Source organism: Pedobacter ginsengiterrae (assembly GCF_039537385.1).
GTDB classification, from domain to species: domain Bacteria; phylum Bacteroidota; class Bacteroidia; order Sphingobacteriales; family Sphingobacteriaceae; genus Pedobacter; species Pedobacter ginsengiterrae.
On the sequence record NZ_BAABAK010000005.1, the window covers coordinates 115,343 to 173,013 of the forward strand.

Genomic DNA, 57,671 nt, shown 5'->3' on the forward strand with positions numbered 1-57,671 from the left:
CAAAACGTTAATTATTACTATTTACCCGAAGTACAATCTTATTATTATGTACCACAAAGGCAGTTTGTTTATTTAAGTGGTAACAGATGGACAAGATCAAGATATCTACCAGCGAGATATAGAGGATATAACTTAAATCGAGGTAGAAAAGTTGTGGTTTATGGCAATAACCCATATAGAAACTACAATTCGCATAGTGTTCGGTATGCAACCCAAGCTAATTACTATGGAAGAGGAAACCGAGTTTTTCATAGCGAACCAAGAAGAACTTTTAAAACCTATAAAGTGGTAAACAGAGGCCACGAGTTTCGTGGAAGAGATCATCATGATAGAGGACGTGGAAGAGGAAGACATTAAAATAAAAAAGGAGACAATTAAATTGTCTCCTTTTTTATTTAAGCATTTTCTGGTTTTCCAGCTCTGCTTTTATCTATTTGAGCATTTATCCTTTTCAACACTTCATCAATATCGAAAGGTTTACTAATATAATCATCAGCAAATGCATCTATAGCTTTTTGTTCGCTATTATTTTGTGCAGACATTACTATGATTGGGATATGTTTAGTAAAAATATCCGTTTTTAAATCTTCGCAGATTTCAGCTCCATTTCCATCAGGCAACATTACATCAAGCAAAAACAAATCAGGCATTGCATCCTGAATATTTTTTTTAAGCTCTGAAAATGTTGATGAAAGCTGAAGTTCAAATCCTTCCTCTTTTAAAAGAATTTCAATTACATTTCTGATTTCCTGATCATCTTCTAAAATGTGTATACGTTTTTTTGACATGGTTCAAATTATTGTTTTGGTTTAAATATCGAAATTATTTTTATACGATAGTAACAGTAACACCTAAACCTTCTAAATGTTTTACAATTTGTTCAGAAATTCCTTTATCGGTAATTATATGATCAATTTCCTCTAATCCACAGATTTTACCAAAGCCTCTTTTCCCAAATTTTGTAGAATCGGCAAGTACAATTGTTTTTTGCGCAGCATTAATCATTTTGCGGTTCAATTGGGCTTCCATAGCATTCGTTGTAGTTAAACCAAAATCTAAATCAATTCCATCTACACCTAAAAAGAGCTTATTAAAATAAAAATCCTGTAAAACTTGCTCCGCATAACTCCCCATAACTGATGATGAACTTTTACGTAGCAAGCCTCCAAGCTGTATTACTTCTATCGTCGATTCCCGCATGAGCTCTAATGCTACGTTTAATGCAGAAGTTACAACTGTTAAATTTATTGCTGGCTGAATATTTTTGGCAAAATATAATACTGTTGTTCCAGAGGCAATTACGATCGAGTCGTTATCATTTAATAATTCAGCGGCCGCTGCACCAATTTTATTTTTTTCTGATGATTGTATTTTTTCTTTTTCGTTAACTGGTCGATCAACAGTGTACGGATTATTCATTGTTGCACCACCATGTGTTCTAAAAAGCAGGCTCTTGTCTTCAAGCAGTTTTAAATCCTTTCTAATAGTAACAGACGAAACTTTCAATTCCTTACATAAATCAACAACATTTATATATTGATCTCGTTGTAAACGGCTTAAAATCAACTGGTGCCTTTCAGCTAAATTCATCATAATAACTAGATATGTTTTTGCAGAGCCACAAAATAAACAATTTGCTAAAGCATTTAAATAAATTAGATGATATTTTTTTAACACATACATAATATTATTCCGATTACGATTACTTATAATTGCGTATTGTTTCGTTTTATTATCTTTTGCTTTAAATGAAGAGAAATCATAATCCCGTAATTTCAGAAAACATAATATGGGACATCATTATTATCGGTGGTGGTGCTACTGGTTTAGGTACAGCTTTAGATGCAGCAAGTCGTGGTTACAAAACTTTACTGGTAGAACAGGCTGACTTTGCAAAAGGTACATCAAGTAGAAGTACAAAACTGGTGCATGGCGGGGTACGTTATTTAGCTCAAGGCGATATTAAATTGGTTAAGCACGCTTTAGAAGAACGCGGATTTTTACGACAAAATGCTGCTCATCTTGTAAATAAAGAAGAATTTATAATCCCTTGCTACAACTGGTTTTCAGTAATCAAATACTTAACAGGATTAACTTTATACGATTGGCTTGCAGGAAAATACAGCTTTGGAAAATCTAAGTTTTTATCAAAAAAAGAAGCTTTAGCCATAATACCTGAAATAAAATCGAAAGGCTTAAAAGGCGCAATAAGGTATTTCGATGGTAAATTTGATGATGCGAGATTAGCCATAAATATTGCGCAAACTGCAATTAAAAATGGTGCAACCCTTTTAAATTACACCAAAGTTACAGCATTAAAAAAAACGGGAGCAACCGTTAATGGAATTGAAACAGAAGACGCTTTAACACATAAAAAATCGACATTTATTGGAAAAATCGTAATAAATGCTACAGGTGTTTTTGTTGATGACATCTTAAAAATGAACGATCCGAAATCTAAAAATATGGTTCGACCTAGTCAGGGTGTTCATATTGTTTTGGATAAGAAATTCCTAAACAGCGAATCGGCATTAATGATTCCAAAAACTTCTGATGGACGGGTTTTATTTGCAGTTCCATGGCATAAACATTTATTAATTGGAACCACAGATACTCCTTTAAATGAGCATAGCCTGGAACCAAGAGCCTTGAGAGAAGAAGTTGATTTTATTCTGGCTACGGCATCATTATACTTTAATCATAAACCAACTGCAAATGATATTTTAAGCGTATTTTCTGGTTTAAGACCACTCGCCGCTCCTTCTAAAACCAATGGAAGTAGCACTAAGGAAATCAGTCGCGACCATAAATTAATCGTTTCTGCAAAAGGCTTAATCACTATAACAGGTGGTAAATGGACAACTTATCGTCGAATGGCTGAAGAAACCGTTAATCTGGCAATTAGTGAAGCTGGTTTACCACCTAAAGATTGTATAACAAAAACCTTAAAAATACATGGTTGCATCGATCTTAGAGATGGAAATTATCTTGACATTTATGGTACCGACCGATCTAAAATAGAAGCGATGATAGCAGAAAATCCAGCTTTGGGCAAAAAACTTCACCCCCATTTTCCTTATAATGAAGCGGAGGTTACTTGGGCAATCAGAAATGAGATGGTTGAAACTGTTGAAGATATTTTAAGCCGAAGATTAAGGGTTTTATTTATTGACGCACAAGCAGCGATAGAAATGAGTAAAAAAGTTGCATCTATTTTAGCAAAAGAATTAAACGCAGACCAAGATTGGGAAGATAACCAGGTTGAAATTTTTAATAAATTGGCCTTAGGTTATATTTACCAACCGAACAATAAAAAAGAAACGGCTTCGGCCTGATGATACCTAACCAAATTTAACATTATGAGCAAGTTTATCTTATCTCTTGATCAAGGAACAACAAGTTCGAGGGCAATTATTTTTAATCACAACGGAGAAATTGTGGCAATTGCGCAAAGAGAATTTACCCAAATTTATCCTCAGGCTGGGTGGGTTGAGCACGATCCGATGGAAATCTGGACAACTCAGCTATCAGTTGCTGCTGAAGTTATTGTTAAGGCAGGTTTGGCAGCAAGAGATATAGATTCGATAGGCATAACTAATCAAAGAGAAACAACCGTTGTATGGGACAGGGAAACTGGAATTCCAGTTTACAACGCCATTGTTTGGCAAGACAGACGTACATCGGCTTATTGCGACGAAATTAAGGGTAAAGGATTAGCTCAAAAAATTCAGGAAAAAACTGGCCTAATCATCGATTCTTATTTCTCTGCAACCAAGGCAAAGTGGATTTTAGATAATGTTGCGGGCGCAAGAGAGCAAGCAGAAGCTGGTAAATTAGCCTTTGGAACTATTGATAGTTGGCTAATCTGGAAACTTACTGCAGGCAAAACGCATGTTACCGATGTTACAAATGCATCAAGAACAATGATTTATAACATCCATACTTTAGAATGGGATAATGAATTACTTGATTTATTTAGCATTCCTAAACAAATGTTACCTGAAGTAAAATCATCGAGCGAGGTTTATGGCGAAACAGCAGGAAACATTTTAGCTGCAAAAATGCCAATTGCAGGTATTGCTGGCGATCAGCAATCTGCTCTGTTCGGACAAATGTGCATTGAACCTGGAATGGTTAAAAACACTTATGGAACAGGCTGTTTTATGCTAATGAATATTGGAAAAGAGCCAAAAATATCGGCTAACAACCTTTTAACTACCATTGCATGGAAAATTAAAGATGAAGTTTATTATGCACTTGAAGGTAGTATTTTTATTGGCGGAGCGGTTGTACAATGGCTAAGAGATGAAATGGGATTAATTTCAAAATCTGCTGATGTAGAAACTCTGGCAAAAAAGGTTCCTAATACACAGGGTGTTTATATAGTACCCGCGTTCGCTGGCTTGGGCGCTCCACACTGGGATCAGCATGCCCGTGGAACCATAACAGGTTTAACTCGGGGCACAAACAAATCGCATATTGCAAGAGCAGCATTAGAAAGTATTGCCTATCAAACTATGGATGTTTTAAAAGCTATGGAAGCCGATGCTGGTGTAAACATTGCTGAACTTAGAGTTGATGGTGGTGCAACAGCAAATGATCTTTTAATGCAATTTCAGGCCGATTTGCTCCAAAGCAAGGTTATTCGTCCAGAAGTTACTGAAGTTACAGCAATTGGGGCGGCTTATCTTGCGGGCTTAGCTACTGGTTTTTGGGGTAGCATCGAAGAAATTCGATCGCAGTGGAAAATTAATAAAACCTTCTCCGCACCATATGGAATAGACAATACTGAAAGAATTAAAGGTTGGAACAGAGCTGTAAAAGCTGCCAGAGTTTGCGCCGAGGATTAACGATAAAACTTATTAATATGAATGCATATTTAGCAGAATTTATAGGCACAGCCCTCATGATTTTATTAGGCAATGGCGTAGTTGCCAATGTGGTACTAAAAGGCACAAAAGGCAACAATAGTGGCTGGATTGTAATTACTACAGCATGGGCGCTTGCTGTTTTTGTAGGTGTTGTAGTAGCGGGGCCACATAGTGGCGCACATTTAAACCCGATCGTTACATTAGGTTTAGCTATTGGAAAAGGTTTTGATTGGGCTAAAGTACCCTTTTACATTATTGCTCAAATTAGCGGCGCCATGTTTGGTGCTTTACTGGTTTGGATAACGTATAAAGATCATTTTGATGCTACAGATGACAGATCTTTGAAAGCTGCTCCTTTTGCAACAGCTCCTGCAATTAGAAACAAGATTTCTAACTTATTTTCTGAAATTATCGGAACCTTTGTTTTAATCTTCGTTATTTTTTATTTTACTGATGCAACTTTGGGCACAAAAGAAGTTACACCAATCGGCCTTGGTTCTATGGGCGCAATTCCAGTTGCGTTTTTGGTTTGGGTAATTGGCTTAGCCTTAGGCGGTACAACAGGTTATGCAATAAATCCTGCACGAGATTTAGGCCCAAGAATTATACATAGTTTAATTCCAATGAAAGGTAAAGGCGATAGCGATTGGTCTTATGCCTGGGTACCAATAGTTGGCCCTATTATAGGCTCTACTTTAGCCGCATTGGCTTTTTTAGCCTTGAATATTAAATAACAAGATTTGAGTAAAAATCAACCTTTATTATAAAGATATCCTAATTTTTACCATAAAATTAATTAGTTGAAACCAATAATTAATACATTTGTTTCATAATTGATTCATTCATGTTTGAGCGCATGTTTGGGTTTAGATATGGGGTAGACTTTAATTAGTCTATCCCTTTTTTATTTCCCGTTAGCTATTTTATTTTCTTAATATAGATTAATTTTTATCTAAAATTATTGTTAGAAATTTGACCTTAAATAATTATCAATCAGTTAACGACATGAAAAATCAACTTAATTATGCTCAGCTCTTTTTAAGATTTGCACTTGGCATAGCTTTTATTTATGCAGTAATAGATCGCCTGGGTTGGCTTGGTCCTGCTGATGGTAAAAATATTGCATGGGGAAACTGGCAAAGCTTTCTGGATTACACACATATCTTAGTCCCTTTTTTAAGCCGTTCACTATCTGATATTTTAGGATTAATAGCTACAGTTTCAGAAGCCGTATTCGGAATATTATTAATAATTGGTTTTAAAACCAGATTATCGGCAATTGGTAGTTTCGCACTTTTGCTTGGTTTTGCGTTGTGTATGGCTATTTCTTTAGGCTTAAAGGCCCCGTTTAATTATTCAGTTTTTTCTGCAAGTGCTGGCGCATTATTACTCTCTACAACCTCGGTTTATAAATGGAGTATTGACAATCTACTAATCAAAAATAAATGATGCTAAAACGAAAACACATTTGCATTTTTTACTTTTAAATACTGATATTCAAACCAATAACAAAATTTTTTTTCACTAGATTTAGTTGTTTTATAGCAGCAACAACTAAATTCGATGGTCGGGCAAATCAATCTTAATTTTAAAACTACCAGATTATTAATAAGTCTGATGGTTTTGATATTTGCCATTCAGAATAGCGCAGCTCAAAACAAAAAAACGCTCTTATTTAAGCATTTAACACAAGAAAATGGCTTGAGTGATCCAACAGTAAGGGCCCTCCATATCGATAAAGATGACTTTTTATGGATTGGTACAGAAAATGGACTTAACCGATTTGATGGAACAAACTGTATCACCTATAAAAAAACGAAGGTTAACCAGTCAAATATCCCTGGCAATTATCTAACAAATATTATTGAAGACAAAAATGGAGATTTAATAATCGGTTCTCAAAGTAATCTGGTAAAGTATAATAAGAAAACGGATAATTTCAGTTTATATAATTTTTCGCTACCAGATTTACAACAAAACTATTACTCCTTCCCTTTTTACATCGATAAGCACGATAATCTTTGGGTTTATCTGGCAGGTAATATTTACAAACACAATAGCAAGAATAAACAGCTAATTAAAATAACAGAATTTTCAAATGGTTACCAGTTTAAGCCAAAACCATTTTATCAAGAGCTAAACTGGTTTATAAGCCGCGGTGTTAAAGGAATTTACATCAATAGAATTGAAGATGGAAAAGAAAAAAGTGCGACTGAATATTTCATGCCATCATCTAATAAAAACAGCCTCATTTCCCATATAGAAGATGTTTACATTGCATCAGATACATTATTGTGGTTAGCTGGAGAGAAAGGTTTAATAAAATTAAACCTCATAAATGGTACTTACAAAGTATTCAATTCGCATGTTAAAATAAAAAACATCGTTTGTACAGCTATAGCCAAGTATCCAAATAAGCCCTTGTTGTTTGTAGGTACAAATGGCAGCGGTTTATTAATTTTCGATTTAGTTACCGAAACCTTCATAAATCATTATGAACACATTGAAAGCGATCCATATAGTATCTCAGCAAATTACATCCGAAGGATTTATATTGACAGTAAAAGCAATCTTTTTTTAGGTATTGACGGTTACGGACTCGATTACACAAATTTAAATCAGGTAATTTTTCCCAGATATGTAACAAAAGCGGAAAATAAGGATAATAATATAACCGCCATATTAAAATTAAAGGATCAAATTTGGTGTGCAACTAAAAATTCGGGGATTAAAATTTACAATCACGATTTATCGAAAACTCTTAGCACAGAATTTCAGCATTTGGGTATTAACAAATTAATTCAGTTAGAAAATAATAATGTACTAATTGAACTAGCAAACGGTGCATTTTATCTTTTTCAATATAACAGAAATAAATTCATCCCTTTGAAGGCGATTTTTTCGAACAATTTTAAAGGAAAGGTTGATATCCATCAAATGCTAAAACTTGGCAAGGATAGCTTGTTTGCAGCCACGGAGTTTGGAATTGCAAGAGTTCAGATTAGTAAAAATAACACGATCCGATTCGACCTGCTAAATGAACCTAATAAATCAATAACATGGCCAAATGTTCAGCAATTAATTCAGTTGCCTGGAGATAAAATATTGATTCAAACTTATTACACAGCCATGTATTTATTCGACGTAAAGCATAACCAGTTTACATTTGAGCATAAAACAATAAGAACACCATACGCAACAAATGGAAAAGCGGTTATTGGCAAATACTTATATCTGGCCACAACTGCAGGGTTACTAAAGTACAATATTGAAAAACTTTCGGAAAAAGAAGAGCTTTTAATTGACGCGAAATGCACTAGTCTAATTACTGATGAGCACAATAATTTATGGATTGGAACTAATAATGGTTTATATTTTTATAATACGTTAAAAAAAACAACAATTAAGTACACAACTTCTGATGGTTTACAGAGCATGGTTTTTAATGTTGGTTGCATATCAAAGTTATCAGAAAATCAGATTGCTGTTGGAGGCATAAATGGTGTAAACATTTTCAATCCTCAAAAAACAGTCCCGTTTAAAAGCATTGGTTGTCCTAAAATTGTATCTATTCAAATTAATGATAAGCCTTATAAAAATGCAGGAAATTCGCTAACAGCAAAGAAATTAAACTTAAATCACAATGAAAATACGATAACGATAGGTTTTAGTTCCATGGATTATATCAATCCCTTACAAAGGAAAATAAAATATAAAATGGCAGGCTACGATAATAGGGAAGTTATTGTAACAGGAAATAGCGAATTACGATTCCCAAATATGCCATCTGGTTCATACATTTTTCAAATAACGGACCTAATGAGTAATAATAAAACGGTAATGGCAATAACCATTAACGCACCCTTTTGGCAAAAATGGTGGTTTATTACAGGCATAATCATTAGTTTAATTTTAATAGGAATTCTTGTTCTGTTTTTATACCTGAGATGGCTTAAGCAAATGCAAGTTTTGCAGTTGAGACAGATGATTACTTTCCAAAAAGAAGATAGAAAAAGGATTGCGGATGATCTTCACGATGATTTAGGTTTAAAATTATCATCGCTAAAACATTATTTATTGGCTGGTGATATAAATAAAATGATAGAAAGTGGAGAGCTAAGAAAATTATCCGCACAATATATAGATCAGGCATTGCATGTTTTAAGAAATACTTTGATTAACTTAAGTCCTAAGACGCTGGATGAAAACGGTTTGATTATTGCATTGCATGATTTAACAAGCAATATTAACAAACTGGAAATCATTACAATTTATTTAGATGATGTAGGTTTCAATGCCATTTTAAAGAAAACACAACAATATGCTTTGTATAGAATTTGCCAGGAACTGATTAATAACACAATAAAACATGCCGAAGCTAAGAACATATACATTTCTATTGTTAGCAGAAATGATAAAGTAATTTTGCTGTATGAAGATGACGGAAAAGGTTTCGATTATTTTGGAGCCAAACGAGGTTATGGTCTGTCTAATATAGAAGCTCATATCCATGCAATTAAGGCAGAAATTAATATTGATACAGAAGCTGGAAAAGGTTTAGCTGCAACAATTACAATAAACCTTAAGGCAAAAAAAATAAAAACTCTAAATTAATGGTTAAAATACTTATTGCAGACGATCATAATATGATGATAAACGGCTTAAAGCTTATTTTGGCCGTTCGCACCGATTTTAATGTAATTGCTACAGCAAATAATGGTTTAGAAGCCATAGAACTTATTAAAAAGGATAAGCCCGAGGTTGTACTCCTTGACATTAATATGCCTTTATTAAATGGTTATCAAACTTTACAAGTCATCAAAACAGATTTTCCTGATGTAAAAGTAATCGTTTTATCAATGTCTGCCGACAGAAAGAGTGTACTTAGTATGCTCGAGGCTGGAGCAAATTCTTATTTATTTAAAAATACAGATGATAAGACCCTATTTAAAGCAATTGATGAGGTTTCTAATGGGCGATATTATGTTAGTACAGAAATACAAGACGTGCTTGAAGAATTTTTAAGCGGACACAAAGATTATTCTAAAAAGGGCAATCAAAAAATACTTTCATCAAGAGAAATAGAAATTGTTAAACTTATTACTGATGGAAATACAAATGCAGAAATTGCTGATATACTCTTTTTAAGTATAAGAACAGTAGATACACATCGAAAAAATATATTGTATAAACTTGGTTTAAACAACACCGCAACTCTGGTTAAATACGCAATAGAAAATAAAATATTTCTGGGTTTAGATTAGTTATGCTGCAATAGTGTATCGATTTAATAAACTTCAATTAATATATCTGATGAAAAATATTTATTTAAGTATCCTTTTTAAAAAAGGTGCCTACTGAACACCTTTTTTAACACTAACAATCATCACAACATACTTCTGCCACAGGAACAAGCTGCGAGGTTCGATAAATTCTATAAGAGCCTAGTCCAGTTGTCAAAGGATTTAACGGTTCGGCAAGTCTTTCAGCATTTGCATAATCATGTTTTCCACCTTCTATATGCCACATATTATCCATTGGAAACATCTCAACACAGAGTACGCTTAAGCTGTTTTCTTTAGGCAAACCAAGTTCTACTAATCGCTGTTGAATATCTTCTACCTTTAAAATTGCAATTCCTGTTTTTCCACCTTCTTCCTTTGAAACCACATCATTTTTAGCCAAAACCCTCCTTTTAGGAGGTAGATAAGGCATGTAACCCGAGCTTAACAATAAATTCCGATAAGATAAGCCATCTGCCTGACGTACTTGCGCATATAACATGTACCATAAACTGGTTTGCGGAGGATTAGCAGTTATATTTTTACCATTTAATACGGCGGTTGCGAATTGTGCAGTAATAACCACTTCATTTTTAAAGGCAATATTAATTGAAGGTTTTTCTAATATTTGTCTGCTATCCTTTCGCAAACGTTCTACTTTATTGGCAACTAAAACGTCCTTTAATTTTTTCTCAAAAAGTGGTATTTTTCTTCTTATAACATTACACGATAAATTTGGTGCTGGGTGTTGCACACCGTTCACTTTCAAAGGCCTGCCATATCTGCCTTGAGCGGTGCTCCACAACTCTTTTTTATGACCTAATCTTATCTCATAACTAAAAAAGCCAAAAAGTTCATCGCTATCTGCATGTAAGCCTGGAGGCAGAGGCAGCATATAAAAATTAGATTTACCAGAATTATCGTCCCCACGTAGTAATTCCTGCATGGCTCCCATTCCAGCAAAATCATTATCCATTCCTGGAATAATCGTCCTTATTTTCTCATCGTTAATATTTAGAGGAGCATCAACGGGATCGTAAGTTTTTAACTCCTCACTTATACTGCAAAGTAATGGATCAGGAGCATTTGATAGTACTCTGGCAAAGTAAGTGTCGTTACGATCTCTCGGGCCTTCTTCCATTTCTAGCCAAAGAAATCTTTGTCTTAAATCTGTTGATCTATACTTTTCTTCATCAGAAACATAAGGTGACAAGGCAATACCTGCTGAAACCAATTTTGGAATCTGTGCAGGAATTATAGTAACTGGAAGATGAATTTCTTTATCCTTAATTTCTGGATCAATTACAGATGGAATCCCTTTCGTTTTAAAATGAACTTCTATACGGTAACTGATAATTATTTCTGGCGGCAATAAAGAATCAACCTCTTTCGGATCAAAAGCATCCAAAAACAAAAGTCTGGAATACGTTCTTTCAGGCTCATGAAGTGCATTAATTGCTACAGTATCAGATACATTAATTATTCCTGCTAAAACCTCATTGCTAAACGAAACTTCACCTTCTCTTTTCCATTTTCTGTAAATGTAGAAACTTTCTTTTTCCAAACCATCCCAGGCCCAATCTCTGAGTAAAGTATAATCAACACCAATTATCCATCGATTAAACAATTCTGCCTGAGATGAAAAAGATATAGAAGAAGAATCTGGAGCAAGGGAATGTCTCATTAATTTGGAACAGCCAAACTGTAATCGCTTACCTTTTTCACCTTCTAAAGTTAAATTATGAGCCGTTATGTTAAAAGCATCAGCAAGTCTACTCAGCTCCACTGGAGTATTACTTTTTACAAACTGTAAAGTGATTTTATTTTTAAAAGTTTTAATCTGATGCTGATCTACAGCATGTTCTGGTTGTAAATAAACTGCCTTAAACCCGCCATCGATTGGCGACAATAATCCTGTTTCATCAACTCCTGGCTGATAAGAAGTTAAGGTTATTCTTTTCCCCTCGGCAATACTTAAGTCTGCATAATCATTATCTGCGTGCTTAATAATTGGAATAAAAGTTAAGCGAATATGCCTCGATGTTGGTAAAACCAAATCATAATCAGCGCCTGTATCGTTATAACCTTCGGTAAAAGTTAATTGCTTTTCATCTTTATGAACGATGTTAAGTAAAACTTCATTATCAAAGTTGCCTTCATCGAAGTTGTACTCCTTTTGGTAGAGAACAATGTATGATTCTTTACCATTCTCAGAACGGCCATTATCCATCTCTAAGCTTTTGATTTCGACTTGTACCTTAAATGAAGATACATCTGGATCTGATAAACCAATATCAATACCCTTTTTTTCATCTGCAGGTAAATCATTTAAAATGGCTTTCAGTTTATCAATTACATTATTATACTTACCTGTAAAAACAACAGCAGGATAGCCTAGTAAAGGGCGTTGAATTTTCAAAACAGGGTTATCAAGCGTAATCAGATTTTGCAAAATACTGGTGTCTTTAATATCTGCCACTGTTGTTGAAGGAAGATTATCATAAACGCTGCTAATGTTTGTAATTTTTAGAGCACCCGCAGCAATGTGTCTTTTGAAATGTAAATCTGCCACAGGTTTTTCTCCACCGTTTAAAGCCTTTTCTGTAACAGCTGGTCCGCCACCAGAAATATCCATTAATCTAACCCTGAATTGATAATCGTTTCCATAAACCAAGGGAATATTATTTCTTGGATCAGCGGCATAAGGATGAAATGTTCTTTTTGGTATAGAATTTATCGTATTATCAATATCTGGTCGAGGTTTGATCATTTTATCAGGATGCAGCATATTAATGTCTTCAGCATCTTTATCTGCGATTGAAATTGGTTTCCCCATCCAGCTACTAAAGTACATTGGCAACCAAAAACCTGCTCCTTTCGAGTCTCCATGTGCCGAAGGATGAACTTCTATTCCTGGTTCTACAATTTCTCCAGCCTCTGAAATAATAATTCGCCCATTATTTAGGGCTGTATTTTGTTGAAGAATTAAACTATTTTGAGATAACCATTGCTCCTCACCCTTTTTCCGAACATCTACCCGATAGCCAAAAACGCCAAGTGGTGTATCAACATCACTTCCACTTTCCTCTTCTTTTTTAAGCATTTGGCGATTATACCAAATCGCAATCTGCTCATCATCCCACCCTAAACGAATACCAACATCTTTTAACGGAGGGTTAGATTTATCTTTTTCTTGGAGCAAATCTTGATTAACAGGCTGATTGGCATGAACGATTTTAGCGAAACCATCATCATAAACAATTGCATCTTTTAAAACTTCATCGTAACCAACATTATTAACGGCGGTTTGAGCAACTGGAAATTGTACTGCAGAAAACAGTACTCGTTCATTAAGCCCTTTCAAAGCTGGAATTCTTGCTGCATATTTCATTCCATCTAAACCTTCGAAAGCACTACCAGCTGCAAAACCTGTATAAAGCCAACCACCGTTTTCAAAAAGATTTGCCGCATCATTAACAGCGATTGAAGCTTTATAAATTAAACCTGCCTTTTCTGCCAACGCAGGATTCCTTAAACAAAGTGCAGTTACTTTCCCCCAAGACAAAACATCTCTTTGAGTATTTTTATCTGTGTTTTCTGTGTTTTTATTTTTTATAGCACAACTGTATTCATCTCCAGTAACCGCATACTTACTTCTTGCTCTTACGAAATTAAAAGAGCTGCGATAACTGTCGGGCAAATATTTTCTAATGGAAACATTTTTATATCTATCAAGGGCATCTCCTGAACGCTGCTCTGCTTTTCCCGATTCTGCATCGCTGATTTTCATCCCATCAGTAAGTTCCATCTGAGTTTTTAATGCCTCCCAAATTTCGCGACTTGATGTAATTTGGTTTTCAATTATTAATGATGAGGACTCTAATGCATTACCTGCCAGGGGTAATCCATCCAAGCTATTTATAACCATAGCTTTAAATAGAAGTTCTGTATCTGCAAAAGCTGGCAAGCCGGCTTCTAAGGGCAACAACGGATTTAAATTTCTCGGAATAACAACAATATTAAACGTTATCCGACCATTTTGATAATATTGAGGGAAAGTTAAAATACAAAGACTTGGTTCCATGATAATCTTAATTAAGAATTAAGCAATGAGATTTGTTATTAAGCAATTTGACGGGTTTCTTCCCATGTTTCGGTAAAATTGATATCGATAACCCAGAAAATACTGATATCTAAAGCAAAAGTACACATGGCAATACAGCTTGTTGGTCCACCATTTAATTGTTTCTGAATTTTACCTGCTGCTTCAATTTGAATGGTAATGGTTACAATACCACCAAATATTTCTGCACGACCACGGAAATAAATAAACGCTCCAACAACCAATTCTTTGGTATTTAGCGACATATCCACACCAACCATGTACATTACCGCTACGCTGCCTATTACAGGAAGGCCAACACAGAGCTCTACTCCAAAACCAAATTTAAAATACAAGGTGGGCGGGCTCTTTAAATCGGCGGCTAAACCAACTTCAGCCCTGCCAGTTGCATAAATTGTTGCTGCCGCGAGCGAAACACACATAACTCTTAAATCTGCCCCCAATTCTAAAAACGCACCAGCCGAAGGCATAACCTGATCTATAGTTTTAGGTATTTTTATTGGCTGATTGAAATAACAACCAATTTTAAAGGAAGCATCAAGTTTTAGAGGTGTAGTTGGCGAATTGTAATTAACCGGATCAAAAGGGAATTTTACAAAAGGAATTTCTTTTGATGCTTTGAATTTATAATCCCAGCTATCGGCAGCATTACTCATCGCAATCTTCAATCCTTTTTTAACCGCTTCAACAGGTTGTGTTGGATCTAGATTATCTAAAAATTCAAGAATCTGATATATTTTCTCTAAAGGTTCAGCCAATTTAAGTTGTGGTGCGCTTCCTGATTCAAAACCAGGATTTAAGGATGCTTTAGCCTTAAAATCGCCACTTATTGTCATCAATGATTTGAAAGAAGCTAAATCGACAACAATACTCATGTTACCCATCTCGTTTTTCCATTTATCTATTGCGCCTTCAGAATCTGTTACATAATCTACTAGCGTATTCGAACTTGGTCCTGTTTTTGGATCACTTTTGTATTTAATATACATTCTGAATGGAGAATCCTCAGAACCAATAACATCGAAGGTAAAATTATCTGGCACTTTAAAACCAGTAATTGCTTTTGATAAACCACCAGGAAGTATTTTAGTTACTGCGGATGCAACATCTTCTATTTTTATTGCATTACCAATATTTGGAAACGGGCCTTTACTATTCAGCAACCTAAAACTATCTGCCAATAATGGTGCTTCAGTTAAAAGTTGACCAATTTTTAATGTATCGTAACTTGGATCAGCTAATAGAAGTTTTTGCGTTCCTGTGTTTTGTACAAAACCGTACCTTTTAGCAAAAAAGGATTCGTTATCATTAAGTAAAGCTTCAGGAAAACTAATTTTCGAAATATTTTTAGGGCCCGGAATACTAAATGACGGTTCTTTTCTATCGCGTAAACCGTCTCTTATAACAGGTACACTTTCTTTATTTGCAACAGGAACTACATTTCCAGTAATTTTATCAAGCTCTATAACGCTCCAGCTTCCATCGGCAGGCAACTGAACTGACCCCTTTGCTGCAGCAATAAAAGCAAATTTATTTTGATTATTTCCTCTGGAAGATGCAGAAACATCAACACGGTTAACCTGAATTACTTGCTCACTGGCACCAAGATTTAAAATGCAATCAACATTCCCTCCCACCGAATTCTGACTACGCATCATTAATTCTTTAAAAACATGCTGAGGAACAGGAACACCTTCTGGTGCGAGTTGTAAATAGCCTTTAAATTGCTTTCCAGTGTGCCTTTTATATTTGCTATAATCTCCCTTTCCTTCTACATCTAACAGTACGTCGGCATCAAAAGTAACCCCAATAAATTGCGCATGAACTAAAGAACCCGCAACATCTTGATGCACATAGTTCGATGGATCAGCTTTCCAGTACTCACCAGCCTGAGGCATGTAATCAATCGAAATAATATCACCAGAAACTTCCTTGATATTGTGCACATTATATAAACCGCCAACTAAGCCAGGGTAAATGAAATATGGATTATCAAACGAACCTACATTGCCTTGTGGGTTTTTCTTGGCCTCAAAAGAAAAATCAAAAATACCATCACTTTTAGCTTGCCAACCGCTATCCTCTCTATAAATTATGGCATTATTTCTTCGGTAAAAAGTAACTGTTCTTACCATGCAAATTCCCCATGGATAAACCATACTTACCGCTTGCACAATCTCATGAGATAGACGGCCTCTCATTACATCGAATTTAACCTGAGCAATTGTGGCAAATTTCGACAATGGCGCCAACCAGTTACTAAAGGTACTGGCTCCGTAACCCGAAAAATCGATATGTGTTAAAGGAACACCTCCAGATTGAATTCCTGACTCACTAAATCTCCCTGAAAATATAGTGTGTACACTTGCTCCTAAAATACTTTGGGTTAATGGCTCATTGTATTCGCCAATTAAATTTTTCATCTGTACAGTGAGGCCACTCATTTCTGGAGGACTCATGGAATCAAATGGCTTGTTAGCGGCAATTCTAAACTGCAAACCACCTTTTAATTTAAGTTGTTGGAGTTCAAATTCGGGAACAATAAAATCTAAATGCCTGTTGTTTACCGTTGCCTGCTGCGCATTATAGGGCACCAAATTAGCAATAGAAAATTTGCCATTTGGTAAGCCAAAAAGTATGGCACTCCTTAAATTCCCATCTTTCTCTAAAGGATTTAAAGGTGTTGGATAAGTTCCGGCCACAACATCATCTGGCTTAAGGTTACGCCGAAAACGGGTCATATATTTCAGGGGATCAATATCTATTACATGACTATCAAGCTGTGTAAATACGGTTGCTGGTCCTTGATCACTGTAACCGAGTATGCCCATTTTAGGATATGTACTATCATCAGGTGGAGTTAAATTAATTAATGGTTCCCAGGTAATATGAGGTAGAGTAAAGCCGTTTAACATTGCCATAGGCGATCGCAAATTCATTTTCTCAATATTTACAACCTGTTCAGAAACTTGTTTAATTTTTGCATAACCAGCAGAAACCGATCTAATTTGATTAAACGACATCGAAATACCTAGCAAATCGTAATTTGTACTTAAATCCAGTAACGAAAACACGTGTGGTGTTCTCAAACTGGCAGAATTTTTCATCCTGTCGTACACCGCATGTTCAGTTGAAACCATTGCAACCGCAAATTGACTGTTACTGCTTTCCAATTCCTTGCCAGCAGGTTGAATCATTGGAGGAGCAACCAGATTGGTGTTATAATTTAACTTAAAATCAACTTTAACTGCTGCCATACCAGCATTACTTTGCTCCCAATCGCAAGTTGAAGTAAGTAAACCAGCCATGCTTTGGTTGTAACTTGCAGCATCGCGAAAAGTTGCAACGGCTCTACTTGGACGGTGTATAGTTTCTGTAGTATAAGGATGCGGTAAAGTTGGAATCAAGTCGGTTAAACCGTAAAGAATTGTTAGTTTACCCTTGTTGATTACGTTTTCCGTATTCCAACTTCCCGTTAAGATTAATCCTGCTGGTGGCGTACAAAGTAGATAAGCATTTTCTAAAGCAAACCGATATCTTAAATCAGCTTTTTTTATTTCCTTGAATTTAACTGGCGATATCAAATTTTCGGTATTTTCTGCAACGATGTTTTGTTCATAAAGCATGTCCTGATCGATAACCATCAGCTGCGATAATGCGGTAGATGCATACTTAACATATATGCTATCTCTTGTCTTTGGTGCAACTGGTGTTCCGTCTGCCTGCAAAGGTTTATCAGCATCAACCTGAATATCGGCTAATGCAACAATGCCCTCCACTCCTTCTTCCAAACATGTGTAATCGAATTTCTTCTTTCGATTAAAGGATAATTTCAAATCAGTTTTAATTCCTGATCCTAAAGTGGTATCCCACATTTTGTAGTTTTCTTCAATAGTTTTGAAATCGGCTTTTAACTCATGAATTAGAAATAATCCTTGTTCTGCAAATATAATCGGACTATTTAAAGCGACAGGTAATCGGCTATCTAAACCTTGCCAACTACATTGCAAGCCAGGCTTTAAAAATAAAGTCAAGGCTCCATTGTTTCGAATGGCAAATGGTTTAGTAATATCAAGTTCATTTAAAGAAAGAGACCAACACGAATATCTTATCTCAGCTTCGCCATTAATTTTAAAAAAAGTAGATTTCACATCAGAAGAAATAAACCTTTCACTATCCGATGGCATTTGAATGAGGAGTTTATCAAGCGAAGCTTCAAAGGTGGCAGGTTTATTCGTATAAGAAAACGATCTGCTATCACCATATAATTTCCAACTGGCAGTGTCAATTCGGTTAATGGTTATTTTTTTTACCGCATAAGCCAGCACTAACAGGTTCGGTAGTTTAACATCCGATGCTCTTGAATCAGAGCCATACAAATCGGTACCTTTTGGAGCAAAAGTATTATCTAAATTTAACTCTAAAGCAAAAATAATTTCGGCACTGAGCTTTATAGAATCGGCAAGCACGCTTACTGCTTTAGAAAAGGTTACTTTACCCGAATTCACTTTAAAGCCTGTATATTTTGTATTACCTGCACTCGGTGCGAATAGATCTGCACGAATCCAGATGCTACCTTTCGCCAAACTATATCCGTTATTTCCTCTGGTAATTTTCGATAATTTTAAAGGAATGAGCATTAATGGTTTTGAATCGCCATTTAAGTAAATTGGTATCAGTTTTTCGTATGTAAGAAAATCATACCAAACTAATCGCCCATCATTCGCGATAAATGGCCCCAAAGTTTTAGAAACACCAGCAATGGATGTTAACCCACCTAAACTAGATAAAGCCTTAGAATTTGAAACTAAACTAGAAAGCTTTGTAATATTATTCAAAGATGAGAAAGGAGTTTCTCTTCGAATAACCAATTGATCGTTATCTCCTTTTGGTACTTTAAGGGCCGAAAATTCGCTTAAAAGTTGATTTCTGTTGATATTTTCTGTAATCTGAGTTAAAGTTTCCGTTTTTAAATTGCGACTACTAACTGCTGAAACATCGGATTGTTTTAGTTGATTTAGCAGCACACTGATTTCTTCTGAATGAGCTTCTGATTGAATTATCAAATCGTGAACCAGATTCAAGTGGCTTTTTAAGGAGATAGTTTTGGCCATTTTAAGGGATAATTACGGCATAAATGCCAATTAAAAATTAAAAACGAAATGCAAAAAAACTATAATCGAATAAGTGTAGCTGTAAAAAAAGATAGAGCAAATAATACAGGAATAATGCGCACCAGTGGCTCTTTCAGAAGAAAGCCTTTCAATAATCTAACTTTAAGATCCTGTTATGTAAGCATACATATACACTACGTAAATCTGCAATAAAATTCTTGTTGTGTAAATACCTGTTTTACGGTATAATGGAAAAAACCAGACGAAAAAAACCCAATAAATCTGAAACTTTTTTAACAATGGTTAATAACCTAAGTTTTGTTCATAACTATATTAAACAACTTAACAACGAACAGGTTATCTATTTAATACACAAAAACAAGGCTTATGAAAAAGTGCATTTATGTTGTAGAAGATAACCCAAGTATTAGAGAGATAATTGAGTTTTTATTAACTGAAGAGCTTTACGAAGTTAAAAGCTGTCGGGATACCAAAAGTTTTTGGCACCAAATGGAAAATCAAAAACCAGACATGATTATACTGGATATTATGTTACCCGATGGAAATGGAATAGACATTTGTGCAAAGCTGAAACAAAACGTAAAAACATATGCGATTCCAGTTATGATGATGTCTGCCAATAATAATTTAGCACATGTAAAATCTAAATGCACAGCTGAAGATTTTATCAATAAACCTTTTGATTTAAATGATTTTGCAAAACGTGTAGAAAAGTATGTCCCAAACTAGTCTTTAAAATATATTAACATTAGTGCAAAACTTTTTCAATGTAAATATTGTTCAATTAGTGATTTTTGAAAACAACCAAATCATAATTACTCCTCATATGAAATCTATTTTAACAGATACGGAATACAAACAAATTATTCGCCGTATCGCAACTCTTTCTTCTCTATCAGCTAAAGTTACTGATTTTGAGGAGTTAAAAACCTTGAGCGCCTTAGCTATGGATTACGAAACCCGTAGATATGATTTCAGTTTATCTTACAACTCGGCGGCTCAAAATTTCTCAATTAACCAGCATTAGTGCTCGATAATTGTGGGGTATTCTTTTTAATTTTATTACTGGTTAAAATAACCATTATTAATGCTGTAGATAGAAAAGCACCTTGGATGATGTATGCCCTTCTTTTTTGCTTAATGCCCTTATAAAAATTATAAAATGCAATTGCGCCCATTCCCGCCAATTCTATATTCTTCTTCACTCTTGAAGTAGCATCATTTTTATGACTAAAGCCAGCCCTCATTAAACTATTTACAAGGCTCAAATTTTTTTCAATAGTTTTCTTTGTTTTTGATTTACTGGTATGTAAGCCAATTGCTTTTCCTGCCGTTTGTAAACCTGAAATAATTAATTCGTTTTTAATTTTCGTAGTATCCTTTTTCACCATAATCTTACATTTAATGTGTTAATTCAACACTAAAAAAAGAGTTAAAGTTTTGGTTATTTTAAAATAAAAGAAGCGCAGAAAAAGTATTTTGAAGATCTCCAGTTTCATTATCAAAAAAGAAAGCCCTTAATTACATCGCTGCAATAAGGGCTACTTAAAACTTAATCAATTCTTCAATTATGAACTGACTAAATCATTACAACTATATAACAAACAGTATATCAGATGGTTTTACTGTTTAAAAAAAATATATTATGATTTGGATAAGACAACATAATTTGGGTCTTCAATTACATTAACCTCAATAACCGCTTCAGCATTTTTCAATAAAGTTCTGCAATCTGCACTTAATCCTCTTAAATGTAATTTCTTTCCAGCTTCTGCGTAACGTATGGTCAATTTACTCAGGGCATCTATTCCACTCATATCTGCAACTCTGCTTTCTGAGAAATTTATAACCACAAGCTCTGGATCTTGTTCTACAGTAAATTTTTCGTTAAAGGCAGAAACAGAAGCAAAAAATAAAGGCCCAAAAATTTCGTAATGCTTTACACCATTTTCATCAATATATTTTTTCGCTCTGATTCGTTTTGCGCTTTCCCAGGCAAATACCAAAGCAGAGATTATTACACCAACTAAAACTGCTAACGCAAGATTATGTAGAAAAATAGTAATTAATGCAACTAAAATCCCGATAACAATATCCTGTTTCGGCATTTTATTGATAATTTTAAAGCTGATCCATTCGAAGGTACTAACGGCAACCATAATCATAACGCCAGTTAATGCCGCCATCGGAACACGTTCAATTATAGGCGCTCCAAAGAGAATAATTAGAAGAATAGTTAAGGAGGCAATAATTCCCGATAAGCGAGCTCTCGCTCCCGCAGATAGGTTTACCAAGGTTTGTGCAATCATAGGGCAACCTCCCATTCCAAAAAAGAAACCATTGGCAATATTTGCTGTTCCCTGCGCTATGCATTCCCGATTGCTATTTCCTTTTGTTGCAGTAATTTCATCAACAAGATTAAGTGTTAGCAAACCCTCTGTTAATCCCACTCCTGCCATTATAAGCGCATAAGGGAAAATAATTTTTAAAGTTTCTAGTTCAAAAGGAATTTTAGGAATATGAAATGGCGGAAAACCACCACTTACTGAAGCAATATCTTTAACCGTTTTGGTATCAATATTTAAACCCAAAACAAGTAAAAACACAACCATAATTGCGACCAATGAAGGTGGAATTATTTTAGTTATTTTTGGTAAAAAAGCAACAATTGATATGGTTAGTAAAACCAAACCCACCATTAGATAAAGTGCATTACCCGAAAGCCAAACCAGTTGACCGTTTACTACTGTTTTAAATTGTTCGAGCTGAGCCATGAAAATCACTACAGCCAAGCCGTTAACAAAACCATACATAACGGGTTGAGGAACCAGCCTTATAAATTTCCCTAATTTAAAAAGGCCAACTATTATTTGAATTACACCCGCTAAAACGATGGCCGCAAATACATATTCAATACCATTCGATTTCATTAAGGCAATTAAAACGATTACGGTTGCTCCCGCCCCGCCCGAAATTAGGCCTGGTCTGCCACCAAAAATCGAGGTAATTAAACCCATAATAAATGCAGCATATAAACCTACCAAAGGCGGAAAACCTGCCAGAATAGCAAACGACAAAGACTCTGGCATCATCGTCATTGCCACCGTTAGTCCAGCAAGTATTTCGTTTTTATAGTTGACTTTTTGTTTAAAGTCGAATAAGTTTAGGTACGATTTCATATTTCGCACAAAGGTAGTTTAAAATTTATCTTGAGCTTTCAAATAATTTACCAGTGTGCGTTATTAATCTTAGCTAAATAAACCTGCAAAAATCTTATTCGAATGCAATTTGGCCTTATGGTCGTAGATATGAGAAGTGCTCATAATTTCATTTACGCCATATTTTGCAACAAAAGCCTCTAAATTTTCTTTTATCGTTTCCGAACCGCCAATAAAAGAGTAATACAGCATTTGTTCTACCGCTTCTTTTTCGAGCTGATCCCAGTGTGCATTGATATTTTGAACAGGTGGTTTTAGCATTTCTCTTCTTCCAGTTATTACGCCTAAAAACATCCTTTTTACTGAGCTAGACAATACTTCTGCTTCATCATCGGTATCTGCGGCAACAACGTTTACACAAGCCATAACATAAGGCTCTTTTAAAAATTTAGAAGGCTTAAAGTTGTTTCGGTAAATTGTAATGGCCTGCTCAAAATAAGCTGGAGCAAAGTGACTGGCGAAAGCATAGGGCAAACCTTTTTCTGCGGCAAGTCTGGCGCTATCGGTACTAGAACCTAAAATCCAGATTGGAATATCCAATCCCTCTCCAGGAATGGCACGTACTTTTGCACCATAATTATCTGCGGAAAATAATTGATGCAACTGATCTACATCCCTTGGAAAATTATGTGCCGCGTTAAAATTCTCACCTCTAATAGCCATAGCTGTAACCTGATCAGTTCCAGGCGCTCTACCTAAACCTAAATCGATACGATTAGGATAAAGCGAGGCTAAAGTTCCAAATTGTTCGGCAACAATTAGCGGTGCATGATTGGGCAGCATTATTCCACCAGAACCTACACGAATTTTCTTTGTGCCACCAGCTATAAAACCAATAAGTATTGCAGTTGCAGAACTGGCAACACCAGCCATATTATGATGCTCTGCAAACCAATAACGAGTATAACCTAATTCTTCAGATTGTTGAGCAATTTCTAAACTCGTTTTGAAAGTATCGGCAGCAGTATAGCCATCTAAAACGGTTGCAAGGTCGAGAACGGAGTATGGTATATTTTTAAGCGAATTGTTGTTCATATTTTCAGGATTTTTAATCTGACGAACAAAAATATCTTTTATAAAACCAACTAAGGTCTATCTTTCTACAAATGACCTTCAGAAAACACTTCAGAATCGTTCAAACATCTCAGGAGTTAAATCTGTTAAAAACGTATGAAAATATTTTTACTATCGATGTTTTTTTCCATTTCGGGCTTAATCGCTAAAGCTCAGTTTAGCGATTCTACGAACTACCACATTAATGCAAGTTCTACAGGCTCAATAAATAAAACCAATAATGAAACTGCTTATTTACTAAATAACAACATCAACCTTGGGATAAAAAAGAAAAGTATCGTATTAAATAGCAGTACAACTTGGCTGTATGGGAAACAAAATAAAGCCTTAAGTAATAATGATTTCTCGACTACCATGAATTTCAATTTGTATAAAACCTTCCCTCATTTTTATTATTGGGGGCTCGTAAATTACAACACCAGTTATTCTTTAAAAATTAAAAATCAACTTTTAGCTGGAGGAGGAATAGCCTACAATTTTGTAGATAAAACAAATACTTATATTAATGTAAGTAACGGCGTTCTTTTTGATCAAAGTAGCTTAGTTGAACTTGAAGATTACAACACGATAAGAAATTCGCTCAGACTGCAATTTCATTTTTTAATCAAAAACATTGTAAGCTTAGATGGCAGTCATTTCTTACAAAATTCTTATTCAAGAAAAGGTGATTACATTATCCGTTCTTCTACAACTGTAGGTTTGAAAATTAGAAAATGGATTAGCCTAACAACTGCTTTAAATTACAACAAACTAAATATAACACAACGTGAAAACCTTAATTTAACCTATGGTTTAAGTATTGATAAATATTTTTAGTACTACCCAAAACACAAATATTCTTCAATAAATTGTTTTCGGCTAATCATTTCCAAATATGGATAATCGCCAGACAACTGTTTTCTAATTCGCATTCGGTAAAGAAAATGGCCACCCAAATCGACAATAATTGGAGCTTTAGCAGCAAACCAAACAGTATGGGGCTGTTTCCAGCAAAAGTGATAAAAGTTTGAGGTAATCTGTAAACCCTTGATCTCAGGATGATAAAAGTTTAAAACCTTAGGTGTGATTAGCGGATTTAAAACATCAGCTTTGCGAATCATTGACAAATGATCGGTATTGCAAAATTCGTAGTCTACAAGTTTAGGATGATCAGGATGAGGAAGGTTTTTTAACAAACGGAAACCTTTGAACTTTTTTCCATTCAATATCCAAACTAACTTCGGATAAAACGCCTCCCTACTCTGCATTTCAACTAAAGTTATTGGCGAGTTTTGAAACTCGATTGCGGTACCGCATGGGGTAAATACATCTGCACGATGTAATTCGCCAGTTATTTCACAACAAAAGCTTTTTTCACGAAAACTTTCGGGAAAGGCTTTTTTCCAATTTCGGTGCCACGGACTTTCTTTATAATATTTTTCGGGTAGCCAAAGTGGCGCTAAGTTTAAAGCGGGTTCTTTAAGGTTATCAATATTTTGTATTTCACTATTCATTCCCTTTAAAAACGTTCACCACATTAGTTTTCCATTTTATATAGCCAAGGTTACCACAAGTGTATGCAACAAAGTTTTCTACCTCTTCTGGCACATCGTTAACCACCCTAAATCTGATCGTATATTTTGGATTGTAGCTTATATAAACCACCAAATCATCTTTACGTTGACCAACAGACAACATAGATTGTAAATAAATATCCTGTAATTCTGCAGCAGCCTGTTTCAAACGTTCATTCATTATTCTAGCTAATGAAACATCAGGAACAAAATCAGTTTCTGTAATTGCTAATACGGTAACTGTCATAAAATATCTTCAAATTAATTCTTATTCAACAACACAAATGATATCAATTCTTGTTGAAACTACGGCAAAACTATACTAATATTTTTAGTAAACAAATATTAAAGAAAGAATTTTACACGCATATGGATAAGCCGCTGTTAGTAAGCAAAATAAAATTTAAAGAGTAAAATAAGTCTGCCTTCAGGTTTACGTTTTATTAGTTATCGCCTTAATATATTATCTTAGCCCTAATTAGTTTTTATGAGAAATATACAAAAAACAGCCTTAATATTGATTGGTTTATCTCTTTTCAATTTCCAATTATTTGCTCAAAAAGTAATCGAACCTAAGGATACACCTGCAGAATGGTCGAAACCTTACAAGCCTTTTCGCATTGCGGGCAACCTTTATTACGTTGGCACTTACGATTTAGCTTGTTACCTAATAACAACCGACAAAGGCAATATATTAATTAATACAGGCTTAGCCAACTCCTACGCTATAATTAGCAGTAACATAAAGCAATTGGGCTTTAAGGTTAGCGATATTAAAATTTTACTAACTACTCAGGCCCATTACGATCATTTAGGGGCAATGGCCGATTTCCAACAGCTAACGCATGCCAGCGTAATGATGGATAAGGAGGATGTAACTGTTGCTATAGATGGTGGAAGTTCTGATTATGCATTGGGCGGAAAAGAACCTAGCTACAAACCAGTTAAAACAAATAGACTATTAAGTGATGGTGATCTAATTTCTTTAGGAAACATGAAGCTTAAAATGCTTCATCACCCTGGACATACGAAAGGTTCTTGCAGTTATATATTTGAAGTAAAAGATAAGAACAAAGCATATAAAGTATTAATAGCCAATATGCCAAGTATTGTAACTGATAAAAAATTCTCAGAAATACCTGCCTACCCTAAAATTGAAGAAGACTACAGAAGTACCCTTCAAAAAATGAAGAGTTTATCATTTGATATTTGGCTTTCTTCACATGCCAGTCAGTTCGATCTTCACAAAAAACACCAGGAAAACGCGGCTTACAATCCTGAGGCATTTGTAGATAGAAAAGGATATGATGAAGCATTGAATAAACTCTCGGCAGATTTTTCGAAGAAGATTAAACAAAAATAGCTTCACTCTTATTACATGATTTTACATAGCGCTGTTAGTCAAAATCAGGAATAACTTTAGATTTGCTTGATCCTATAAACATTAATGGCAAAAGGCAGAAATACAATTCCAATAGAAAACATATCATTCAGAGATCGTTTATCGTCGCTGAAGAATTTACCCAATTTTTTTAAACTGGTTTGGCAAAGCAGCCCCAGTAAAACTTCTATCAGCTTTGCTTTAAGAATTCTTCGATCTGCAATGCCTGTTGCCTTGCTTTATGTCGGCAAGTTAATTATAGATCAGGTTGTAGCCTTAAACAGCAATGCTGCTGGCGGAGATATTCAAAAGCTGTGGGAATTAGTTGCTTTGGAATTCGCTTTAGCTATACTAACAGATGGATTGAACCGAATGATAAACCTAACGGACAGCCTGTTAGGCGATTTGTTTTCTAACTACACTTCCATGCGTATTATGAAACATGCTGCAACTTTGGATTTAGATCAGTTTGAGGATTCTGTATTTTACGATAAATTAGAACGAGCCAGACAACAAACCATTGGAAGAACGGTTTTACTTTCTCAGGTGATGAGCCAGGTGCAGGATTTTATATCAATGGCATTTCTTTTAACTGCACTAATCGCTTTTAATCCTTGGTTAATACTACTCTTGCTTCTTGCTATAATTCCTTCTTTTCTAGGCGAATCCTATTTCAACAGTAAAAATTATGCGCTTTCGAGAAGCCAAACTCCAGAGAGACGGGAATTGGATTACGTTAGGTATTTAGGTGCCAGTGATGAAACAGCTAAAGAGGTTAAGATATTTGGCCTAGCCGATTTTATAATTGGGAGGTTTAAAACCTTATCAGATAAGTTTTATGCTGATAATAGCAAACTGGCTGTTCGTCGTTCGGCTTGGGGAACTTTCTTTTCTGTGCTCGGCACAATGGGTTATTACGCCGCTTATGGTTTTATTATTTACAATACTGTTCAGGGTAAAACTACCGTTGGAAGTTTAACTTTCCTTGCAGGTTCATTTCGCCAGCTTAGCGGTTTAATGGAAACCATGTTGGCAAGATTTACCATGGTATCGCAAGGTGCCATTTATCTGAATGATTTTATCGAATTTTTCGAGATTAAACCAAAAATCACCAAACCAGAAAATGCTTTACCTTTTCCAAATCCTATAAAAACTGGCTTTATTTTCGAAAATGTAGGTTTTCAATATCATAATACAGAAAGGTGGGCAAACAGAAACCTGAGCTTCGAACTAAAACCAGGAGAAAAACTAGCGTTGGTAGGCGAAAATGGTGCTGGCAAAACAACTTTGGTAAAGCTTTTGGCTCGTTTATACGATCCTACCGAGGGTCGGATTTTATTAGATGGAAAGGATTTAAAAACTTATGATTTAGATGATTTAAGGCACAACCTCGGTATTATTTTTCAAGATTACATTCGTTATCAAATGACCTTTCACCAAAATATAGCTGTAGGAAACATAAAAGAAATAGATAACGAAGCGTTGGTTAAAAAGGCAGCAGAAGAAAGTCTTGCCGATCAATTAGCATTAAAACTTCCAGGTGCTTATCAGCAATGGTTAGGTAGAAAGTTTAACGATGGCGTAGAACTTTCGGGTGGAGAATGGCAAAAAGTTGCACTTGCAAGAGCCTACATGAAAGATGCACAGGTTTTAATACTCGATGAACCAACCGCAGCTTTAGATGCCCGTGCGGAATATGAAGTGTTTCAACGCTTTGCAGAATTAACAAAAGGAAAATCGGCGGTATTAATTTCCCACAGATTTTCTACAGCTCGCCTTGCCGATCGGATTTTAGTTTTAGATAAGGGAACACTTCTAGAATCTGGTACTCATGCAGAATTACTTAAAGCAGATGGAAGATATGCAGAACTATTTAAACTTCAGGCCGCTGGCTATCAGTAAGTTTACAACATCGAAAGTGAAGCACCAGTTTTAATAAAATTTGCTTTAACGGATGGGAACTTATTTTTAAGCCAATTGCGCATATATGTAGCTCCATCTTCTTCACTTGCAACATGCCCAAGCACAATTAAACAAATATTTTCGCCTTTTGCTCTTGCATCCCGAACATATTCTGCGGTTTCCCATTCAGAAATTTCGCCAGTAACTAAAACATCGGGTTTATTTTTAATTATGGCCTCAATTTGTCTTTGTCCACCCGCAGCACCTGGCATAAGTAAAATTTTGCTGCAAGAGGCCTTTAAATCTCCAATATAACGAAGCGAAGGAATTTCCAGTTTCGCTTTTAAATCATGAATAAGTTCTTTTAAACTTAATGCAGATGTAAAGTTGTACATATTCTGATCAGGATTACCATATTTACCCCAGCTTAAGCGTTCAACCAAACCTTTTCTAACACCATCTGGATGAACACTATGAATGTAATCATGATTTCGCCAAACAGCAATATTATGTTTTTTTAGTAATTCCGATTTATATTTAAAAACCTCATCATTTTCAAGCCATTTTGTTGCATCCTGATGATTATAAAAAGTTGGCTCGTGGGCTATTATAAAGTTTGCACCTAAAGCAATTGTTTTGCGAATAACTTCGATTGTGGCAAACATACAAGTAACCACACCAGTAACTACAATATCTGCATTGCCCGATTTTAATGTATCAACCGTGTTCGGAATTGCACCATTCGGAACCTCACTTATAAACGAATTCATGATCTCTCCTACGGTTATTTGACGAGATTCTTCTACAAATAGAGATGCTATGGAAGAGAATGGAGAAGAAACCAGCACTGCAGAACCAGTTGCAATAGTTAAATTACTTAGAAATTTTCTTCTCTGAACATTGGATACATTTTCTCCGTTTTTCATAAATCAGTTTAATTTGGTTTGAACCTAAAGTTAATTTTTATTTACCAGTAATCATCTGTACAATTGTGCCGTAACTCATCCATACCATGGTAATTACGACGGCCAAACCTGTTATGGTTAACAATAACGGTTGTTTATAATTCGAAACAATTTTAGAACGATAAGCTGCAACAAGCATAATTCCTAAAGCAATTGGCAAAATAAACCCATTAATTGCCCCTACAGTTAATAATATAGAAACAGGTTTGCCAATAAGGATAAATATTATGCAGGAGATTGAAATAAAGGTTATAATTATTTCTCGGTTAAATTTCAATATCACAGGGTGAAAACTTTTGATAAATGAAACCGATGTATAAGCAGAACCCACAACTGATGAAATACCAGCAGCCCAAATTACAACTCCAAATATTTTATATCCCAATTCGCCACTTGCAAATTTAAAAACTGACGCCGCAGGATTTGATGGATCTAGCTTTACACCTGTGCTTACTACGCCTAAAGCGGCAATAAACAAGAGCAAGCGCATCAGTGATGCCAAACCAATAGCGCTTAGCGCACCCTTATTTACAGCACTCAGGTTTTCTATACCAGTTTGTCTGGCATCGAGTAAGCGATGTGCCCCTGAAAAGGTAATATAACCACCAACTGTTCCGCCAACGATTGTTAACACTGCGGTAAAGCTAAATTGCGTCGGATTTACAGCTCTTATTGCAGCTTCTGCTAACGGTGGTTCGCTTACCCAGGCAATAAACAGAGCAAGTAAAATCTTAATCAAACCCATGGTTTTTGCAAAAACGTCCATCGCTTTGCCTGCCTCTTTATAAATAAAAATGCCGATTGCAATAATGGCACTAATTATAGCGCCATGACTTACACTAATTCCGAAGAGTACATTTAAGCCAAGTCCAGCGCCCGCAATATTTCCGATATTAAATGCTAAACCACCTAAAAAAACTAAAAAAGATATAAAGTAACCCAAACCAGGGAATACCTGATTGGCAATATCTTGTGCAGGTTTATCGGCAACAGCAATAATCCTCCAGATATTTAACTGAGCTACAGCATCCAAAATAATCGAAAGTAGAATTACAAAGGCGAAACTTGCCCCCAGTTGTTCGGTAAAAACAGCCGTCTGCGTTAAAAAACCAGGACCAATAGCCGAAGAAGCCATTAAAAAAGCCGCACCTAAAAGAATACTCCAATTATATTTTTTCTTCATTTGATTAGTTATGGTGCTTTTACAGCAATTCCTTTCGATTTAAACGCTTCCCTTATTGTTTTAGCAAACTCTATAGCATGTTTACCATCGCCATGTAAACAAAGTGTTTCTGCCTTTACTGCGATTATTTTGTTGTTCATTGAAACGACTTCTTGATGTTCAGCAAATCTTAAAACCTGTTGTACAGATTGTTTTTCGTCTTCAATCATTGCCCCTGGCTGCGTTCTTGGCGTTAATGATCCATCATCCTGGTAACTTCTATCGGCAAAAACTTCAGAAGCTGTAGCAAGTCCTGATCTTTCTGCTGCTTCAATCATTTTACTTCCAGCCAATCCATATAAAATTAGATTAGCATCAAAATCGTAAACCGCTTGTACAATGGCTTTAGCAAGCTCTATATCTTTTGCTGCCATGTTATAAAGTGCGCCGTGTGCTTTAACATGATGTAATTTTGCACCCACAGCCTTAACAAAACCATTTAAGGCTCCAATTTGATAAAGTGTGATCTGATAAGCTTCCCTAGCAGATATTTTCATTTCCCGTCGTCCAAAACCTTGTAAATCCTGAAATCCAGGGTGTGCGCCAATAGCCAAACCTTTTTGCAAAGCCAGCGCTACAGTATCCTGCATAACCTGTGCATCGCCAGCATGAAAACCACAGGCTATATTTACTGATGAGATATAATCCATCAAAACGATATCATTTGGCATTGAATAATTTCCAAATGCCTCTCCCATGTCGCAGTTAATATCTATACTTTTCATCAGATTAAATATTTAAAATTTATAGAATCGGTAATTATTGATAATTCACTTTCCCGTTCAAAATACAAACGTTCGGCCTCATCTGCAGAAATTTCCGTAAAATTTATTACATCGCCTGGCTTTAATTGCGCACAAAGTGATAAATCTACATCTGCGATTCTGGCAATTCGAGGATATCCTCCAGTAGTTTGGCAGTCGGCCATTAAAATTATAAGTTCGCCACTTCCCGTAACCTGAATGGTTCCTGGGCTTACGGCTGTGCTTAAAAGTTCTTTCTTTATTTTTCGTTTCAAAGATTTACCAACCAGCTGATACCCCATTCGATTACTTTTTATGCCAATAGTGTATGGATTAGACAAAAATGTGAGAATTGAATCTACATCAAACCATCCAAACTCATTTGCTGGAACAACTCTTATGGTTTTCAAATCCGCAGGGATTAATTCTGTTGTAGCAATGCTCCATCTGGTATATGAATAGCGTTCGCCTGATAGTTGTTTAAGAATCGTTTCGGCTACCGTATTTCAATCATTCTTATTTGCCAATACATCGCCCTTTTGTAAAACACGACCATTAAACCCGCCTAATTTTGCTGGCACATAAGTGCTTTTACTTCCCATTAAGTTTGGTACATCCCATCCCCCCGAAATTGCTAAATGGGTACGAACACCATTTATATTAGGCGTTAACTTAATTACCGAACCTTCAGGAAAAAACAAGGGTCTATCATGTGGTACAATTTGTCCATTAAAATTCAGGTATGCTCCTTTTCCGCTATACGAAATCAAGATATCAGTTTCTGCTTTAAAACTTGCATCAGCGTATGTAAATTCAATAGTTGCAGCATTATCGTTGTTTCCAATGGCTCGATTAGCAATTCTATGAGCCAGACTATCCATTGCACCAGAAACTGGCACAGCTTGATCTAAAAAATTGTTTCTGCCTAAATCCTGAATGGTACTGAATATTCCTGGCTTAATGATACTGATCCTCATACTTCAACTAAATCATTAAACGCTTTGGCACTAATCGATTTAAATACAACCTGATCGCCTGCTTTTAAGAAAGATGGAATTTCTCTTGCGGCATCAAACATTTTAATTGGCGTTCGCCCTATAATTTGCCAACCGCCTGGCGTTTCCATTGGATAGATTCCAGTTTGCCCGCCTGCTATACCAACAGAACCTGGTGCAATTCTAGGATTCGGAAATTGCTTTCTTGGAGTAGATAATCTTTCATCCATCCCGCCTAAATAAGCAAAACCTGGCACAAAGCCAATCATAAATACCCTGTACTCAACAGCAGTATGCAATTGAATAACTTCTGCTTTACTCAAATTATTGATATTAGCAACCTCCGAAATATCTGGACCAAATTGCTCATCATAACAAACTGGAATAATAACATGATCACTTAAAAAGGTGGCATCATTCTTTTCTTTTAGGCTAAGGAGATTTACATACGCAGATACTTTTTCGAAACAGGTTTCGCCCGAGAGTGCAGAAGCATTAACTAAAACTGGATCGTAAAAAATGCTTAAAGTACAATAGCCTGGAACAGTTGAATTTAGTCCCGAAAAGGGATTCCTTAGAATTACCTCGTTAAAAGCTGCTATTGTATCAGATAAATCCTTACTTATTGTATCTCCAAATTCTATTGTAACTGATTTTTCGCTTAAAGCGTAAATACGCATTGGAGAATCAGAAATAAAAGTTTTAGTCATATAAATTTGGAGGAAAATCTTATTAAAAATAAATTAATTAGCTGAAAAACAGTTACAAAATTTACATTTCTTAAAAATGATTATATAATACAACAATTGCAACCGTTTAACATTATACCTTAACACTTAAAGCGAACCACCTTTTACAAGAATTGATTGATCGATTATGGTTTGCGCAAACGAACTTCCAGCTATACATTTCATCATTCTACTAAAAGCTAATTTACCCAACTTAAAGCCACTGGTTTCGGCATAAGTAATTTCTGGATAAAACAACTTAGGAATCATTCCATCGCTTATCGCAATTATACCAATATCCTCTGGCGTTTTAAGCCCTTTTCGTTGAATGGCTTTCATGGCTCCAGCTAAAGTTTCATCGCTCATGCAAAAAACTACAAAATCATTTTTCTTATAATTTGATAGCGCCTTTAAAGTCATACATTCTGCTTCATCTGAACTTGTGGCGTGCACCGTTTCTAAATTTATGTCAGGATTTGCATTTAACAGCACTTCAGAGAATTTTGGTAACCTAACCTGGGTTATTGACATATTCTTATCGCCAAAAATGCCAAAAACACGCTTAACATCCTTCTTTAAAATTTCTAAAGCCGCTAAAGTTGCTGCGTGTGCATCATTAACACAAATTTTATTGCACGACTCATACGCAGGAACTTTATCAAAAAAAATGACAGGAATACCTTGCGTATCCAATTTAAGAAAAGGTTCTATTTCTTTGGTTTCTGATGTAATGGCAATAAATATTCCTGAAACTCTTTTATGCCTACAATTTTTCAAAATCTCCAGTTCGATCTTTGGGTCGTTAGATGAACGATAGATAATAATCGAATACCCATAAATCCTTGCATCTTCCTCAATCGAACTTATAAAGGAGTGATAAAAGAAATTCGAAAGACTCGGAACAACCACCGCAAACTCCTTGCTATTATGTGTTCTGAGGTTTACAGCATAAGGATTTGGGTCGTACTCTATAAGTTCGGCCAGCTCATTCACTTTCTTTTTTGTTTCAGCCGAAATATCTGGATGGTCTTTTAAAGCTCTGGAAACTGTTGATATACTTAGACTTAACTTTTCAGCAATTTTCTTTAATGTAGGATTTTGACGCATCTCTATTTATTTGGTTACTCAAATATAAGTTTTCCACAACAAACATTTCCGCAAATGTTTCCGCAAACGTTTGCGGTTAAATTTCTCTATTTTGCGGGGTTTCGAATTGCTTTTACTTTTATCTTCATATAATTATTAGAAACAAAAGGTAAGCCAGGCTTTAATTATTGAAGCCGTTTTCTTAATCTAGTAATCTAGCCAAATACCTAACTAAAACTAAACTTTAAATATGTTTCTAACCAAACTGATTAGAGTGATTATGAGTAAAATCGAAAGAAAAAAATACTCGCATTCGCCTATCTTTTTAACTAACGGTAAAACTTCCATATTTAGAAGACCGCAAGTTTCTAAGCATTTTAATCATGTTAAGGGTTTCTTATTGTTCACGCTTCTATTTATCGCTTCATTTGGCTATGCCCAAAAAGACAGCGATTTCAAAACAGTTAAAAATCGTACCTGGTGGAAGGAAGCTGTAGTGTATCAAATTTATCCTAGAAGTTTTAAAGATAGTGACGGCGACGGTGTTGGCGATTTAAAAGGAATTATATCTAAGCTCGATTATATTAAAAGTTTAGGGGTTGATGCTGTTTGGTTAAACCCAATCTTCTCTTCGCCTAACGATGATAATGGTTACGACATTAGTGACTATAGAAACATAATGAAGGAATTTGGCACCATGCAGGATTTTGACAAATTACTTGCAGGATTGCACGAAAGAAAAATTAAACTGGTTTTAGATATGGTTCTTAACCATAGCAGCGATGAACATGAATGGTTTAAACAATCAAAATCTTCTCGTACAAATCCTTACCGCGATTATTACCACTGGTGGCCAGCAGAAAAAGGAACGCCAAAACCAAGATATAGTTTCTTCGATGTAAATAATGACGCCTGGAAATTCGATAAAACGACTAATGCATATTATTTACATTATTTCTCTCAAAAGCAACCCGATTTGAACTGGGAAAATGAAAAGCTTAGAAACGAGGTTTACGATATGATGAAGTTCTGGTTAGATAAAGGAATTGATGGATTGAGAATGGATGCCTTTCAATACGTTTCAAAAGATACTACCTGGCAAAAATATGTTGAAGGTTACGAAAAAAACATAATTAAATATTACGGTATGGGTCCAAACCTGCATACTTATTTAAAGGAAATGAATAAAACAGTTGTTAGCAAATATAATGTAATGACTGTTGCAGAAGGTGCAGGCAGTACGCTTGAAGATGCGCACTCGCTTGTAGATGAGGATAGAAATGAGTTAAATATGGCCTATCATTTTGAAGTGATGGATGTCGGGAACGATCCCAAAGGTTATAAACTTACTGATCTTAAGCGTGTTTTTACCAAATGGGAAACCTCATTTGCTGATAAAGGCTGGCTAGCTGTGTTTCTCGCCAACCATGATGTACCACGAATGGTGAGCAAATATGGCAACGATAGTGAGCAGTTTAGAGCAGCTTCTTCTAAATTATTAACAACGTTAATTATGACCATGCGTGGTACACCATTTTACTTTAATGGCGATGAACTGGGCATGTCGAATATCAAATTCGATAAAATTGAAGATTATAAAGACATTGCCACCATAAATGCTTACAAAAACCATGTTGCCAAAGGCGAAAATGTTACAGCTTTTATGGAACAACAAAAATTCATATCGCGTGATAATACTCGAACACCTTTTCAATGGAATTCTTCAGAGAATGCAGGATTTACGACGGGCAAACCTTGGATAAAAATTAATCAGAATTACAAAGCAGTTAACGTAACAACTGAAGCGGTTGATCCAAATAGCGTTTTATCTTATTTTAAAAAGATAGTTGCCCTTCGTAAAAATAGCGCTGCTTTAATTTATGGCACTTATAAAGTTTATGATATAAACAACCCTGAAGTTTACTGTTATACACGTAGCGAAGGAAATGAGAAGGTGCTGGTTATCTTAAATTTTTCTACTAAAAAAATCAATTATAAAATCGATAAAAACATAAATACCAATGCTTCTAAACTGCTAATCAGTAATTATAATAAAGCAGCTATAACAGCAAACCGCATTAATTTACTGCCTTGGCAATCTGTAATTTATAAACTTAAATAACCTTAAATATGATTGTAGCTTCAGAAAAAAAGGTTGAAAGTTTTTCATCGGGAATTAAGTTAAATTTCGGATCTATTATAGCCATGAACTTCGGTTTCTTTGGCATCCAATATAGTTTTGGTTTACAGCAAACCAACATGACGCCGATATATTCTTACTTAGGCGCTAATGCAGATCAGATTCCATTGTTAAATCTTGCTGGCCCAATGACTGGATTAATTATTCAGCCAATTATGGGTGCAATGAGTGATAAAACCACCAGCAGATTTGGCAGAAGAAGACCTTATTTTTTAATTGGAGCTATACTGTGCAGCATTTGTTTATTTGCCATGCCCTACAGCAGTTCTATTTGGATGGCGGCAAGCATACTTTGGATTCTAGATGCAGGCAATAACATTACAATGGAACCTTATCGGGCTTTTGTAAGCGATAAACTCCCATCAGAACAACATGCTCTCGGCTTTTTAACACAAAGTTTCTTTACTGGCCTGGGCATTACTTTAGCCAACTTAACGCCAGGTATTTTAATTGCTGCGGGCTTAATCAGTATTAACTCCAGAAGCGCAAATAATATCCCATATACTACATACGCTGCTTTTTTTATCGGAGGAGTAGTTTCCATCGGTTCTATTATGTTCAGTTGTTTCACCACAAAAGAAACGCCTTTAACCGCAGAAGAAATTAAAAAGGTTAAAGCAATGCCTGGCGGAATCGGAAGCATTTTTAAAGATATTATCGAAGCCTTTAAAGTTATGCCACCAACAATGAAAAAGCTCGGCATTGTTTATCTTTTTAACTGGTATGGAATGTTTATCTATTGGCAATTCATTACCCTGTGTTTGGCCAAAACAATTTTTAACACCGTTGATTCCGCTTCTGATGGCTTTGCTTCGGCACAATTGCTAACTGGAACGGTTAATGGCGGTTACAATGTGGTTACTTTTTTAGTTGCTTTTCCTTTGGCCTATTTCGCCAGGAAAATCACAGCACAAAGGGTCCATTTTTTAAGTCTGATATTAGGTGGTTTATGCCTGATTTCTTTACCAATGATAAACAACGAAGCTTTGCTCTTTATTCCAATAATCGGATTGGGTATTGCATGGGCAAGTATGATGGGTACACCTTATGCCATGCTGGCTGGGAGCATTCCGAAAGCGCAAACTGGAATTTTTATGGGTATACTGAACATGTTTATCGTTATGCCGATGCTACTCGAAACCATAACTTTTAAATATATATACAAGTACCTTTTGGGCCATAACCCCGAAAATGCCATTTTATTTGCAGGTGCATTAATTGCTATTGGCGGAATAATGGTTTTATTCATCAAGAAAAAAAGCGTAGAACTAGGATGATCGATATAAATGCATATAACCTTTCTTTAAACCTTTTGCATGAGGCATCAACACCGTTTGGATTTGTTGCAGCTGTGCATGAACACGATAATTATAAACGTGTTTGGACTAGAGATGGAGTAATAACATCAATTGCCGCGTTATTGAGTGACGATAAAAAATTAATAGAAACGGCTAAATCTACTATAGAAACACTTTTAAGCAATCAGCATTCGCTTGGTTTTATGCCTTCTAATGTTTCACCAACTGATCACACAGTAAGTTATGGCGGAACTTCAGGCCGAGCCGACAATCCATCTTGGGCCGTAATTGGTGTATGTGCTTATACAATTTTAACTGGCGATAAATCCCTTTGGGAAAAATACCAAAGGGAACTTAAAAAATGCTTTTCGGTAATGGATGCCTGGGAATTTAATGGCAAAAATTTAATCTATGTTCCACAAAGTGGAGATTGGGCTGATGAATATATACAACATGGTTATATACTTTTTGACCAGCTACTAAGGGTTTGGGCATTACGTTTAGCTTCATCAATAACTACAAATAAACTTTGGACAGATCAGGCAGAAAAGATTGTAAAATCCATTCGACAAAATTATTGGAAAACTGAAGCTAATCAATCTGCCTATGCACCAAACCTGCTTCATCAAATGGAAGATGCTTCGAACGAATTTTGGTTAATGGGATTTAATCCTGCAAGAATTTACAAATATTTTGATCTACAAGCCAACACATTCGCTTTACTATTAAATATTGGCGATCAGCACCAAAATGATAGCTTATTAAGTTGGATAAAAAACCTATATACCGAGAAAAAATTCATGCTCCCCTCCTTCTATCCTACTATTAAAAATGAAGATGCAGATATGAATGAGCTTAAAAACAATTATGCCTATGCCTTTCGTAACCAACCAAATTACTTTCATAATGGTGGTTTATGGGCAGTTTGGAATGGCTGGTTGGTTTCCGCATTAAATCAACATGGAGAAGCGGTACTTGCAAAAGATTTAATAATAAATATACATACAGCAAATGCTAAGGCAGAATTATTCAATGAATGCTTACATGGTAAGGACAAAAACCCTTGTGGTGTACCAAATTGTACCTGGAGTGCTGCGGGAGCCATAATTGCCGAACAATCTATATTAAATAACTCCTTTGCAAAGCTTTTTAAATTTTAATTGGTGGAAGAGATGAATGAGACTATGAATGAAAATCTATCGAAAAAAAAGGTGCTGGTAATTGGAGAGCTACTGGCAGATTTAATATCTGAAAAAGATATAGAATCATTGGCGTTTTCTTCTGGATTTGTAATGAGTCAAGGCGGAAGTTCTGCAAACTTATGTGCAAACTTAAAATGGATGAATATTGATGCCGAACTAATTGGCTCGGTTGGCGATGATGGTTTAGGAACCTATTTAATAAATGAGATAAAAGAAGTTGGATTATCGGATAAATATTTAACCCGACTTCCAAATTATCAAACAAGTTTGGTATTAGTTGGCAAGAGTAAGAACACTCCAGATTTTATCGCTTACAGAGGTGCAGACCTGCAAATAAAAAAAATTGAAGATAACCTCATTAATGAAGCTGAATTATTACACACCACAGCTTTTGCATTGAGCAAGGACCCAGCAAAAAGCAATATTTTAAATGCTTTTTCGAAGGCTTACAAAATGGGTAAATATCTGTCGATTGATTGGAATTATGCCCCATCTATCTGGAATGAGGATAATGGAGTTAATGTTTTCAATCAAATTTGCAGATTTAAGCCACTTATAAAAATAAGCTTAGATGATATTGAAAGATTTACGGGCAGAAAATTAACTATTGAAGAATCGATGCAGGAACTTAATCATATAGATGCACGAGTAATATGCCTTACTTGTGGAAAAGATGGTGTTTGGTTCAAAAAAGAAAATCAAGCCTGGTTTCATAAACTAGCCTTACCTGTTAACAAAGTAGTTAATGTTACAGGTGCTGGCGATGCATTTTGGGCGGGTTTTCTAGCACATTTTATAAACAAAAAATCTATCGAGGATTGTATTGAAAATGCGCTTACAACTGCTAGACAGAAAATAGAGAAATCTGAGCCATTATATAAGGGTAATTTGATTAACACGTAAAATAAATTGTATCTTAACTAATAACTATCTAACCAGAAAAAACATGACAACACACATCCCACCTTAAGATTAAACCTACAAAAACTTAAATAACCAAAATTTACTAACCAATTTAATAAATCAATTATGAACATTACTTTACCAAAAAGCAATTGGACTGTTTCGTCTTACAAACAGAAATTGCATTCTTTGGAGAAACTTATTCTGTTAAGTTTCTTAATGCTGTTCCTTAGTACAGCGGCATTCGCTCAAACTGTAGTAAAGGGTATCGTTTACGATAGCGATAAATCACCTATTCCGGGAGCAACGATTCAGGTAGCTGGCACAAATACCAGAACACAATCAGACATTGAAGGAAAGTTTTCAATTTCAGTTCCTTCACCTACATCAAAATTAATTTTCAGCTTCGTGGGTATGGAAACCCAAACCGTAAGTGTTAATAACCAAACCACTTTGAATGTTACCTTACTTTCATCAAATAACCTTGATGCTGTAGTAGTTGTAGGTTACGGCTCGGTTAAGAAAAGTGACTTAACTGGGGCTGCTACAACTGTTTCGGCTAAAGATTTTAACAAAGGCCCTCTAAACGCACCTGATCAATTAATTCAGGGTAAAGTTGCTGGTGTGCAAATGATTAACAATAGCGGTCAGCCTGGTGGCGCATCTACAGTAAGAATCAGGGGGAACTCAGCCATTACAGGTACAGGACAACCACTTTATGTAGTTGATGGAGTTGCACTTGATGGTAGATCTGCAAGACCTTCTACCAGTGCAGGTATTGGTACTGCTCCAGATGGCAATCCATTAAACTTTATCAATCCAGCTGATATCGAATCGATGGAGATTCTAAAAGATGCATCTGCAACTGCAATTTATGGTTCTCGTGCTGCTTACGGTGTAGTTTTAATCACAACCAAACGCGGTAAATCTGGCGATACTAAAATAGATATTAGTGCATCTGCAGGTGTTGGAAGCATTTCTAAAAAGGTTGATGTTTTATCAGGAGATGAATATCGTGCAGCTTTAGCTAAATATAATTTAGCAAATGGAAACTTCGGCACAAGTGTTGACGCTTTAGATGAAGTTCTTCGTACCGCTTACAATCAAAACTATTCTGTAGGTATAAGTGGTGGTTCAAATGGAAATACTTTCCGCGCATCTTTAGGCTATCAAGATCAGCAAGGTATTATTAAATCCACTGATTTTAAAAAATACAGCGCAGGTTTTAACGGTAATTTTAAGTTCTTAGAAAGCAAAAAATTAGGCCTTGATATTAATATGATTAGTAATCAATACTTAGAAAATATTGCACCAATTACAACCGACGCAGGTTTTACAGGAAGTTTAATTAGCCAGGCATTATCTTGGAACCCAACTCAATCATTTTATAACCCAGATGGTAGTTTGTTTATCGATTATGGCTCTACAACAATTAATCCTCTTGCTGCATTAGCCGCAAATAGCGATAAGGCTAAAGTATCAACCATTTTAGGAAGTGTATCTCCATACTATAAAATAACACCTTGGTTAGAATACCGAATGCTTGCAAGCGTTAATTACAGTAATGGTAACAGAAGGGCATCAACAAGAAGCTTCTTGAACTTACAAGGAATTCAGCCAGATGGTAATTTCTTAGGTGGTTATGCAAGTTATTCTAACACCGAATTAATTACTCAACAATTTACCAATACCTTAAACTTTAACAAAGAGATTGCTACAAAATTAAATTTAAACGCAATTGTTGGTTACGAATATTCGAATTTCATTAACAAGGGAACCATTAATACAGCAACAGGTTTTGGTGATATTGCATCAGATTATACCGATTCTTTTCAAACTACTGCGCCTGCTAACCGTACTTTCTCTGCTTTTAATAACCCAACCACAGAGTTGCAATCCTATTTCGCAAGAGCAATTTTTAACTACGATAGTAAATATATTTTAACCGCAACATTCAGAGCGGATGGATCGACCAAATTTGGTAAAACAAATCGTTATGGTTACTTCCCTTCGTTTGCAGCAGCGTGGGATATTAAGAAAGAAGCTTTTATGAAAGATGCTGCCTGGATTGACCAACTAAAATTAAGAGTGGGCTATGGTAAAACTGGTAACCAGGATTTCCCTTCTGGATCTGCACAACAACGATATGATTATGGCAATGCCAATGGTGCACCAACTTTAGTAGCGATTAACAACGCAAATCCAAACCTAAAATGGCAGTCGGATAAACAAACCAACGTTGGAGTTGATTTCGGATTTTTAGGCAATAAACTAACAGGATCAGTTGATTATTTCAACAAAGAAACCAACGATTTGTTATTCCCTCAAATTTCATTTGTACCTGCAGTTGGTGGAAATGTTCCTACTTGGGTGAATTTACCAGGCCAAATTATCAATAAAGGTGTTGAGTTAAGTTTAAGTGCAAATGTAATCGAAAAAGACAATATGTCATGGAATGTAAGTGGTAACGCTACATTTATCAAAAATAAAGTTCAAAACATTAACGGCATCATCAAAACTGGTTCATTAAACGGACAAGGTTTAAGTGGAGTGACAACAGAAGTTATTCAAAATGGATTACCGCTTTTTGCAATGGTTACCAGACAGTATAACGGTTTAGATGCAAATGGTTTCTCTTTATATACTGACGATGGTTTTACTAACTACTACGTAGGTAATCCGAATCCAAAAGTAATTATGGGTTTCAGTACTAATTTCAGATATAAAAAATTCTCCTTAACAGCAAACTTAAACGGTGCTTTCGGACAGAGCATTTACAACAATACAGCAAACTCGGTATTGGCAATTTCAAATTTAGGTACACGTAATGTTTCTTCAGCTTTAGTAAGTTTACCAGTTCAAGAATCTTTGGCAAATCCTATTGCTGCATCTTCTAGGTACATTGAAAAAGGAGATTATGTAAAATTGGCGAATGCTACAATTAACTATAACATTGGTAATGTTGGTAAAGCAATCAAATCTTTGAATATCTATGTTAACGGACAAAATTTATTTGTAATAACAAACTACACAGGTTTTGATCCAGAGGTTAATGTAAATAAGAGTGTAAGTGGCGTACCATCTGCAGGTATAGATTATACCGCTTATCCAACTGCTAGAACTTTCAATTTCGGAGTTAATTTTTCTCTTTAATTTAATTCATAATAACATGAAAAATAAATATATTATAGGTTTAACAATGGTAGCCTTAAGTTTTGCAGGTTGTACCAAGTTAAATGAAGACCTGAATGGTCAGGTTGGAAGTGCTGGGGTATCTGGCGGTAATGTTTCGGGTTTATTAGGTGCATCTTACGCAGCGATGATCGGCCCTTACCAGGCTCCATGGAATTGGGCAGCTCTACAAGAGGTAACCTCTGATGAGATAATTGTTCCAACCCGTGCAGGCGACTGGGATGATAATGGAGCATGGCGCTCGTTACACTTACATAAATGGGCTCCAGATCATTCTAGAATTTCTGATGTTTTCAGAGATTTAAATAGTATTTCTTATGTATCAACAAGCGTTTTGGGCGCAAATCCGACTCCAAGCCAGGCCGCACAAGCTCGTTTTTTACGTGCCTTTGCGCAATTTTCAATTTTAGATGGCTGGGGACAAGTTCCGTACAGAGACGCAGGTGAAGACGTAACTAAACCATCGCGAGTTAGAAATGCAGCCGATGAAGTTGCTTACTTGGTTAATGAATTAACGGCAATCATTCCTGATTTACCAGCTGGCCCAGCAAACATTGCCAATAAAAATGCAGCAAAAACACTTTTAATGAAAGTTTATTTAAATAAAGGTGCCTTTATTAATAGAAATGCGCCTACTTTCGACGCGGCAGACATGGCTAAAGTTATCACATTAGCTGATGAAATTGCTACAGGTGGTTATGTTTTATCTGCTAACTACTTTGATAATTTCGCACCTACTAACGATGTATTGTCAAAAGAGAATATTTTTACTGCACAAAATATTGGTGGTACTTCTGGTAGCGATTTAGATGGCCAGTGGAAATGTACCACGCATTATAATCAAAACCCGAGTGGTTACAATGGCTTCTCTTCCTTATCTAACTTTTATGCTAAATTCGAAGCAGCAGATAAAAGAAGAGGTGGTTCGTATGCTGGTCAAACCAATGTCTCTGGTTTGAGAGTTGGATTTTTAGTTGGTCAGCAAGTTGATCAAAACGGTGCTGCCTTAAAAGATAGAAAAGGAAATCCTTTAGCTTTTACACCAGAAGTAAGCATTATCGAACGCGATCCTAATCACTTAGAGGTTGCTGGTATCCGTGTTATTAAATATCCAGTAGATTATGCAAATTCAGGCTCTAAAAAACCTGATAATGATTGGGTTTATTTCCGTTACGCTGATGTGCTGTTAATGAAGGCAGAAGCACAATTAAGAACATCATTAGCGCCACAAGCACTAACGATTGTTAATTCAATTAGAACAGTTAGAGGTGCATCTACACTGCCAAGCTTAACTTTAGACATTCTACTTGATGAGCGTGGTCGCGAACTTTATTGGGAAAGTTTCAGAAGACAGGATTTAATTCGTTTTGGAAAATTCCTTGCAGCTTGGCAAGAAAAACCAGCGAGCGAGGCAAAATACTTATTATTCCCTATCCCTGATAACCAACTTGGAAATCCAAACCTAATTCAAAATACAGGTTATTAATTTACACTAAATATTAATTAAACTAAGCCTGATTTTTTATCAGGCTTAGTTTTTTAGTAAAAAGTACAATACAAATTTATCACCATGAAGATTACGCCGATACTTTTATTAATAATATCCTTTGGTTTGGTTTCGAAAGCACAAGACCCCTGGAAAATCAAAGCCGATAAAATAGATCCGAACAATTACTATGGCGTAACCGTTGCAAACGGAATTATTGGAATAGTTTCTGCCCCGCAACCTTTTAAAGTTAAAAACGTTGTGCTTGCTGGTGCTTACGATACTTACGGAAGAGGGCGTGTAAGTAATTTCCTAAACGGTTTTAATTTACTTAATATGTATATTGAAATTGATGGAAAGCGGTTGGATGGGCAAAATACCCAAGCCATGCAGCAAGAATTGGATATGCAGCATGCCTCTTTTACCACACAGCTAAATTACGGAAGTAAAGCAACTATAAAATATACTTACTATGCATTAAGGCAATTACCATTTTCGGTATTAATGGATGTAACCATTACAGCCAAAGAGGATTTAAAATTAACGGCCGCAAGCGTAATGGAAACCCCCGACGCGCTTAGAGATGTCGAAAATTACTATAATGAAATCGATAGACCGCATGTCACCCTTAGTTTACTTACTTCGACAGCGAAAAGTCCTACTGGCAAATTACAGTTATGCGCTTCGAATAGTTTTTTATTTACCGAACAACATGGTAGCGAGCCGAAAATTATCCATGAAATGTGGGATAATAATAGCCATTTGATGAAATTTAATAAAACCTTAAAAGCTGGCGAAAGCTATACCTATTCAGTTGTTGGAAGTACGATTAGCTCTGCTCAACATGCAGATCCGCTTAACGAAGCAGAGCGCATGACGATTTTTGCCAAGCTTGAAGGACATGACAGATTAATTAAATTCCATAATTCGGCATGGGATGAACTATGGAAATCGGATATTCAAATAGAAGGCGATCCGCAGGCACAGCAAGATGTACACAGCATGTTATACCATTTAACAGCCTTTTCTAGAGCAGGCACCTCCTATTCTTTGTCGCCAATGGGTTTATCAGGTTTAGGCTATAATGGCCATGTTTTTTGGGATACGGATATTTGGATGTTTCCAGCTTTGCTTGTTTTACATCCTGATATTGCCAAATCTTTAATCGAGTATCGTTTCGAGAGATTGGAAGCTGCAAAGAAAAATGCTTTTTCTCATGGTTTCAAAGGGGCCATGTATCCATGGGAAAGTGCCGATACTGGTGTAGAAGAAACACCTGTTTGGGCGTTAAGCGGTCCTTTTGAACACCACATTTCTGCCGATGTTGCACTCGCAGCCTGGAATTATTATGCTGTAACTCAAGATAAAATCTGGTTAAAAGAAAAAGGCTGGCCTATTTTATCTCAAACTGCCGATTTCTGGGCAAGTAGAGTAGAAAGAAATGGACCGAATCAATATGATATAAAAAATGTTGTAGCAGCAGATGAATGGGCAGAAAATGTTGATAACAATGCTTTTACCAATGCTGCAGCTAAGCTGAACTTAAAGAATGCAAATTTAGCCGCAGCAATTTTAGGGATTCCTTTAAATAAAGACTGGGAATTAGTTGAGAAAAACATTCCAGTTTTGAAATTTCCTGATGGGATTACCAAGGAACACGCTAGTTACAACGGCGAGGGTATAAAACAAGCTGATGTTAATTTACTCGCCTATCCTTTAAAAACTATTGTAGATAAAAATCAGATTGAAAAAGACCTCGCATATTACGAAACCAGGATACCTGATGAAGGAACACCTGCAATGACTCATGCCATTTTTGCCTTGCTTTATGCAAGAACGGGAAACGGTAATAAAGCTTATTCTTATTTTAAAGAGGCATATCAACCGAATTTAAATCCACCATTCAGAGTTATTGCAGAAACTAAAGGGGGTACAAATCCTTATTTCGCAACTGGAGCAGGAGGTGTATTACAAAGTGTTTTAATGGGTTTTGGCGGATTAGATATTTCTCCAAAAGGAATTACACAGATACCAAGTGTTTTACCTCCAAACTGGAAATCAATAAAAATAACTGGTGTTGGAGTTGATGGAAAAACATTCATAAATACCAACAAAAAATAAAACAACTTTAAGAAATTTAGGAATCTGAATAGAAGTTTAAAATATTTTTAGTTCAGAAATTAATCAAAATATTCTCAATAAAAAGGCATCATTTTATTCTCCTAATGAAAATAAAATGATGCTTTTAAGCTTATAAACTCTATTTTAATAACTTTAGTAAGACACCGTTTGTCCAACCAAAACCATCTTGTAAAGGATATTCCCCTCCACCCCCGCCTTTACTATCGGCGTTAACAACATTATATTTCTCCATAAGCTTACCTGTTTGTTTAAATACCGCGATGTTTAAATTTACCCATCGGTTAGTTATGGTATCAGCAAGTTTATCGTATCCATAATTATGCAGCCCTTGAATGCTTACCCATTGCAATGGTGCCCAAGCATTTGGCGAATCCCATTGTTCTTTAGTCGTTTTTACAGTTGTTATTAAACCGCCTGACTTTAAAAAATCCTGCTCAACTTTCACCGAAACGAATTTGGCCTGAGTGGGTGTTGCTATTTTAAAGTACAAAGGAAATAAAGCGGCTAAAGTAACTTGCTTTGATGGCATTTGCATTTTCCAATTATAATCGGTGAAGAAATTCTGCTTATCGTTCCAGAAGTATTTTAAAATTGCCGTTTTACGTTTTTGCGCCTTGGCTAAAAACAAGCTTGCTTTCTTTAAATCACCCGCCTCTAAATTGGCTGTCTGTATAGTTTTCTCCAAGTTATACATCAATGTATTTAAATCAACAGGGAGTATATCAGTCGTAATAATCTGACTAAAATTTTCGCCATCTGCAAACCAGCGGCTACTAAAATCCCAACCCGATTCTGCAGCAGAACGAACATTTCTTAAAAACACGGAAGGTATTTGCTTTGTCTTCTTTGCTGCTTCAAAATCTTCCTTGTAAGATTCTTCTCTTGGCTGATCGCCAGCATCGTAATAGCGGTTTAACACAGTTCCATCCTTCATTTTAACAGAATGGTTAATTGCTTTACCATTAGCTAAAGTTTCAGCGCCTTTCATCCAAAAGTTATATTCTTTTTCCAGCGCTTCTTTGTAGTCGCTAATCTTAACGTCTGGGTTGTTTTCGGCCAACAACTGAACCATGGAAGCAAAGAATGGAGGTTGCGAACGTGTTAAATAATAGCTTCTGTTTCCATTCGGGATAAAACCATAAGTATTAATCAGATAGGCGAAATTATCGATCATATCTTTCATAATTTTTGTTTTACCTGCTTTTTTTAGGCCAAGCATTGTAAAATAAGAATCCCAATAATATATTTCTCTAAATCTCCCGCCAGGTACTATGTAAGGTTTTGGTAAAGGCAAAAGTGATGTCTTAATATCTGAAACCTGGTCAGGACTTCTTTCCAAAACTTTCCAAAGTGTATCCAAATGCTTTTCTATTCCTGCACTTATATCAGATTGATAAAGTGCATTATGGTTTTCTGGCAAACTAAAATACTCATTAACAAATTTTTTGAGATCGAATTCTTTCAAATCTTTTTGCTTTGCATAAGCCTCCATAATCACATTCGATGTTCTTTTAGGAATAGCGTCTGCAAAAGATTTACTATCGGGATAAATACCAGCCAACTGCACCTTTTCAAATAAACCTGGGTAAGTTTGAATTGGGCTAAGCTGCTTTTGGGCGATTGATTTAAGGGAGATGAACAGGAAACAAAAGATTAATATTTTTCTCATAAAAATTATAGCATTGATATTAAAGATAAAAAAAATATCTTTCAAAACACTTTGTTAATTCATTAGTTTTTAATGAGGTAAACATCTTGTAAAAGCGAATGTTTTATAGCTGGAGTTTACGTACATTAGATATCGACCAGATTAAAGTTATGACCGAGAATCAAGATCTTTTTTTTTCTAATTTACCCATCAATAAAATTGCGCTAAGCGAATTACTGATAAAGAAAGATGCTTTTTTTGATGTTCCCAATGATTGGCATATTATTATTACAGACATTAAAGGTTCTACAAATGCAGTTTTATCGGGCTTACACGAAACCGTTAATCTAATTGCTACTGGAAGTATTGTTACTGTTTTAAACCTAGCATTTAAAGCAAAAATTTTAGTCCCATTTTTCTTCGGTGGCGATGGCGCAACTTTTATAGTTCCAAATGTTATTGTAAATGAGGTGATGAAAGCACTGTTGCTTTACAGAACCAATATGCTTCAAAATTTCAATCTCGATTTAAGAGCTGGAATTATTCCCGTTTCAGAAGTGTATGCAAAAAACCGTAGCTTAAAAATCTGCAGATTTAGTAATTCGGGGAACTTTTCTATACCAATTGTTTTAGGCGATGGCTTGGAATATGCCGAAAAGATTATCAAGGGAGAAGATTATTTATTAAACGGACACGATGCCTCTGATGATGAACTGGATTTAAGCGGAATGCAATGCAGATGGGATAAGATAGAGCCACCAGAAAATAGCGAGGAAGTTGTAACGCTTCTTGTAATCGCTCAAAACTGCTCTAAACAAGCTGAGGTTTTTAGCGAAGTTATTAATCAAATTGATAAAATTTATGGAAATCAGGAGAAACGTCAACCCATTTCGATCCCTAAATTAATTTTCCGAACCAGTTTCAATAATCTTGGCAAAGAAATGAAACATCGTTTAGGAAAAATTAAGTTTTTAGAACTCATAAAAACCTGGATAATTAATCTTTACGGGCGTTTTTACTTTAAAACAGAAAGTGGCAAAAACTACCTAAAACAATTGGTAGAAATGGCTGATACTTTGGTTATAGATGGCCGAATTAACACCGTAATTACAGGTGTAAAACAACAAAGATTGGCCTTAGAAAAAGTATTGAATGAACTCGAAAAAACTGAGAAAATTATTTATGGATTGTATGTAAGTAATGAATCGGTTATGTCATGTTATGTGAGAGATTTAGAAGATGATCACATCCACTTTGTTGATGGTTCGGAGGGTGGCTATACTAAGGCAGCTGGTGTTTTAAAAGAGAAAATTAAACAACAACACATGCAATTATAAACAAGAAGAGGATGTTTTAAAACATCCTCTTCTTATAATGGAAATTTAGAATTTATTCTCCTTCTTCCCCACCATTTTTCATTTTCATTAAAACGGCATAGGCATTTTTAACAACAATATTTTCTGCCGTTATTTTAGTTTTTACTTCGGTAAAACCATTCATAGTAACACCAGGCTCTACAGTAATCATTTTGTAATGGTTACTGCCTTTATCAGCAAAAACATAAAATTTGTTTTCCCATTTCACAATTGCTTCTTCTGGTACAGCTTGAACATTTTCGTGGTTTAAAGCGATTGAGGCGTTTAAGAATGTGCCTGGCAATAGTTTACGATCTGCATTCTCCAGATCGCAATGTACACTTGTAGTTCTGTCATTTTCTATACTTGGTGTAATTAGGTGTATTTTAGCAAAATATTTTTTATCAGGATTTGCCGTTGTTGAGCATACAATTTGTTGACCGATTTTTAAGTTGGCAGCATCGCCTTCAAAAACAGTTAAGCTAACATGTAGTGCACCTGGACTAATCACTTCAAATAATATATCAGTCGGGTTAACATATTTCCCTGTATTTACATTAACTTTTGTAACATAGCCACTTATTGGGGCATAAATTTTAATGCTTTTCGAAATGTTGTTTTCCGTAAGCATTGCTGGATTAATGCCAATAAATCTTAATTTTTCAGCAAGCGATTTCACCTGAATTTTTTGATGATTAAATTCGCTCTCGGTTACCTGAAAAACCTTATCGCTTGTTGCTTTCGTTTGGTTTAAAGCTTTTTGCCTGTTGTAATCGGTTTCCGAAAATTTGAGTTTATTTTTCGCAGTAAGGTAATCTTGTTGCAGCTGAATATATTCCTGATCTTCTGCAGTTGCCAAAACCGCACCCTTTTTTACCTGCATACCAGGTATAAGCATCATTTTATTAATGTAACCACCCATCGGTATACTTACAGAAAAGATATTTTCTGGTGGAACATCTACAACGCCGTTTACATTTACCGCACTATGCATACCTTTCGATTCGGGCTTCCCAATTGCGATACCAGCATTTTTTACTTGCTCGGCACTTAATTGAACTTCATCAGCTTGCAGCTGTATAGTTTTATTTACTGTCGTATTTCCTTCTTTTTTATCTTGATTACTACACGCAGTTAAAATTGCTACGCAGATAAAACTTGTTATTAATTTTCTTTTCATTTTTAATTATTTATCAATTGCAGTAATTCGTTCAATTTCAAAAGCCGCTTCGTTAAACTGCTGAACCTTATCGTAATATTCGTTTCTTAGCTGAATAGATTGATTAATCAAAATAACCCAATCCAGGTAGCCAATTTCGCCAGCATTAAGTTTTAATGTTGATGCATTAACGATATCGCTTGCGTTAGGCAACATTTTTGTTCGATAAGATTGTATTACTTTTTGAAGCTGGTTATGGCTTTCTATAACATTCTGTAATTCTGTATGAAGCTGCTTTCTGGTTAATTCAAGTTCTTGCTTGCGCTGTTCTGCAACTATACCCGAAGCTTTAATCCTCGATTTTTGAGCACCAAAAAATAGCGGAATTCCGACGCCAATACTCACAGAAGAAAATCGATTACTCCGATCAAAATATTGTTCTACGCCCATGCTATTGGTTTGATAACCTATTATACTCGAATTATTATACCCTAGATTTAAAGATGGCAGCAGCTTGCTTCTTTCTAAAGCTTGTTGCTGTTTCGAAAGCTCAATTTGCTGTTCTTTTACACTTAAAAAGGGATTATCACTAATCTCTACTTTTTGACTAGCCGTTGAAACATAAACAATACTATCATTTAAGGGCGATAAATTCTTTTTACTATTCAGCAAAACGTTAAATCTGTTTAAGTTTAGAATATAATCTGTTTTTAATGCTTCGAGTTGATTTGCAATATGTTGCTTTTGATTTTCTGCAGTTCTATACTCCAATACATCAATGTCTCCCGATTTAAAACGCTGTGTAGATTTATCTAAAAAAGCTGAATAAACGCGATCTGCCCAGCTTAGTAATTTTTGCTTTTCATTTAGAATTAATAAGTGATAGTAGTTGGTTTTAACTTCCGAGCGGATATCCAACTGCAAACCTTTAACCTGTATTTCGCTAATACGAGCATTCGTTTTATGCAAGGCTGATTGTCTTGAATATACTGTAGGAAAATCAAGTGCCTGACTAACCGCTACATTATTATCATTTGCTAAACTATTGAATTTACCGTGTTGGTAATTAATTTCAGTTTTAGGTAAATCAAAAGCACTTTTCTTCAACTCCTGATAATACCTCGACTCTGTTTTTGCAATTTGAATAGAAATATTGTTCTTTATCGCAGTATCGAGTGCAGATTGAAGACTAATCTTTTCTTGTGCATTTGCATTATTTATCCCAAATAGAATTAAAAAAACCGCAATTGTAATTCCTTTTTTCTGACGGAAATAACTAAATCCTTTTTCGAATAAAATATATAACATAGGTAAAACAAAAAGAGTTAAAAGTGTAGATACAAGTAAACCACCAATAACCACGGTAGCTAATGGCTTTTGTACGGCACCACCAGCACCAGTACTTATTGCCATTGGGATAAACCCAAGTGAAGGAACAAGGGCTGTCATTAGCACCGCACGTAATTTAGATTTGGTAGCATGGATTACGATCCGTTTTACATCTGTCCAACCTTCGTTTTTCAAACGATTAAACTCTGACACCAGTAAAATTCCATTTAATACCGCAACGCCAAATAATGCAATAAAACCTACCCCTGCAGAAATACTGAAGGGCAAATCTCTGATCCACAAGGCTAAAATCCCCCCGATCGCCGATAAAGGAATTGCCGTGTAAATTAGCAAACCTTGTTTAACTGAACTGAAAGCGAAATAAAGCAACAGGAAGATTAGCAAAAGCGCTATTGGTACAACAATAGCCAAACGTGATTTAGCCGCCACCATGTTTTCAAAAGAACCTCCATAAGAAATGGTATAACCTTTAGATAGATTGAGCTGCTGACCAGCTTTTTCTTGAAGTTCTTCTACAATAGATTGAACATCTCTATCCTTGACATTAAAACCAACAATAATTCTTCGCTTGGTATCTTCTCTTTGAATTTGATTTACACCTTCTACCTCATCGATAGATGCCACCATACTCAAGGGAATTTGATTACCAGATCTTGTTAAAATCATAAGTTTCTCTACATCTGTAATATTCTTTCTAGAATCATCGTTAAGCCTTACGACCATATCAAAGCGCTTTTCGCCTTCGTAAACCTGCCCTGCAATTTGACCTGCAAAAGCCGTATTTACCACTCTGTTGATGTCGTTTACGTTAAGACCATACTTGGCCATGCCATCGCGGTTATATTTAATTACTACCTGCGGCATTCCGGTAACCTGTTCCTCGTATACATTTATAGCCCCTGGAACTGTACCAATAATAGCACCTAACTTCTTTGCATAACCAGCAAGAGAATCTAAATCTTCGCCGAAAATTTTGCAAACTACGTCCTGTCTCGCTCCCGTCATTAACTCGTTAAAACGCATTTGTACAGGGAATTGAAACCCAACGGTAATACCTGGAATTACTTCTAATTCTTTAGTCATTTTAGCACTTAATTCAGGGAATGATTTTGCAGAAACCCACTCTTTCTTCGGTTTTAAAATAACCATCATATCGCCTGCTTCAAATGGCATTGGGTCGGTAGGCACTTCGGCACTACCAATTTTGGTTACAATTTTTTGTACCTCAGGAAACTTAGCCAATAGAATTTTAGAGGCTTTTTGTGTGGTTTCTATGGTGTTGTTCAGGTTACTTCCAGTTAACAATCGAGTTTCTACAGCAAAGTCTCCCTCCTCTAGCTGAGGAATAAATTCGCCACCCATTTTTCCTAAAATAAAAACAGAAATGGCAAATAGAAATATGGTAATCGCTAAAATAGTTTTTGGAAAACCTAGAACTTTACTTAATGCAGGTTGATATTTTCTTTCGAACCAAGTCATCAGCTTATCTGTAAGGTTCTTTTTATGACTGATGGTTTTATTTAAGCACAAAGCCGACATCATCGGTACGTAAGTGATCGACAAGATAAAAGCACCCAAAATTGCAAAAGCAATCGTGAAAGCCATTGGCTTAAACATTTTTCCTTCAATACCTTCTAATGATAAAATTGGCAAGTAAACAATTAGAATGATAATTTGACTAAATACTGCAGATTTTATCATGGAGCCAGTTGATTTTCCAACCTCCGTATCCATTTGATTTTGATCAATTCGACTTAATCCCCTAAAATGTTTACTATGCGAGAAACGATGTAAAATCGCTTCGACCACAATAACAGAGCCATCTACAATTAACCCAAAATCTATCGCCCCAAGCGACATTAGATTTCCACCAACACCAAATTTATTCATTAAAATGATGGCAAAAAGCATAGATAATGGAATTACAGAAGATACAATTAAACCTGCCCGTAAGTTGCCCAGAAAAAATACGAGCACAAAAATTACGATCAATGCACCTTCCAATAAATTGGTTTCAATAGTAGAAATAGCGTTGTCCACCATTTTGGTTCTATCTAAAAAAGGTTCTATAACAACACCTTCTGGTACCATTTTTTGAATTTCGGCAATCTTATCTTTCACTCTTTTTACAACAACCGAAGAATTTTCGCCTTTAAGCATCATAACTACAGCTCCTGCAACTTCACCCTGATCGTTATAAGTCATTGCACCATATCGAATTGCAGAACCATATTGAACTTTGGCAACCTGCCCCATTAAAACTGGCATACCACTGTCTAATGTTTTAACTACAATTTTTTCAATATCCTCTAAACTTGTTGTTAGTCCTTCACTTCTGATGTACAATACCGTTGGCCCTTTTTCGATGTAAGCGCCGCCAGTATTCTCATTATTTTTTTCGAGTGCATCGAAAATTTCTGAAATGGTGAGTCCGTAAGCCTTAAGTTGCTCTTGCTTAACAGCTACTTCATATTGTTTAAGTTTTCCACCAAAACTCGAAACTTCTGCAACACCAGGTGTACCTAAAAGCTGGCGACGAACAATCCAATCTTGAATGGTTCTGAGTTCGCGTTCATCATACTTACCTTCAAAACCTTTCTTTGGTCTAACAACATATTGATAAATTTCTCCTAAACCTGTAGAAACTGGTGCCATTTCGGGCGAACCAATGCCCTGTGGAATTTGCTGCTGAACTTGTTGCAGCTTTTCGCTTATTTGCTGCCTTGCCCAGTAAACATCCGTTTCTTCATTAAAAACAATGGTTACAAGTGAAAGCCCGAAGCGGGAAAAACTTCTGATTTGCTTTAGTCCAGATATGCTACTACAAGCCTGTTCTATCGGAAAAGTTATTAACCGTTCGATATCTGGCGCACCTAAAGAAGGTGAAACCGTTATAACCTGAACCTGGTTATCCGTAATATCCGGAAGGGCATCTATTGGTAATTTGGTAACTTCATATGCGCCCCAACCAATAAGGGAAAACACAAACAAAGCTATAATCAGCTTATTCCGAATGGAAAAGCCAATAATTTTATTCAACATAATATAAATATTAACGAGTATAATCTTGCTTCTTCAGCCAATAAATTGCCTGAAATTAATTGAGAAAAATAGAAGAAGATTAAGAAATTGGCGGTCGGAAAAGACTACCAAATGAAGGATTTGAATGTGCAAATTGGTAACAGAAAACCTTACTATCGTTCATTTTTAAACTCGTTGCTTTAATCATAACGAATTTATCTGCTGGTATTGCTAAAGAAATAATGTGATGACCATCTATTTTCTTGAATGGTAACTTCATATCCTCCTCCTCGTCGTTATCATTAATATCTTGCCCTAAATAATGCATTTCAAGAAAACTCCAAAAGCCTACCTCGGCATTGAGTTCATGATGAACGATATAATGAGAAATTAATTGGGGTGTTTTCAACACTTCGCGTAAGGATGCGTTGAAAATAAAAACAGGGAACAGAAGAAAGAGTAATACTTTGCTCACGTCGCAAATATAGAAAAGACACCATTCATTTCAAACCAGCTGGGCTATCATATCTGTTACGCTATTTTATTCTATTTATAAATGGTTGATAATTTTTGTTCTGAAAAAATGAATTTTTCAAAAATCCATAAGATACACTGCTCCGTATGTATTCCCAAAAGATGTAAAAATCTTTTAATAAACCAACACAAATTAATGAATACTCAAGAAGCGAATCTTAAATGCTTTTTAAATAAAGTAAAACAACTCCGTGGTTTCGGAGATATGGATTCTTATCGCATTGTTAGCGAGTTAAAGAACCTGAAAGCAGATTTATCAGAAGAACAACTGCATTCCGTAATCCAAAACTTTTCTACGCCTGAAAGTTACGACGAAGGTAAAAACTGGATCATTGATAATTTAGAAAATAGCTAAAACATATTCATAATGTATCCTTAACCTGAAAACCAAGTTTAAAAGGCTAAATTTACAAAATGAAAAACACCTTAATTATAGCTTCTATATGCTTAACCCTATCAGCATGTGGATCGTCTTCACACTTATCAGCAAATGGTTCTGATAGCGATTCTACTGAAGTTGCACAAATTCAAAAACCAACTACAATTACTGGAAAAATGATGGCGCCTGAAAATGCCAAAGTTGGAGATTCAGTTAAAATCCGTTTTACAGTTTACAACAAAACAGATAGTACCCGTAAATTTTGCAAATGGCATACACCTTTTGAACCACTGATTAGCAAGTATTTAGATATTACCTCTGATGAAGGTATTGAAGCATCTTACAAAGGGGCAATGGCCAAAAGAATTATGCCACCTCCGGCAGATAGCTATATTGCTTTAAAATCAGGAGATAGTCTGGTTTCAGAAATTAATATTTTGAGAGGATATGATTTATCTAAACCTGGCAAATATACCATCAAGTACAATGCTGAAAATATGAGCGGTATTGTAGTTAAAGACAGTATTACGATAGCACTCTTAAAGTAAAACAAAAGATGTTCGGGTATGTTCCCGAACATCTCTTATTATAAGATAGACCTTATTAATCCTCCATCTACACGAATGGATGCGCCATTTGTTCCAGAAGCAAGTGGGCTCGAATAATAAGCCACCGCATTGGCTATTTCCTGTACATCCAAAAATCTTTGAATTAATGATGTTGGCCTCATATTTTTAAAGAAATCAGTTTCAACCTCAGCGGTTGTTAAATTTCCAGATTTTGCCAAATCTTCTATAAAGGCACCAACACCTTTCGATTTTGTTGGCCCAGGCAGTATAGAATTCACTGTAACATTAGTGCCTTTACAAAGCTCCGAGAGCCCTCTGCTAACGGCCAGTTGTGCCGTTTTGGTCATACCATAATGAATCATTTCATCAGGTATAAAGACAGCTGATTCGCTGGAAATGAAAATAATTCTTCCCCAGTTTTTATCGAGCATTTTTGGAAATAAGTGGCGAGATAATCTAATCCCGCTCATTACATTAACTTCAAAAAACCTGAACCAATCTTCGTCAGAAATTTCGGCAAATGCTTTAGGCTCGAAAATGCCCGCGTTGTTAACCAGAATATCAACATAAGGCAAATCAGCAATTAATCGGGCTACATCTTCAGATTTTGAAAAATCGGCAGCAAAACCCGAAACCGAACCCTGCGGATTCAAATCGCGAAGCGCTTTAACAGCCTCATCAACACTTTCATTTGTTCTTCCGTTAATGATTACGTTAACACCTTCCTCTAATAAGGTTTCGGCGATTGAATAACCAATTCCTGCGGTAGAGCCGCTTATAAATGCTGTTTTATTTTTAAGTTGTAAATCCATTATCAGGCTAATTATTGTGTTAAATCGATTTCAAAATATAAAGGCCTCTTATAAAAAGAAGCCTTCAAAAATTAGTTCATTTTCCAGTCTGGTCTTTCGAAATGACAGGTATATCCATACGGATTTTTTTGCAAATAATCCTG

The 57,671-nt window shown here is 35.6% G+C and carries 42 protein-coding genes and 1 pseudogene (2 of these 43 running past the window's edge); 22 read left to right on the forward strand and 21 right to left on the reverse strand.

What is annotated here, in order from left to right; translation table 11 throughout:
• Positions 1-357 carry the 3' portion of a hypothetical protein gene (locus tag ABD692_RS07085; RefSeq protein ID WP_316760785.1) on the forward strand. Its footprint begins 126 nt before the window's first position, so only the last 357 of its 483 coding nucleotides appear in the window; its start codon lies beyond the left edge, outside the window; its stop codon occupies positions 355-357.
• A 38-nt stretch (positions 358-395) separates the two neighbouring features.
• On the opposite strand, the gene ABD692_RS07090 is transcribed toward ABD692_RS07085, so the two are convergent.
• Together ABD692_RS07090 and ABD692_RS07095 are read right to left on the reverse strand one after the other, a co-directional pair.
• Positions 396-788: a response regulator transcription factor gene (locus ABD692_RS07090; RefSeq protein WP_316760788.1), complete on the reverse strand. Its 393-nt coding sequence runs from the start codon at positions 786-788 to the stop codon at positions 396-398.
• 40 nt (positions 789-828) lie between these two features.
• The gene (locus ABD692_RS07095) at positions 829-1,593 is read right to left on the reverse strand and encodes a DeoR/GlpR family DNA-binding transcription regulator (RefSeq protein ID WP_316760791.1); all 765 of its coding nucleotides are present in this window, start codon (positions 1,591-1,593) and stop codon (positions 829-831) included.
• Between the two features lie 155 nt (positions 1,594-1,748).
• Here ABD692_RS07095 and ABD692_RS07100 point away from each other — a divergent pair, with 155 nt between their 5' ends.
• The 6 genes from ABD692_RS07100 (at position 1,749) to ABD692_RS07125 (ending at position 10,135) form a co-directional block, all read left to right on the forward strand.
• Complete coding sequence (locus tag ABD692_RS07100) at positions 1,749-3,335, forward strand: glycerol-3-phosphate dehydrogenase/oxidase (RefSeq protein ID WP_344765991.1); 1,587 nt, start codon at positions 1,749-1,751, stop codon at positions 3,333-3,335.
• 24 nt (positions 3,336-3,359) lie between these two features.
• Positions 3,360-4,850: a glycerol kinase GlpK gene (gene glpK / locus ABD692_RS07105; RefSeq protein WP_344765992.1), complete on the forward strand. Its 1,491-nt coding sequence runs from the start codon at positions 3,360-3,362 to the stop codon at positions 4,848-4,850.
• Positions 4,851-4,867: 17 nt separating this feature from the next.
• Positions 4,868-5,605: an MIP/aquaporin family protein gene (locus ABD692_RS07110; RefSeq protein ID WP_316760799.1), complete on the forward strand. Its 738-nt coding sequence runs from the start codon at positions 4,868-4,870 to the stop codon at positions 5,603-5,605.
• Positions 5,606-5,876: 271 nt separating this feature from the next.
• Positions 5,877-6,320 (forward strand): TQO small subunit DoxD, encoded by a 444-nt coding sequence (locus tag ABD692_RS07115; protein ID WP_316760801.1) that lies wholly within the window; start codon positions 5,877-5,879, stop codon positions 6,318-6,320.
• 168 nt (positions 6,321-6,488) lie between these two features.
• Positions 6,489-9,485, forward strand: a complete 2,997-nt coding sequence (locus ABD692_RS07120) for a ligand-binding sensor domain-containing protein (protein WP_344765993.1) — start codon at positions 6,489-6,491, stop codon at positions 9,483-9,485.
• Positions 9,485-10,135: a response regulator transcription factor gene (locus ABD692_RS07125; protein ID WP_316760806.1), complete on the forward strand. Its 651-nt coding sequence runs from the start codon at positions 9,485-9,487 to the stop codon at positions 10,133-10,135. Before ABD692_RS07120 ends, ABD692_RS07125 begins: the two co-directional genes overlap by 1 nt.
• Positions 10,136-10,247: 112 nt before the next feature.
• On the opposite strand, the gene ABD692_RS07130 is transcribed toward ABD692_RS07125, so the two are convergent.
• Both ABD692_RS07130 and ABD692_RS07135 read right to left on the reverse strand, forming a co-directional pair.
• Complete coding sequence (locus ABD692_RS07130; RefSeq protein ID WP_344765994.1) at positions 10,248-14,237, reverse strand: hypothetical protein; 3,990 nt, start codon at positions 14,235-14,237, stop codon at positions 10,248-10,250.
• Positions 14,238-14,275: 38 nt separating this feature from the next.
• Complete coding sequence (locus ABD692_RS07135; protein ID WP_344765995.1) at positions 14,276-19,390, reverse strand: hypothetical protein; 5,115 nt, start codon at positions 19,388-19,390, stop codon at positions 14,276-14,278.
• Positions 19,391-19,777: 387 nt separating this feature from the next.
• Between ABD692_RS07135 and ABD692_RS07140 the strand changes: the two genes are divergently transcribed.
• Together ABD692_RS07140 and ABD692_RS07145 are read left to right on the forward strand one after the other, a co-directional pair.
• Entirely contained in the window at positions 19,778-20,140 is a 363-nt protein-coding gene (locus ABD692_RS07140; protein ID WP_316760812.1) for a response regulator transcription factor, read from the forward strand.
• Positions 20,141-20,237: 97 nt separating this feature from the next.
• Complete coding sequence (locus ABD692_RS07145; RefSeq protein WP_316760815.1) at positions 20,238-20,438, forward strand: hypothetical protein; 201 nt, start codon at positions 20,238-20,240, stop codon at positions 20,436-20,438.
• On the opposite strand, the gene ABD692_RS07150 is transcribed toward ABD692_RS07145, so the two are convergent.
• The 3 genes from ABD692_RS07150 to ABD692_RS07160 all read right to left on the reverse strand — a co-directional run bounded on the left by ABD692_RS07150 (position 20,425) and on the right by ABD692_RS07160 (position 23,664).
• Positions 20,425-20,802: a hypothetical protein gene (locus ABD692_RS07150; RefSeq protein WP_316760818.1), complete on the reverse strand. Its 378-nt coding sequence runs from the start codon at positions 20,800-20,802 to the stop codon at positions 20,425-20,427. The two genes, ABD692_RS07145 and ABD692_RS07150, sit on opposite strands and share 14 nt — an antisense overlap.
• A 252-nt stretch (positions 20,803-21,054) precedes the next feature.
• Positions 21,055-22,590, reverse strand: a complete 1,536-nt coding sequence (locus ABD692_RS07155) for a SulP family inorganic anion transporter (protein ID WP_344765996.1) — start codon at positions 22,588-22,590, stop codon at positions 21,055-21,057.
• 69 nt (positions 22,591-22,659) lie between these two features.
• Positions 22,660-23,664 carry an LLM class flavin-dependent oxidoreductase gene (locus ABD692_RS07160; RefSeq protein ID WP_316760823.1) on the reverse strand — a complete coding sequence of 335 codons (1,005 nt, stop codon included), beginning with the start codon at positions 23,662-23,664 and terminating at the stop codon, positions 22,660-22,662.
• A 135-nt stretch (positions 23,665-23,799) separates the two neighbouring features.
• On the opposite strand from ABD692_RS07160, the gene ABD692_RS07165 reads away from it, so the two are divergent.
• Positions 23,800-24,519, forward strand: coding sequence for a DUF481 domain-containing protein (locus ABD692_RS07165; RefSeq protein ID WP_344765997.1), 720 nt, complete (start codon positions 23,800-23,802; stop codon positions 24,517-24,519).
• Positions 24,520-24,521: 2 nt separating this feature from the next.
• On the opposite strand, the gene ABD692_RS07170 is transcribed toward ABD692_RS07165, so the two are convergent.
• Both ABD692_RS07170 and ABD692_RS07175 read right to left on the reverse strand, forming a co-directional pair.
• Complete coding sequence (locus ABD692_RS07170) at positions 24,522-25,196, reverse strand: competence protein CoiA family protein (RefSeq protein ID WP_316760830.1); 675 nt, start codon at positions 25,194-25,196, stop codon at positions 24,522-24,524.
• Positions 25,189-25,503 (reverse strand): hypothetical protein, encoded by a 315-nt coding sequence (locus tag ABD692_RS07175; RefSeq protein ID WP_344765998.1) that lies wholly within the window; start codon positions 25,501-25,503, stop codon positions 25,189-25,191. The genes ABD692_RS07170 and ABD692_RS07175 overlap by 8 nt, the downstream gene beginning before the upstream one ends.
• A 240-nt stretch (positions 25,504-25,743) precedes the next feature.
• On the opposite strand from ABD692_RS07175, the gene bla reads away from it, so the two are divergent.
• Both bla and ABD692_RS07185 read left to right on the forward strand, forming a co-directional pair.
• Positions 25,744-26,619: a subclass B3 metallo-beta-lactamase gene (gene bla, locus ABD692_RS07180; protein ID WP_344765999.1), complete on the forward strand. Its 876-nt coding sequence runs from the start codon at positions 25,744-25,746 to the stop codon at positions 26,617-26,619.
• An 84-nt stretch (positions 26,620-26,703) separates the two neighbouring features.
• Positions 26,704-28,539 carry an ABC transporter ATP-binding protein gene (locus ABD692_RS07185; RefSeq protein WP_316760839.1) on the forward strand — a complete coding sequence of 612 codons (1,836 nt, stop codon included), beginning with the start codon at positions 26,704-26,706 and terminating at the stop codon, positions 28,537-28,539.
• A gap of 2 nt (positions 28,540-28,541) precedes the next feature.
• On the opposite strand, the gene ABD692_RS07190 is transcribed toward ABD692_RS07185, so the two are convergent.
• The 6 genes and pseudogenes from ABD692_RS07190 to ABD692_RS07215 form a co-directional block, all read right to left on the reverse strand.
• A complete protein-coding gene (locus tag ABD692_RS07190; RefSeq protein WP_344766000.1) occupies positions 28,542-29,465 on the reverse strand; it encodes a Nif3-like dinuclear metal center hexameric protein in 924 nt (307 codons plus the stop codon).
• A 37-nt stretch (positions 29,466-29,502) separates the two neighbouring features.
• Positions 29,503-30,687 (reverse strand): NRAMP family divalent metal transporter, encoded by a 1,185-nt coding sequence (locus ABD692_RS07195; protein ID WP_344766001.1) that lies wholly within the window; start codon positions 30,685-30,687, stop codon positions 29,503-29,505.
• Positions 30,688-30,695: 8 nt separating this feature from the next.
• Complete coding sequence (locus ABD692_RS07200; RefSeq protein ID WP_344766002.1) at positions 30,696-31,451, reverse strand: LamB/YcsF family protein; 756 nt, start codon at positions 31,449-31,451, stop codon at positions 30,696-30,698.
• Positions 31,451-32,446, reverse strand: a pseudogene (locus tag ABD692_RS07205) (5-oxoprolinase subunit C family protein). Before ABD692_RS07205 ends, ABD692_RS07200 begins: the two are co-directional and overlap by 1 nt.
• Positions 32,443-33,174, reverse strand: coding sequence for a 5-oxoprolinase subunit PxpB (pxpB, locus tag ABD692_RS07210; protein WP_344766003.1), 732 nt, complete (start codon positions 33,172-33,174; stop codon positions 32,443-32,445). The pseudogene ABD692_RS07205 and the gene pxpB overlap by 4 nt, the downstream one beginning before the upstream one ends.
• 126 nt (positions 33,175-33,300) lie before the next feature.
• Positions 33,301-34,299 carry a LacI family DNA-binding transcriptional regulator gene (locus tag ABD692_RS07215; protein ID WP_344766004.1) on the reverse strand — a complete coding sequence of 333 codons (999 nt, stop codon included), beginning with the start codon at positions 34,297-34,299 and terminating at the stop codon, positions 33,301-33,303.
• 259 nt (positions 34,300-34,558) lie between these two features.
• Between ABD692_RS07215 and ABD692_RS07220 the strand changes: the two genes are divergently transcribed.
• The 7 genes from ABD692_RS07220 (at position 34,559) to ABD692_RS07250 (ending at position 46,680) form a co-directional block, all read left to right on the forward strand.
• A complete protein-coding gene (locus tag ABD692_RS07220; RefSeq protein ID WP_344766005.1) occupies positions 34,559-36,400 on the forward strand; it encodes a glycoside hydrolase family 13 protein in 1,842 nt (613 codons plus the stop codon).
• Positions 36,401-36,408: 8 nt separating this feature from the next.
• Positions 36,409-37,755: an MFS transporter gene (locus ABD692_RS07225; RefSeq protein ID WP_344766006.1), complete on the forward strand. Its 1,347-nt coding sequence runs from the start codon at positions 36,409-36,411 to the stop codon at positions 37,753-37,755.
• Entirely contained in the window at positions 37,752-38,936 is a 1,185-nt protein-coding gene (locus ABD692_RS07230) for a glucosidase family protein (protein ID WP_344766007.1), read from the forward strand. Before ABD692_RS07225 ends, ABD692_RS07230 begins: the two co-directional genes overlap by 4 nt.
• 12 nt (positions 38,937-38,948) lie before the next feature.
• Complete coding sequence (locus tag ABD692_RS07235) at positions 38,949-39,881, forward strand: carbohydrate kinase family protein (protein ID WP_344766008.1); 933 nt, start codon at positions 38,949-38,951, stop codon at positions 39,879-39,881.
• Between the two features lie 126 nt (positions 39,882-40,007).
• Positions 40,008-43,034, forward strand: a complete 3,027-nt coding sequence (locus tag ABD692_RS07240) for a SusC/RagA family TonB-linked outer membrane protein (protein ID WP_344766009.1) — start codon at positions 40,008-40,010, stop codon at positions 43,032-43,034.
• 16 nt (positions 43,035-43,050) lie between these two features.
• Positions 43,051-44,559 carry a RagB/SusD family nutrient uptake outer membrane protein gene (locus ABD692_RS07245; protein ID WP_344766010.1) on the forward strand — a complete coding sequence of 503 codons (1,509 nt, stop codon included), beginning with the start codon at positions 43,051-43,053 and terminating at the stop codon, positions 44,557-44,559.
• An 84-nt stretch (positions 44,560-44,643) separates the two neighbouring features.
• On the forward strand, positions 44,644-46,680 hold the full coding sequence (locus tag ABD692_RS07250) for a kojibiose hydrolase (protein ID WP_344766011.1): 2,037 nt from the start codon (positions 44,644-44,646) through the stop codon (positions 46,678-46,680).
• A 139-nt stretch (positions 46,681-46,819) separates the two neighbouring features.
• Here the strand turns inward: ABD692_RS07250 and treF are convergent, their stop codons facing one another.
• The gene (treF, locus tag ABD692_RS07255; protein WP_344766012.1) at positions 46,820-48,370 is read right to left on the reverse strand and encodes an alpha,alpha-trehalase TreF; all 1,551 of its coding nucleotides are present in this window, start codon (positions 48,368-48,370) and stop codon (positions 46,820-46,822) included.
• A 98-nt stretch (positions 48,371-48,468) separates the two neighbouring features.
• Between treF and ABD692_RS07260 the strand changes: the two genes are divergently transcribed.
• Positions 48,469-49,686, forward strand: a complete 1,218-nt coding sequence (locus ABD692_RS07260; RefSeq protein ID WP_344766013.1) for a DUF3095 domain-containing protein — start codon at positions 48,469-48,471, stop codon at positions 49,684-49,686.
• 52 nt (positions 49,687-49,738) lie between these two features.
• Here the strand turns inward: ABD692_RS07260 and ABD692_RS07265 are convergent, their stop codons facing one another.
• The 3 genes from ABD692_RS07265 to ABD692_RS07275 all read right to left on the reverse strand — a co-directional run bounded on the left by ABD692_RS07265 (position 49,739) and on the right by ABD692_RS07275 (position 55,709).
• Positions 49,739-50,884, reverse strand: coding sequence for an efflux RND transporter periplasmic adaptor subunit (locus ABD692_RS07265; protein WP_344766014.1), 1,146 nt, complete (start codon positions 50,882-50,884; stop codon positions 49,739-49,741).
• Between the two features lie 6 nt (positions 50,885-50,890).
• Positions 50,891-55,255, reverse strand: a complete 4,365-nt coding sequence (locus ABD692_RS07270) for a CusA/CzcA family heavy metal efflux RND transporter (RefSeq protein WP_344766015.1) — start codon at positions 55,253-55,255, stop codon at positions 50,891-50,893.
• A 79-nt stretch (positions 55,256-55,334) separates the two neighbouring features.
• Positions 55,335-55,709: a hypothetical protein gene (locus ABD692_RS07275; protein ID WP_316760880.1), complete on the reverse strand. Its 375-nt coding sequence runs from the start codon at positions 55,707-55,709 to the stop codon at positions 55,335-55,337.
• Positions 55,710-55,904: 195 nt separating this feature from the next.
• Here ABD692_RS07275 and ABD692_RS07280 point away from each other — a divergent pair, with 195 nt between their 5' ends.
• Both ABD692_RS07280 and ABD692_RS07285 read left to right on the forward strand, forming a co-directional pair.
• Entirely contained in the window at positions 55,905-56,123 is a 219-nt protein-coding gene (locus ABD692_RS07280; protein ID WP_344766016.1) for a hypothetical protein, read from the forward strand.
• A gap of 59 nt (positions 56,124-56,182) precedes the next feature.
• Positions 56,183-56,695, forward strand: a complete 513-nt coding sequence (locus ABD692_RS07285; protein ID WP_344766017.1) for a putative periplasmic lipoprotein — start codon at positions 56,183-56,185, stop codon at positions 56,693-56,695.
• 38 nt (positions 56,696-56,733) lie between these two features.
• Here ABD692_RS07285 and ABD692_RS07290 read toward each other — a convergent pair whose 3' ends face one another.
• Both ABD692_RS07290 and msrA read right to left on the reverse strand, forming a co-directional pair.
• On the reverse strand, positions 56,734-57,528 hold the full coding sequence (locus ABD692_RS07290; protein ID WP_344766018.1) for an SDR family NAD(P)-dependent oxidoreductase: 795 nt from the start codon (positions 57,526-57,528) through the stop codon (positions 56,734-56,736).
• A gap of 71 nt (positions 57,529-57,599) precedes the next feature.
• On the reverse strand, positions 57,600-57,671 hold the 3' end of the coding sequence (msrA, locus tag ABD692_RS07295) for a peptide-methionine (S)-S-oxide reductase MsrA (RefSeq protein ID WP_344766019.1). The gene runs 420 nt beyond the window's last position; 72 of the gene's 492 nt are visible here — the last part of the coding sequence; its start codon lies beyond the right edge, outside the window; it ends in the stop codon at positions 57,600-57,602.

Bases quoted from the DNA above. Each gene is read 5' to 3' on its own strand.
- ABD692_RS07195 (WP_344766001.1), bottom strand. From the start codon at position 30,687: ATGAAGAAAAAATATAATTGGAGTATTCTTTTAGGTGCGGCTTTTTTA.
- ABD692_RS07160 (WP_316760823.1), bottom strand. From the start codon at position 23,664: ATGAACAACAATTCGCTTAAAAATATACCATACTCCGTTCTCGACCTT.
- ABD692_RS07215 (WP_344766004.1), bottom strand. From the start codon at position 34,299: ATGCGTCAAAATCCTACATTAAAGAAAATTGCTGAAAAGTTAAGTCTA.
- ABD692_RS07130 (WP_344765994.1), bottom strand. From the start codon at position 14,237: ATGGAACCAAGTCTTTGTATTTTAACTTTCCCTCAATATTATCAAAAT.
- treF (WP_344766012.1), bottom strand. From the start codon at position 48,370: ATGAGAAAAATATTAATCTTTTGTTTCCTGTTCATCTCCCTTAAATCA.
- ABD692_RS07285 (WP_344766017.1), top strand. From the start codon at position 56,183: ATGAAAAACACCTTAATTATAGCTTCTATATGCTTAACCCTATCAGCA.
- ABD692_RS07200 (WP_344766002.1), bottom strand. From the start codon at position 31,451: ATGAAAAGTATAGATATTAACTGCGACATGGGAGAGGCATTTGGAAAT.
- ABD692_RS07155 (WP_344765996.1), bottom strand. From the start codon at position 22,590: ATGAAATCGTACCTAAACTTATTCGACTTTAAACAAAAAGTCAACTAT.
- ABD692_RS07240 (WP_344766009.1), top strand. From the start codon at position 40,008: ATGAACATTACTTTACCAAAAAGCAATTGGACTGTTTCGTCTTACAAA.
- ABD692_RS07250 (WP_344766011.1), top strand. From the start codon at position 44,644: ATGAAGATTACGCCGATACTTTTATTAATAATATCCTTTGGTTTGGTT.
- ABD692_RS07090 (WP_316760788.1), bottom strand. From the start codon at position 788: ATGTCAAAAAAACGTATACACATTTTAGAAGATGATCAGGAAATCAGA.
- ABD692_RS07170 (WP_316760830.1), bottom strand. From the start codon at position 25,196: ATGAATAGTGAAATACAAAATATTGATAACCTTAAAGAACCCGCTTTA.
- ABD692_RS07230 (WP_344766007.1), top strand. From the start codon at position 37,752: ATGATCGATATAAATGCATATAACCTTTCTTTAAACCTTTTGCATGAG.
- ABD692_RS07290 (WP_344766018.1), bottom strand. From the start codon at position 57,528: ATGGATTTACAACTTAAAAATAAAACAGCATTTATAAGCGGCTCTACC.
- bla (WP_344765999.1), top strand. From the start codon at position 25,744: ATGAGAAATATACAAAAAACAGCCTTAATATTGATTGGTTTATCTCTT.
- ABD692_RS07125 (WP_316760806.1), top strand. From the start codon at position 9,485: ATGGTTAAAATACTTATTGCAGACGATCATAATATGATGATAAACGGC.
- ABD692_RS07110 (WP_316760799.1), top strand. From the start codon at position 4,868: ATGAATGCATATTTAGCAGAATTTATAGGCACAGCCCTCATGATTTTA.
- ABD692_RS07140 (WP_316760812.1), top strand. From the start codon at position 19,778: ATGAAAAAGTGCATTTATGTTGTAGAAGATAACCCAAGTATTAGAGAG.
- ABD692_RS07190 (WP_344766000.1), bottom strand. From the start codon at position 29,465: ATGAAAAACGGAGAAAATGTATCCAATGTTCAGAGAAGAAAATTTCTA.
- ABD692_RS07145 (WP_316760815.1), top strand. From the start codon at position 20,238: ATGAAATCTATTTTAACAGATACGGAATACAAACAAATTATTCGCCGT.
- ABD692_RS07165 (WP_344765997.1), top strand. From the start codon at position 23,800: ATGAAAATATTTTTACTATCGATGTTTTTTTCCATTTCGGGCTTAATC.
- ABD692_RS07115 (WP_316760801.1), top strand. From the start codon at position 5,877: ATGAAAAATCAACTTAATTATGCTCAGCTCTTTTTAAGATTTGCACTT.
- glpK (WP_344765992.1), top strand. From the start codon at position 3,360: ATGAGCAAGTTTATCTTATCTCTTGATCAAGGAACAACAAGTTCGAGG.
- ABD692_RS07265 (WP_344766014.1), bottom strand. From the start codon at position 50,884: ATGAAAAGAAAATTAATAACAAGTTTTATCTGCGTAGCAATTTTAACT.
- pxpB (WP_344766003.1), bottom strand. From the start codon at position 33,174: ATGACTAAAACTTTTATTTCTGATTCTCCAATGCGTATTTACGCTTTA.
- ABD692_RS07225 (WP_344766006.1), top strand. From the start codon at position 36,409: ATGATTGTAGCTTCAGAAAAAAAGGTTGAAAGTTTTTCATCGGGAATT.
- ABD692_RS07245 (WP_344766010.1), top strand. From the start codon at position 43,051: ATGAAAAATAAATATATTATAGGTTTAACAATGGTAGCCTTAAGTTTT.
- ABD692_RS07270 (WP_344766015.1), bottom strand. From the start codon at position 55,255: ATGTTGAATAAAATTATTGGCTTTTCCATTCGGAATAAGCTGATTATA.
- ABD692_RS07100 (WP_344765991.1), top strand. From the start codon at position 1,749: ATGAAGAGAAATCATAATCCCGTAATTTCAGAAAACATAATATGGGAC.
- ABD692_RS07260 (WP_344766013.1), top strand. From the start codon at position 48,469: ATGTTTTATAGCTGGAGTTTACGTACATTAGATATCGACCAGATTAAA.
- ABD692_RS07150 (WP_316760818.1), bottom strand. From the start codon at position 20,802: ATGGTGAAAAAGGATACTACGAAAATTAAAAACGAATTAATTATTTCA.
- ABD692_RS07280 (WP_344766016.1), top strand. From the start codon at position 55,905: ATGAATACTCAAGAAGCGAATCTTAAATGCTTTTTAAATAAAGTAAAA.
- ABD692_RS07185 (WP_316760839.1), top strand. From the start codon at position 26,704: ATGGCAAAAGGCAGAAATACAATTCCAATAGAAAACATATCATTCAGA.
- ABD692_RS07135 (WP_344765995.1), bottom strand. From the start codon at position 19,390: ATGGCCAAAACTATCTCCTTAAAAAGCCACTTGAATCTGGTTCACGAT.
- ABD692_RS07235 (WP_344766008.1), top strand. From the start codon at position 38,949: ATGAATGAGACTATGAATGAAAATCTATCGAAAAAAAAGGTGCTGGTA.
- ABD692_RS07220 (WP_344766005.1), top strand. From the start codon at position 34,559: ATGAGTAAAATCGAAAGAAAAAAATACTCGCATTCGCCTATCTTTTTA.
- ABD692_RS07095 (WP_316760791.1), bottom strand. From the start codon at position 1,593: ATGATGAATTTAGCTGAAAGGCACCAGTTGATTTTAAGCCGTTTACAA.
- ABD692_RS07175 (WP_344765998.1), bottom strand. From the start codon at position 25,503: ATGACAGTTACCGTATTAGCAATTACAGAAACTGATTTTGTTCCTGAT.
- ABD692_RS07120 (WP_344765993.1), top strand. From the start codon at position 6,489: ATGGTTTTGATATTTGCCATTCAGAATAGCGCAGCTCAAAACAAAAAA.